At 72.8% G+C, this 57,101-nt stretch carries 55 protein-coding genes, 1 tRNA gene and 1 riboswitch (2 of these 57 cut by a window edge); of the genes, 8 read left to right on the top strand and 48 right to left on the bottom strand.

The window, feature by feature from the left end:
* Positions 1-150, top strand: partial view of a prolipoprotein diacylglyceryl transferase gene (gene lgt / locus RB146_02895; GenBank protein MDQ7827928.1) — the end only. The gene continues 624 nt to the left of window position 1, outside the view; the window shows 150 of its 774 coding nt (coding positions 625-774); its start codon lies off the left edge, out of view; its stop codon occupies positions 148-150.
* Between the two features lie 129 nt (positions 151-279).
* On the opposite strand, the gene RB146_02890 is transcribed toward lgt, so the two are convergent.
* The 19 genes from RB146_02890 to RB146_02800 all read right to left on the bottom strand — a co-directional run bounded on the left by RB146_02890 (position 280) and on the right by RB146_02800 (position 18,991).
* The gene (locus RB146_02890) at positions 280-660 is read right to left on the bottom strand and encodes a 4Fe-4S dicluster domain-containing protein (protein ID MDQ7827927.1); all 381 of its coding nucleotides are present in this window, start codon (positions 658-660) and stop codon (positions 280-282) included.
* Positions 642-1,946, bottom strand: coding sequence for an FAD-dependent oxidoreductase (locus tag RB146_02885; protein MDQ7827926.1), 1,305 nt, complete (start codon positions 1,944-1,946; stop codon positions 642-644). The genes RB146_02890 and RB146_02885 overlap by 19 nt, the downstream gene beginning before the upstream one ends.
* Before the next feature lie 8 nt (positions 1,947-1,954).
* Entirely contained in the window at positions 1,955-3,376 is a 1,422-nt protein-coding gene (locus tag RB146_02880; protein MDQ7827925.1) for an NADH-quinone oxidoreductase subunit N, read from the bottom strand.
* The gene (locus RB146_02875; GenBank protein ID MDQ7827924.1) at positions 3,376-5,058 is read right to left on the bottom strand and encodes an NADH-quinone oxidoreductase subunit M; all 1,683 of its coding nucleotides are present in this window, start codon (positions 5,056-5,058) and stop codon (positions 3,376-3,378) included. The genes RB146_02880 and RB146_02875 overlap by 1 nt, the downstream gene beginning before the upstream one ends.
* Positions 5,058-6,923 carry an NADH-quinone oxidoreductase subunit L gene (nuoL, locus tag RB146_02870; GenBank protein MDQ7827923.1) on the bottom strand — a complete coding sequence of 622 codons (1,866 nt, stop codon included), beginning with the start codon at positions 6,921-6,923 and terminating at the stop codon, positions 5,058-5,060. Before nuoL ends, RB146_02875 begins: the two co-directional genes overlap by 1 nt.
* Entirely contained in the window at positions 6,916-7,221 is a 306-nt protein-coding gene (gene nuoK / locus RB146_02865; GenBank protein MDQ7827922.1) for an NADH-quinone oxidoreductase subunit NuoK, read from the bottom strand. The genes nuoL and nuoK overlap by 8 nt, the downstream gene beginning before the upstream one ends.
* Positions 7,218-7,823 carry an NADH-quinone oxidoreductase subunit J gene (locus RB146_02860; GenBank protein ID MDQ7827921.1) on the bottom strand — a complete coding sequence of 202 codons (606 nt, stop codon included), beginning with the start codon at positions 7,821-7,823 and terminating at the stop codon, positions 7,218-7,220. The genes nuoK and RB146_02860 overlap by 4 nt, the downstream gene beginning before the upstream one ends.
* Positions 7,824-7,828: 5 nt before the next feature.
* The gene (gene nuoI, locus RB146_02855; GenBank protein MDQ7827920.1) at positions 7,829-8,311 is read right to left on the bottom strand and encodes an NADH-quinone oxidoreductase subunit NuoI; all 483 of its coding nucleotides are present in this window, start codon (positions 8,309-8,311) and stop codon (positions 7,829-7,831) included.
* A gap of 2 nt (positions 8,312-8,313) precedes the next feature.
* Positions 8,314-9,351 (bottom strand): NADH-quinone oxidoreductase subunit NuoH, encoded by a 1,038-nt coding sequence (gene nuoH / locus RB146_02850; protein ID MDQ7827919.1) that lies wholly within the window; start codon positions 9,349-9,351, stop codon positions 8,314-8,316.
* Positions 9,348-11,858, bottom strand: a complete 2,511-nt coding sequence (gene nuoG, locus RB146_02845; protein ID MDQ7827918.1) for an NADH-quinone oxidoreductase subunit NuoG — start codon at positions 11,856-11,858, stop codon at positions 9,348-9,350. Before nuoG ends, nuoH begins: the two co-directional genes overlap by 4 nt.
* A 50-nt stretch (positions 11,859-11,908) precedes the next feature.
* The gene (gene nuoF / locus RB146_02840) at positions 11,909-13,189 is read right to left on the bottom strand and encodes an NADH-quinone oxidoreductase subunit NuoF (protein MDQ7827917.1); all 1,281 of its coding nucleotides are present in this window, start codon (positions 13,187-13,189) and stop codon (positions 11,909-11,911) included.
* 1 nt (position 13,190) lies between these two features.
* A complete protein-coding gene (nuoE, locus tag RB146_02835) occupies positions 13,191-13,763 on the bottom strand; it encodes an NADH-quinone oxidoreductase subunit NuoE (protein MDQ7827916.1) in 573 nt (190 codons plus the stop codon).
* Positions 13,764-13,838: 75 nt separating this feature from the next.
* A complete protein-coding gene (gene nuoD / locus RB146_02830) occupies positions 13,839-15,014 on the bottom strand; it encodes an NADH dehydrogenase (quinone) subunit D (protein MDQ7827915.1) in 1,176 nt (391 codons plus the stop codon).
* Positions 15,015-15,017: 3 nt separating this feature from the next.
* Entirely contained in the window at positions 15,018-15,647 is a 630-nt protein-coding gene (locus RB146_02825) for an NADH-quinone oxidoreductase subunit C (protein ID MDQ7827914.1), read from the bottom strand.
* Positions 15,644-16,102, bottom strand: coding sequence for an NADH-quinone oxidoreductase subunit B family protein (locus RB146_02820; GenBank protein ID MDQ7827913.1), 459 nt, complete (start codon positions 16,100-16,102; stop codon positions 15,644-15,646). Before RB146_02820 ends, RB146_02825 begins: the two co-directional genes overlap by 4 nt.
* Before the next feature lie 53 nt (positions 16,103-16,155).
* A complete protein-coding gene (locus RB146_02815; protein MDQ7827912.1) occupies positions 16,156-16,509 on the bottom strand; it encodes an NADH-quinone oxidoreductase subunit A in 354 nt (117 codons plus the stop codon).
* A 233-nt stretch (positions 16,510-16,742) separates the two neighbouring features.
* Positions 16,743-17,891 (bottom strand): cysteine desulfurase family protein, encoded by a 1,149-nt coding sequence (locus RB146_02810; protein MDQ7827911.1) that lies wholly within the window; start codon positions 17,889-17,891, stop codon positions 16,743-16,745.
* On the bottom strand, positions 17,888-18,211 hold the full coding sequence (locus RB146_02805) for a MerR family transcriptional regulator (GenBank protein MDQ7827910.1): 324 nt from the start codon (positions 18,209-18,211) through the stop codon (positions 17,888-17,890). Before RB146_02805 ends, RB146_02810 begins: the two co-directional genes overlap by 4 nt.
* 204 nt (positions 18,212-18,415) lie before the next feature.
* Positions 18,416-18,991 (bottom strand): CoA pyrophosphatase, encoded by a 576-nt coding sequence (locus RB146_02800; GenBank protein MDQ7827909.1) that lies wholly within the window; start codon positions 18,989-18,991, stop codon positions 18,416-18,418.
* A 355-nt stretch (positions 18,992-19,346) separates the two neighbouring features.
* Between RB146_02800 and RB146_02795 the strand changes: the two genes are divergently transcribed.
* Positions 19,347-20,267, top strand: a complete 921-nt coding sequence (locus RB146_02795; protein MDQ7827908.1) for a thymidylate synthase — start codon at positions 19,347-19,349, stop codon at positions 20,265-20,267.
* A 66-nt stretch (positions 20,268-20,333) separates the two neighbouring features.
* Positions 20,334-20,888, top strand: a complete 555-nt coding sequence (locus RB146_02790; protein MDQ7827907.1) for a dihydrofolate reductase — start codon at positions 20,334-20,336, stop codon at positions 20,886-20,888.
* On the opposite strand, the gene RB146_02785 is transcribed toward RB146_02790, so the two are convergent.
* From RB146_02785 to RB146_02755, 7 genes are all read right to left on the bottom strand, one after another.
* The gene (locus tag RB146_02785; protein MDQ7827906.1) at positions 20,882-21,745 is read right to left on the bottom strand and encodes an ABC transporter permease; all 864 of its coding nucleotides are present in this window, start codon (positions 21,743-21,745) and stop codon (positions 20,882-20,884) included. The two genes, RB146_02790 and RB146_02785, sit on opposite strands and share 7 nt — an antisense overlap.
* A 43-nt stretch (positions 21,746-21,788) precedes the next feature.
* A complete protein-coding gene (locus RB146_02780; protein MDQ7827905.1) occupies positions 21,789-22,679 on the bottom strand; it encodes an ABC transporter permease in 891 nt (296 codons plus the stop codon).
* A 73-nt stretch (positions 22,680-22,752) separates the two neighbouring features.
* A complete protein-coding gene (locus RB146_02775) occupies positions 22,753-23,667 on the bottom strand; it encodes an ABC transporter ATP-binding protein (protein ID MDQ7827904.1) in 915 nt (304 codons plus the stop codon).
* 249 nt (positions 23,668-23,916) lie between these two features.
* Positions 23,917-24,384, bottom strand: coding sequence for a GAF domain-containing protein (locus RB146_02770; GenBank protein ID MDQ7827903.1), 468 nt, complete (start codon positions 24,382-24,384; stop codon positions 23,917-23,919).
* A gap of 75 nt (positions 24,385-24,459) precedes the next feature.
* Entirely contained in the window at positions 24,460-24,849 is a 390-nt protein-coding gene (locus RB146_02765) for a low affinity iron permease family protein (protein MDQ7827902.1), read from the bottom strand.
* A gap of 17 nt (positions 24,850-24,866) precedes the next feature.
* Positions 24,867-25,304, bottom strand: coding sequence for a hypothetical protein (locus tag RB146_02760; protein ID MDQ7827901.1), 438 nt, complete (start codon positions 25,302-25,304; stop codon positions 24,867-24,869).
* Positions 25,305-25,325: 21 nt separating this feature from the next.
* The gene (locus tag RB146_02755) at positions 25,326-25,742 is read right to left on the bottom strand and encodes a hypothetical protein (GenBank protein MDQ7827900.1); all 417 of its coding nucleotides are present in this window, start codon (positions 25,740-25,742) and stop codon (positions 25,326-25,328) included.
* A gap of 48 nt (positions 25,743-25,790) precedes the next feature.
* On the opposite strand from RB146_02755, the gene RB146_02750 reads away from it, so the two are divergent.
* Complete coding sequence (locus tag RB146_02750; protein ID MDQ7827899.1) at positions 25,791-26,438, top strand: exopolysaccharide biosynthesis protein; 648 nt, start codon at positions 25,791-25,793, stop codon at positions 26,436-26,438.
* On the opposite strand, the gene RB146_02745 is transcribed toward RB146_02750, so the two are convergent.
* A complete protein-coding gene (locus RB146_02745) occupies positions 26,388-28,127 on the bottom strand; it encodes a transaldolase (GenBank protein ID MDQ7827898.1) in 1,740 nt (579 codons plus the stop codon). The two genes, RB146_02750 and RB146_02745, sit on opposite strands and share 51 nt — an antisense overlap.
* A gap of 99 nt (positions 28,128-28,226) precedes the next feature.
* A tRNA-Phe gene (locus tag RB146_02740) sits at positions 28,227-28,302 on the bottom strand.
* 239 nt (positions 28,303-28,541) lie between these two features.
* Here RB146_02740 and RB146_02735 point away from each other — a divergent pair.
* Complete coding sequence (locus RB146_02735; GenBank protein MDQ7827897.1) at positions 28,542-29,426, top strand: tryptophan 2,3-dioxygenase family protein; 885 nt, start codon at positions 28,542-28,544, stop codon at positions 29,424-29,426.
* 133 nt (positions 29,427-29,559) lie between these two features.
* On the opposite strand, the gene RB146_02730 is transcribed toward RB146_02735, so the two are convergent.
* A complete protein-coding gene (locus RB146_02730) occupies positions 29,560-30,447 on the bottom strand; it encodes an LLM class F420-dependent oxidoreductase (protein ID MDQ7827896.1) in 888 nt (295 codons plus the stop codon).
* Positions 30,448-30,645: 198 nt separating this feature from the next.
* On the opposite strand from RB146_02730, the gene RB146_02725 reads away from it, so the two are divergent.
* From RB146_02725 to RB146_02715, 3 genes are all read left to right on the top strand, one after another.
* On the top strand, positions 30,646-31,584 hold the full coding sequence (locus RB146_02725; GenBank protein ID MDQ7827895.1) for a tryptophan 2,3-dioxygenase family protein: 939 nt from the start codon (positions 30,646-30,648) through the stop codon (positions 31,582-31,584).
* 152 nt (positions 31,585-31,736) lie between these two features.
* A complete protein-coding gene (locus tag RB146_02720) occupies positions 31,737-32,897 on the top strand; it encodes an aminotransferase class I/II-fold pyridoxal phosphate-dependent enzyme (protein ID MDQ7827894.1) in 1,161 nt (386 codons plus the stop codon).
* Positions 32,898-33,079: 182 nt separating this feature from the next.
* Positions 33,080-33,155: riboswitch (cyclic di-GMP riboswitch) on the top strand.
* Between the two features lie 60 nt (positions 33,156-33,215).
* A complete protein-coding gene (locus tag RB146_02715) occupies positions 33,216-35,372 on the top strand; it encodes a carboxypeptidase-like regulatory domain-containing protein (protein MDQ7827893.1) in 2,157 nt (718 codons plus the stop codon).
* A 66-nt stretch (positions 35,373-35,438) separates the two neighbouring features.
* Here the strand turns inward: RB146_02715 and asnB are convergent, their stop codons facing one another.
* The 19 genes from asnB to RB146_02620 form a co-directional block, all read right to left on the bottom strand.
* The gene (gene asnB, locus RB146_02710) at positions 35,439-37,334 is read right to left on the bottom strand and encodes an asparagine synthase (glutamine-hydrolyzing) (GenBank protein ID MDQ7827892.1); all 1,896 of its coding nucleotides are present in this window, start codon (positions 37,332-37,334) and stop codon (positions 35,439-35,441) included.
* 238 nt (positions 37,335-37,572) lie between these two features.
* On the bottom strand, positions 37,573-38,157 hold the full coding sequence (locus tag RB146_02705) for an FkbM family methyltransferase (protein ID MDQ7827891.1): 585 nt from the start codon (positions 38,155-38,157) through the stop codon (positions 37,573-37,575).
* 53 nt (positions 38,158-38,210) lie between these two features.
* The gene (locus tag RB146_02700; protein MDQ7827890.1) at positions 38,211-40,430 is read right to left on the bottom strand and encodes an NAD-dependent epimerase/dehydratase family protein; all 2,220 of its coding nucleotides are present in this window, start codon (positions 40,428-40,430) and stop codon (positions 38,211-38,213) included.
* Positions 40,427-42,616: an NAD-dependent epimerase/dehydratase family protein gene (locus RB146_02695; protein MDQ7827889.1), complete on the bottom strand. Its 2,190-nt coding sequence runs from the start codon at positions 42,614-42,616 to the stop codon at positions 40,427-40,429. The genes RB146_02700 and RB146_02695 overlap by 4 nt, the downstream gene beginning before the upstream one ends.
* Positions 42,613-43,419 (bottom strand): class I SAM-dependent methyltransferase, encoded by an 807-nt coding sequence (locus RB146_02690; protein ID MDQ7827888.1) that lies wholly within the window; start codon positions 43,417-43,419, stop codon positions 42,613-42,615. The genes RB146_02695 and RB146_02690 overlap by 4 nt, the downstream gene beginning before the upstream one ends.
* Positions 43,420-43,475: 56 nt before the next feature.
* Entirely contained in the window at positions 43,476-44,462 is a 987-nt protein-coding gene (locus RB146_02685; protein MDQ7827887.1) for a glycosyltransferase family 2 protein, read from the bottom strand.
* A complete protein-coding gene (locus tag RB146_02680; GenBank protein ID MDQ7827886.1) occupies positions 44,459-45,409 on the bottom strand; it encodes a glycosyltransferase family 2 protein in 951 nt (316 codons plus the stop codon). The genes RB146_02685 and RB146_02680 overlap by 4 nt, the downstream gene beginning before the upstream one ends.
* 2 nt (positions 45,410-45,411) lie before the next feature.
* Positions 45,412-46,320 (bottom strand): VOC family protein, encoded by a 909-nt coding sequence (locus RB146_02675; protein ID MDQ7827885.1) that lies wholly within the window; start codon positions 46,318-46,320, stop codon positions 45,412-45,414.
* A 16-nt stretch (positions 46,321-46,336) separates the two neighbouring features.
* Positions 46,337-47,440 (bottom strand): glycosyltransferase family 4 protein, encoded by a 1,104-nt coding sequence (locus RB146_02670; protein ID MDQ7827884.1) that lies wholly within the window; start codon positions 47,438-47,440, stop codon positions 46,337-46,339.
* Positions 47,441-47,480: 40 nt separating this feature from the next.
* Positions 47,481-48,320 (bottom strand): S-adenosylmethionine decarboxylase, encoded by an 840-nt coding sequence (locus RB146_02665; GenBank protein ID MDQ7827883.1) that lies wholly within the window; start codon positions 48,318-48,320, stop codon positions 47,481-47,483.
* Between the two features lie 5 nt (positions 48,321-48,325).
* Positions 48,326-49,900: an asparagine synthetase B family protein gene (locus RB146_02660; protein MDQ7827882.1), complete on the bottom strand. Its 1,575-nt coding sequence runs from the start codon at positions 49,898-49,900 to the stop codon at positions 48,326-48,328.
* A 27-nt stretch (positions 49,901-49,927) separates the two neighbouring features.
* The gene (locus tag RB146_02655; protein ID MDQ7827881.1) at positions 49,928-50,824 is read right to left on the bottom strand and encodes a p-hydroxycinnamoyl CoA hydratase/lyase; all 897 of its coding nucleotides are present in this window, start codon (positions 50,822-50,824) and stop codon (positions 49,928-49,930) included.
* Positions 50,825-50,852: 28 nt separating this feature from the next.
* Positions 50,853-51,623, bottom strand: coding sequence for an ABC transporter permease (locus tag RB146_02650; protein ID MDQ7827880.1), 771 nt, complete (start codon positions 51,621-51,623; stop codon positions 50,853-50,855).
* Positions 51,620-52,399: an ABC transporter ATP-binding protein gene (locus RB146_02645; protein ID MDQ7827879.1), complete on the bottom strand. Its 780-nt coding sequence runs from the start codon at positions 52,397-52,399 to the stop codon at positions 51,620-51,622. Before RB146_02645 ends, RB146_02650 begins: the two co-directional genes overlap by 4 nt.
* On the bottom strand, positions 52,390-53,199 hold the full coding sequence (locus tag RB146_02640) for an ABC transporter permease (GenBank protein MDQ7827878.1): 810 nt from the start codon (positions 53,197-53,199) through the stop codon (positions 52,390-52,392). Before RB146_02640 ends, RB146_02645 begins: the two co-directional genes overlap by 10 nt.
* Positions 53,200-53,253: 54 nt before the next feature.
* Positions 53,254-54,240 (bottom strand): ABC transporter substrate-binding protein, encoded by a 987-nt coding sequence (locus tag RB146_02635; GenBank protein ID MDQ7827877.1) that lies wholly within the window; start codon positions 54,238-54,240, stop codon positions 53,254-53,256.
* 58 nt (positions 54,241-54,298) lie between these two features.
* On the bottom strand, positions 54,299-55,468 hold the full coding sequence (locus RB146_02630) for an acyl-CoA dehydrogenase family protein (protein MDQ7827876.1): 1,170 nt from the start codon (positions 55,466-55,468) through the stop codon (positions 54,299-54,301).
* Positions 55,469-55,573: 105 nt separating this feature from the next.
* The gene (locus RB146_02625) at positions 55,574-56,788 is read right to left on the bottom strand and encodes a CaiB/BaiF CoA-transferase family protein (GenBank protein MDQ7827875.1); all 1,215 of its coding nucleotides are present in this window, start codon (positions 56,786-56,788) and stop codon (positions 55,574-55,576) included.
* 28 nt (positions 56,789-56,816) lie between these two features.
* Positions 56,817-57,101 carry the 3' portion of a CoA transferase gene (locus RB146_02620; protein ID MDQ7827874.1) on the bottom strand. 945 nt of this gene lie beyond the right edge of the window, so 285 of the gene's 1,230 nt are visible here — the last part of the coding sequence; the start codon falls outside the window, past its right edge; it ends in the stop codon at positions 56,817-56,819.

The following is a 57,101-nucleotide window of genomic DNA, read 5'->3' as shown; positions in this document are numbered from 1 at the left end:
CGCCCCGAGCACCGCGTCTGGGGCGTGCTGGCGACGGGACAGGTCGCAGCGCTCCTGCTGCTCGGCGTCTCGCTGTGGTTCCTCTGGCGCCGCCCGACGGCACCGGCGGCGAGCCTCCAGCACCTCCCGGACGGCAGCGCCGGATCCTGACTCGCGGATCCAGGTCGGGATCCCGCAGCGTGGCGGCCGACCACCTCAGGCCCTGGGCTCGGCCCTCCCGCTCGAGCCTGGAACATCGCCTCTGAGCCATCGCCGTCCCCCTGCCGAACCGGTCGTGCCCTACCCGAACCGGTAGTGCACCCCGAAGCCGCCGCGGGGCAGCCGCCAGTCGATTACTCGGTAGGGACACCCGAGCAGGCAGGAGGTGCACTCCACGCAGTTCTCGTAGGCGATGACGATCTTCTCCCCGTCCCAGGTGTAGACGTTGGCGGGGCAGAAGGTCGTGCACGGCCGGCCCCACTCCCGCCCGCACTGCTCGGCGCAGACTTCCCGGTGGGTGATGTCGATGTGGGAGTGGCGGTCGTGGCGGTACTGCACCAGGTAGAGCTTTTCTTCCACCTGGACGCGGGGCAGCGGCGGCTCGTCCGGCGCGGCCGCCCGCGGCAGCGGCGCGCTGGGCGTGCGGACGGGCGCGGGGCGCCTCAGCGGATGGCCTTCCATCCCTGGTAGAGGTCCTTCGCCATCTGCCACAGGGGGCGCACCTCGCGCACGTGGCGCCAGATCTCCTTCTGCTTGGCCCGCTTGCTCAGCCCGTCCACGGTGAGCATCTCGCCCACGACGTCGTTGGCCAGGCGCGTGTAGAGCTCCAGCAGCTCGGGCCGCCGGTCCACCAGGTCCGGGAGGTCTCGGTACTTGCGCAGGTCCTGCAGCACGAAGCTGGCCTCCAGGAGCTGCTGGTAGATCGGTCCGGCCGCGTCCAGATCACCGCGCGCCCTGGCCTGGACGATGGCCTCGCCGGCCATCCGTCCCGCCGCCATCGCCAGGTTGCTCCCCTCGCGGTGCAGCCCGTTCACCATCATGGCCGCATCCCCGGCCACCAGCACGCCGCGCCCGTAGAGCCGGGGCATGGCCCGGTAGCCCCCTTCGGGGATGGCGTGGGCGGCGTACTCCTGCACCTCGCCCCCCTCGATGAGGCGCGCCACGAAGGGGTGCTGCTTGAATCCTTCCAGCAGGTCGTAGGGCGTGATCTTCGTGCGCATCAGGTGGGAGATGAGCGCGCCGATGCCCACGGAGAGGCTCTCCCGGTTGGTGTAGATGAAGCCGTAGCCGGCCATGCCGCGCGTGACCGAGCCGTAGACCTCGATGGTCACCCCCTCGCCCTCGCGCACGGCGAAGCGCTCCTCGATCACCTGCGGAGGCAGCGCGATGACCTCCTTCACCGCCAGCGCCGCCTCCGAGGGCTCGAGGGGCCGGTCGCGCAGCCGGGCCTTCTGCACCAGGAAGGAGTTCACGCCGTCGGCGATGACCACGACGTCGCCGTAGACGTCACCCCCCTCCCGGCCCGCCCGCACGCCCACGACCCGGTCGCCGTCCCACAGGACGTCCTCCACGGTGGTGCCGGGGATGAGCAGCGCGCCGGCGGCCTCCGCCTGGGCGGCAAACCAGCGGTCGAACCGGGCGCGCAGCACGGTGAAGGCGTTGGGCATCCCGTGGCCCGGGCCGTGGGCGGCGCTCCGGTAGCCCACGCTCACCGCCGAGGTAGGCGTGGCCAGCCACACCCGCTCCTCGACGACGACGCGCTCGATGGGCGCCTGGGTCCAGAACTCCGGGATCAGGTCGGCCAGCATGCGCCCGTACATCACCCCGCCCATGACGTTCTTGGCACCGGGGTACTCGCCGCGCTCGAAGAGGACCACGCTCAGCCCCGCCCGCGCCAGGGTGAGGGCGGCGGCGCTGCCCGCGGGCCCCGCCCCCACGACGATGGCGTCGAACCGCTCGGTGGCCATACCGCCCGCTACCGTCCCAGGAGCGCGGCCAGCGGCCGCACCGACTCGACGAGGGAGCCGGGGAAGACCCCGAGCAGCAGGACGGCGGCCGCCGCCGCCAGCACCACCGCCGTCGTCCCGCGTGCCGCCGCCACGGTCACGCCGCCGGCCGGGGAATCCAGGAACATGACGTAGGGCACCCGCAGGTAGTAGTAGGCGGAGACCACCGTGGTGAGCGCGCCGACCAGGACGAGCCAGACCTGCCCGGCCTGGAGGGAGGCCTGGAAGAGGTAGAGCTTGCCGATGAACCCGGCGGTCGGCGGAAACCCCGCCAGGGCCGCCATAAAGAGGGCCATGGCCGCCCCTGCCGCCGGATACCGCCGTCCCACCCCGCGCAGCGCCTCGATGTGGTCCACCTCCTCCCCGGCCCGGTGGCACAGCAGCGCCACGGCGAAGGCGCCCAGCGTCATGAAAAGGTAGGCGGCCAGGTAGAAGGTGGCCGCCCCCACGCCCGGCGGCCCCGCCGCCACGCCCATGAGCAGGTAGCCGGCGTGGGCGATGGAGGAGTAGGCCAGCAGCCGCTTGAGCGAGCGCTGGGCCAGGGCCACCAGGTTCCCGACGAGCAGCGTCGCGCCCGCCAGCGCGGCCAGCAGCGCCGTCCACTGCGGCGCCAGCCCCGGGGCCTCCAGTCCCGGCGTGCGCAGCAGCGCCGCAAAGGCCCCCACCTTGGCGATGACCGCCATAAAGGCCGTCACCGGCAGCGGCGACCCCTCGTAGACGTCGGGGACCCAAACGTGGAAGGGGACGAGGGCCGCCTTGAAGGCCAGGCCGATCGTCACCAGGGCCACGCCGCCGGCGAGCAGCGCCGTCACGCCACTCCGCGCCGCCGCGGCCACGGCCTCCAGCGCCGTCGAGCCCGCCGCCCCGAAGAGCAATGCCACGCCGTAGAGGAAGAGGGCACTGGCGAAGGAGCCGAGGAGGAAGTACTTGAGCCCGGCCTCCTGCGAGGGCAACCAGCCGCGGCGGAAGGCCGCGAGCACGTACAGGGGCACGGAGAGGGTCTCCAGCCCCAGGAAGAGCAGGAGGAGGTCGCGCGCGGCCGCCATCACCATGGCACCCACCGCCGCGAAGAGGACGAGGGCGTGGTACTCGCCACGCTCCAGGCCCAGGCGCCGGAGGTAGTCGCTGCCGAGCAGCACCGCCGCCGCGGTGGCGAGCAGCGCCACCATCTGCCAGGTCTGGGTGAGCCCGTCGCGGACGAAGGTCCCGCCGAAGGCCGGCGGGCGCTCCCCCACCGCTGCCAGGGCGGCCGCGGCGGCGATCACGCCGCCCAGCGCCAGCAGGCGCATCGCCGGCCGCCAGGGGCGCGGTGCCAGCACGTCCCACAGGAGGACGGCCACGGCCGTCGCGGTGAGGAGGATCTCGGGGAGGAGCGCGATGACGTCCGCCATTACCCGGACTCCCCGCGATCGGGCCCCACCGCACGCCACCCCGACCGCACCGCTCCTGATCGGGATGGCGCCCGGTGGTCAAGGAGCTGACCGCGCGCGCACCCCTGCGCTGCGGCGCGCGGCCCCGCCGGCGTTCCCTGTGGTCGGCGCCCGGCCTGAGGGGCCGCCGCAGCACCGCATCCTGCCTTGCCCACCGCCTCCATGCGGGCCCGGTCGGCCACCGCCTCCACGCGCGCCACCACCGCCCGCACGCTCGCTTCGCTCCGCCGCAGGAAGGGCCCCGGGGCGAGGCCGATGGCGAAGATCAGCGCCAGCAGTGGCGCGAAGACCAGCACCTCTCGCGCTCCCACCTCGGTCAGCCGCTCCGGGTGACGCGCCCGCAGCGGGCCCTGCATCACCCGCTGGTAGGCCCACAGCAGATAGACGGCCGAGAGGATCACGCCGCTGGCGGCCACCACCGTCCCCAGCGGCGTGCGGCGGAAGGCGCCGAGCAGGATGAGGAACTCCCCGACGAAGCCGTTCGTCCCCGGCAGCGCCGCCGAGGAGAGCATGACGATGGTGACGATGGCGGCGAAGCCGGGCATGCGCGCGGCCACGCCGCCGTAGTCGGCCAGCTGCCGGGTGTGCAGCCGGTCGTAGAGCACGCCGACGATGAGGAAGAGGGCCCCCGTGCTGATGCCGTGGTTGACCATCTGCAGGACCGCGCCCTGCAGCCCTTCCGGGTTCATGGCGAAGATGCCCAGGGTGACGAAGCCCAGGTGGCTGACGCTGCTGTAGGCGACCAGGCGCTTGAGGTCGGCCTGCGCCCAGGAGACGATGCCCCCGTAGACGATCCCGACGATGCCGAGCAGCGCCATCACCGGCGCGAAGGCCGCGGCCGCCTCGGGGAAGAGCCCCAGCGAGAACCGCACCAGCCCGTAGGCGCCCATCTTCAGGAGGAGCGCCGCCAGGACCACGCTGCCCGGCGTGGGGGCCTCCACGTGGGCGTCGGGGAGCCAGGTGTGCAGCGGCCACACCGGCACCTTCACGGCGAAGGCCACGGTGAAGGCCCAGAAGAGCCACCGCCCCGCCGGCCCGCCCACGCCGGCCTCCTGCAGCGTCAGCAGGTCGAAGGTGCGCTCGCCCGCCGGGGCGAGGATGTAGAGGGCGACGATGGCCACCAGCATGAAGGCGCTGCCGGCCATCGTGTACAGGAGGAACTTGTTCGCCGCGTAGGTGCGTGCGGGCCCGCCCCACAGCCCGATGAGGAAGTACATAGGGACGAGGACGGCCTCCCAGAAGACGAAGAAGAGGACCAGGTCAAGCGCCAGGAAGGTCCCGAGTACGGCCGTCTCCAGCAGCAGCATGGCCGCCGTGAAGCCCTTCACCTGCTCGGTGACCGACGACCACGAGGCCAGCAGCGCCACCGGGAAGGTGAGCGCGGTGAGGCCGACCAGCAGCAGGCTGATGCCGTCGGCGCCCACGTGGTAGGCGATCCCGAGTCCCGGCGCCCAGGCCCGCCCCTCCACGAACTGCATCGCCGCCTGGGACGGGTCGAAGAGGGCCCACAGCCGGATCGCCACGCCCAGCGTGGCCAGGGCGATCAGCAGCCCCACCCAGCGCACGAGGCCCGTGGCGCGCCCGGGCAGCAGCGCCACCACCCCCGCGCCCAGAGCCGGCAAGAAGATGAGCCAGGAGAGCATCAGCGCACCACCCAGTAGGCCATCACCAGGATGGTCCCGGCCAGCAGCAGCAGCGCGTACTGGCGGACGTAGCCCGTCTGGAGGCGGCGCAGCGCGCCGGCGACGGCCACCGCGGCGCCGCCCACGGCGTTCACCGCCCGGTCGACGACGCCCTGGTCGACAGGCCCCGCCAGCAGGAGGGCCGCATGCCGCGCGGCCGGCACCAGCAGGCCGTCGTAGAGCGGGAGCAGCCCCCAGTGCTGCTCGGCGGCGCGGCCGAACCACCCCAGCGCGGGCTCCCGCCGGTCGCGGTGCAGCCACCAGCCGGTGGCCAGCCCGGCGAGCGCCACCACCGTCGAGAGCGCCGGCACGAGCAGGCCGGGAGGGGCGTGCGCCGGGGCGGCGTGTGGCACCGCGCGCTCGAACACCGGTGCCAGCGCCGCCAGCAGCGGCGCCCCCGCCCAGCGCGCACCCAGCACCCCGCCGGCCACCGAGAGGAGGGCCAGGACGCCCATGGGCACGGCCATCACCGGCGGCGCCTCGTGCGGGTGCGCGTCGGAGGGCGGCGCCCCGGCAAAGGTGTAGAGCGCCGCACGGGTGATGTAGACCGCCGTGACGAAGGCGGTGAGGACCCCCGTCGCCAGGAGGAGTCCCGCCAGCAGGCCGCCGCCCGTGAGGGCGTGCTCCCAGGCGCGCTCCAGGATCAGGTCCTTGCTGACGAAGCCGGCAAACGGCGGGACGCCGGCGAGCGCCAGGGCGCCCACCAGGAAGGCCAGCGCGGTGACCCGCAGTGGCGTCCACAGGCCCCCCAGCCGGCGCATGTCGATGACGTCGTGCGTGGCGTGCATCACGCTGCCCGCCGCCAGGAAGAGGAGCGCCTTGAAGAAGGCGTGGGTGGTCAGGTGGAAGATGCCGGCGGACGGGGCGAGCACCCCCAGCGCCAGGAACATGTACCCGAGCTGGCTGATGGTGGAGTAGGCCAGCACCCGCTTGAGGTCCCACTCGCGCAGCGCCACCGTGGCCGCGAACAGCGCCGTGAGCGCCCCCACGGTCCCCACGACCGCCAGCGTGCCGGGGTGGGCGAAGAGCGGGTAGAGCCGCGCCACCAGGTAGACCCCGGCCGTCACCATGGTGGCGGCGTGGATCAGCGCCGAGACCGGCGTGGGCCCCTCCATGGCGTCGGGGAGCCAGGTGTACAGCGGCAGCTGGGCCGACTTGCCCGTGGCCCCCGCAAAGAGGAGCACCCCGGCCGAGAAGACCAGTGCGGGGTCCAGCGTCTGCGCCCAGGCGTTCAGGGCGGCCAGGTCGAGGGTGCCGGCCTGGGTCCAGAGGAGGAGGACGCCCAGCAGGAACGCGGCATCCCCGATGCGGTTCACGACGAAGGCCTTGCGGCCCGCGGCGGCCGCCCGCTCGCGCGTGAACCAGAACCCGATGAGGAGGTAGGAGCAGAGCCCGACGAGTTCCCAGCCCACGAAGAGCACGAGGAGGTTGCGCGCCAGGACGAGCAGCAGCATGGCCGCCGTGAAGAGGTTCAGGTAGGCGAAGTAGGTGGCGGCCCGGGGATCATCCGCCATGTAGCCGATCGAGTAGACGTGGATCACGAAGCCGACGCCGGTGACCACGAGGGCCATCACGAGGGCCAGCGGGTCGACCAGCAGGGCGACGTCCGCCCGGAACGCCCCGGCGGCGATCCAGGGGAAGAGCGTCCGCGCCTGCGCGGCCCCGGGGTAGGTGGCAGCCCCGGCCACGGTGGCCAGGAAGGCCGCGCCCACCAGCGCGCTGGCGAGCACTCCGGGGAGCGGGCGGGGCAGGCGGCCGCCCGCCACCCCGAGGAGCAGCCATCCCAGGAGCGGCCACAGGGGGATCGTCCAGGCGAGCTCAGCCACGGAGCAGGTGCACCTCGTCGAGGTTCACGCTGCGGCGGGCGCGGAAGATCTCCACGATCAGCGCCAGCCCCACGACCACCTCAACACCGGCCACGACGATGGTGAAGACGACGGCGAGCTGGCCGTCCAGGGTGCCGAGCGTCCGGGCAAAGGCGACGAAGGTGAGGTTGACCGAGTTCAGCATCAGCTCGATGGCCATGAAGACCACGAGGGCGTTGCGCCGCACCAGCACCCCGGTCATGCCGATGGCGAAGAGCGCGGCTCCCAGCACCAGGTAGTACGCCAGCGGGACAGTCACGGGGCCGCCACCGCCTCCGGCGCCCGGGCGTTCGGCTCCTCTTCCGTGGATTCGGCGGGACGCGCCGCTGGCGAGGGTACCCGCACCGCCAGGGCGCCCTTCGCCAGCACCACCGCCCCCACCATGCCGATCAGCAGGAGGAGCGCGGCCAGCTCGACCGGCAGGAGGAAGCGGGTGAAGAGGGCCTCTCCCACCGCCTCGGGCGACCCGAACCCGGCGGCCGGCGGCGCGGCCGTGGGAAGGCGGGCGGCCGGGGCCGCACTACGCCCACCCGAGACCACCGCCCCCAGCCCGGCCAGGAAGAGCGCCCCTAGGGCCACCGCCGCCGGCCGCTGCAGCCGCAGGTCCTCGCGCGGGGGTTCGCCCGGCTGCATGTGCAGCAACATGATGACGAAGAGGAAGAGGACGACGATCGCCCCCGCGTAGACGATCACCTGGAGCACGGCGACGAAGGGGGCCCAGAGCAGCAGGTAGAGGAAGGCCAGGGCCACAAGCACGGCCAGCAGGGCCAGGGCGCTGTGCACCGGCCGCCGGGCGGTGACGACGCCCAGCGCGCCCGCCAGGGCGAGGGCGGCCGCCGGGAGGAAGAGGACGAGCTCCACCGCCCCTAGACCTCGCGCCGGGGGTCGCGCCCGCTGGCCCCCGGGTAGGGCTCGGTGAGCATGGGCTTGGTGTAGATCAGCTCGGCGCGGCTGTAGCCGGCCAGCTCGTAGTCGTGTCCCAGGACGATGGCCCCGGTGGGGCACGCCTCCTCGCAGAACCCGCAGAAGATGCAGCGCAGCATGTTGATCTGGAACTCCTCGGCGTACCGCTCCCCGCGGCTCACCTGGTGCTCGGGGGTGTTCTCGGCCGCGCGCACGTAGATGGCCTGGGAGGGGCAGACGATGACGCACAGCTCGCACCCGATGCAGCGCTCAAGCCCGTCGGCGTAGCGGGTGAGCCAGTGGCGCCCCTTGAAGCGCGGGGCCACCGGCGGCTTCTCATCCGGATAGGCCACGGTCACCGGCGGGCGCACGAGGTAGCGCAGGGTGATGCCGAGCCCTCGGACCATGCTGAGGAAGCGGTCCACCTGGGCGCGCACAGTGGCCACGGCTAGCCCGCCCCCCACAGGACCACGCCCACCGCCACGACCACGTTCACCAGGCCCACCGGCAGCAGCACCTTCCACCCGAAGGCCATGAGTCGGTCGTGGCGCACGCGCGGCAGGGTGGCCCGCAGCCAGATGAAGACGAAGACGCCGAGGAGCGTCTTCAGCACCATCCACGCCACGGGCGGCACGACGCCGAGCAGCGCCCCCAACCCCGGGGGCGCGTGCCAGCCGCCCAGGAAGAGGACGGCGGCCAGCGCGCTCATCGTGATCACGGCCAGGTACTCGCCGATGAAGAACATGGCGAACTTGAAACCGCCGTACTCGGTCTGGTAGCCGGCGATGAGCTCCTGCTCCGCCTCCGGCAGGTCGAAGGGGGCGCGGTTGGTCTCGGCCACGGCGGCCACGAAGAAGAGGGCCAGCGCCAGCGTCCCGTGGGGCACGTGCAGGGCGAACCACAGGTCGCGCTGGGCCTGGACGATGCGCACCAGGCTCAGCGAGCCGGCCAGCAGCACGGGGACAAGCGCCCCCAGGCCCAGGGCCAGCTCGTAGGAGATGAGCTGCGCGCTGCTGCGCAGGCTGCCGAGCAGAGAGTACTTGTTGTCGGCCGACCAGCCGCCGAGGATCACCCCGTACACGCCCAGCGAGGAGATGCCGAGCAGGAGGAGCAACGCCACGTTCACGTCGGCCACGTACAGGGTGACCTGGCGGCCGAAGAGCGTGACCGCCGGGCCGAGCGGCACCAGCGCGTACATCGCCAGCGAGGCGGCCATGGCGATGGCCGGGGCGAACCAGTAGACCACCGGGTCGGCCCGGCGCGGGCGGAAGTCCTCCTTGAAGATGAGCTTGATCCCATCGGCCAGCGGCTGGAGGAGCCCCAGCGGGCCCACGCGGTTCGGCCCGTAGCGTAGCTGGAAGCGCCCGAGCAACCGCCGCTCCCCGTAGGTCAGGTAGGCCGTGGCGGTGAGCATCACGAAGAGGATCACGGCGCTCTTCACTGCCGCCTCCACCACCACGGCCAGGAGCGGGCTCTGCGGGCTCATGCGCCAGCCGCCGTGGCCGCGACCGCGGGCTGGAGCGCGCGCACAGCCACGCGCGGGGCCGGCTCGTCCCAGGAGAGCAGCCGCCGCACCGGCACGGCGTCGAAGGCGCGCGGCAGCCAGGCCCGTCCGCGCGGTACTGCGGCGTCGAGCGCCAGACGCACCACCACGGCGCGCTCCGCTCCGCGCCGGCGTGCGCCGGGCGAGGCCGCGGCCTCCCCGTCCGCCGCGCCGGCGGCTGAGCCCGCTGGCTGGACGGGCGGCAGCGCCGCCACCTCCACCAGCGCGCCCGGCTGGAGTCCGGCCGTGGCGGCATCCTCCGGGTGCAGCACGACCACCGGCTCCTCCGCCAGGTCGGCGATGCGCGGGGCGCGGCCGGACATGCTGCCGCGATCGAAGAGGACCTCGCCCGTGAGCAGCCACCAGGCCTCACCGGGGGATGGCCGTTGCGCCTCCCCGGGCAGGTGGACCTCGGCCGCCCACCCGTCGGGCAGGGGCGGCGGGGTCAGGACCGCGTCGACGGCCAGCCCCGGGACGCGCGCAGCCGCCTCCCGGAAGACCTCCTCCCACCCCGCGTACGCCCACTCCGCCCCCAGCCGGTCGGCCAGCGCCAGCAGGATGTCGCCGTCCGCCCGGGCCTCGCCCGGCCCGCGGATGGCCGCGGTGAGGCGCTGGACGCGCCCTTCGATGGTGGTGACGGTCCCGTCGCGTTCGGCAAAGGCCAGCGCCGGCAGCACGACGTCGGCGGCGGCGGCGGTGGCGGTGAGGAAGAGGTCGTGCACCACCAGGAAGGGCGTGGCGCGGCGCGCCGCCTCCCAGGCGGCGTGGTCCGGTACCTCCGTGGCCGGGTCGGCGCCCAGCACGTAGAGCACGTCCACCCCCGCCTCGCCGGCGTGGCGGAGGATCTCCGGGGCCGTCCACCCGCCCGGACCCGGCTGCACCCCCATGAGGGCCGCTCCCCAGGCGTTGCCCTTCCCCCGCATCACGTGCACGACCGCCCCGACTTCCTGCAGGCGCCGGGCCGCAGCCAGCACCGCCTCCCCTGACGGGCCCTCCAGGGCGGCGCGACCCAGGTAGAGCATGGGCCGGCGGGCGGCACGCAGCGTCTCCACCATGCGCTCCACGACCTCGGGCGGCACATCCACCTGCTGCAGCGCGGTCCCGTCGAGCGTGCCGCCCCCCAGCGCGTCGGCCAGCTGCGCCAGCACCACCGCCTCGCCGCCCGGGACCGGGTGGACCTGTCCGCGCAGGTGACGGCCGATCTCCAGCGCCCGCGGGTGGAGGGCGAAGGCTGCCGCCCCGGCGTCGATGGCCCGCTTCAACCGCAGCCAGGCGATCGGGTACTCCTCGGTGAGGTCGCACCCGACGAGCAGGTGCCAGTCCGCCTCCTCGATGGCGGCGAGCGGTGTGCGCAGCCCCCAGGGAAGGCGCAGCGAGGGGCTGCCGGGACGCGCGTCCACCCGGTGGTCGAGGTGCGGGGTGCCCACCAGTTCCCCGAAGAGGCGGCGGACCAGATGGCAGTCCTCGTTGGTGAGGCGGGTGCCGCCGAGGGCGGCCACGCGCCGCGGGTCCGCCTCACGCGCCGCCCGCAGGCGGTCGGCCACCAGGTCGAGGGCCTCGCGCCAGGTGGCCGGCCGGAGCTGCCCGTCCCGCCGCACGAGGGGCTGCGTCAGCCGGTCGGGGGCGTGGAGGTACTCGTAGCCGAACTGCCCCAGGTCGCACAGCCACACGTCGTTCACCGGCGGCGCTTCGCGGGCGCGCACCCGCGCCACCCGGCCGTCGCGTACGTCCAGGGTGAGGGCGCACCCCAGCCCGCACTGCGTGCAGACGGAGGGGACGGGGCGCACGTCCCAGGGGCGGGCCAGGAAGCGGAAGGCCTTGCTCGTCAGCGCCCCCACCGGGCAGATGGCGATGGTGTTGCCGATGAACTTGGAGCGCACCGGCCGGGTGAAGGGGGTGTCGATCTCGGTCTGGAAGCCGCGGTCGAACCCCTTGAGGGCGTCGTCGCCGGCCACGAGCTCCCCGAAGCGCACGCAGCGCCAGCACAGCACGCAGCGCTCCCGGTCCAGCACCAGTACCGCGCCGAGGGAGACCGGCTTGGCGAAGTCGCGCTTCGGCTCGATGAAGCGGCTGCGCCCCGCTCCGTAGGCGAAGGCCTGGTCCTGCAGCGGGCACTCCCCGCCCTTGTCGCAGATGGGGCAGTCCAGCGGGTGGTTGATCAGCAGGAACTCCAGGATGCGCTCCTGGGCGGCGCGCGCCTCGGGGCTGGAGGCGTGCACCACCATCCGGTCCTGGGCCACCAGGGTGCAGGAGGTCTGCAGCCGCGGCATCCCCTCCACCTGCACCAGGCACTGCCGGCAGGCGCCCAGGGGGGGCATGCGGTCGTGGTAGCAGAAGACGGGGATGTCGATCCCGGCGGCGCGGGCGGCCTGCCACACGGTGGTCCCGCGCGGCACGGTCACGGGGCGGCCGTCGATGGTGAGCGTGACGGTGGGTCGGTCGTCGCTCATCGCCCCGTCCCCATCGAGCCGTCCGGCGTGCTCATCGCCCCATCCTCGCCTCAGCTCGCCGCCACCCTGGGCGCGGCCAGGCGCTCCTCCACGTCGCACCGCCCCGTCCGAATGTGGTACTCGTACTCGTGCCGGAAGTGGCGCAGCGAGGCATTGAGGCTCGGCGGGACGCTCTCCCCCAGCGGGCAGAAGCAGGCGCCGGTCATCCCGTCGGAGATGTGCTGCAGCAGGTCCAGGTCGGCCATGCGCCCCCGGCCGTGCAGGAGGCGCTCGAAGACCTGGGCCAGCCACACCGTCCCCTCCCGGCAGGGGGTGCACTTCCCGCACGACTCTTCCATATAGAACTCCACGGTGCGGGCAATCACCCGGACGATGCAGGCGGAGTCGTCCAGCACGATCTGGGAGGCGGAGCCCAGCATCGAGCCGACCTGACGCAGCGGCTCGTAGTCCAGGGGCACGTCCAGGTGGGCTTCGGTGAGCAGGGCGGAGGAGGAGCCGCCGGGGAAGGCGGCCTTGAAGCGCCGCCCCGGGCGCAGCCCGCCCGCGTGCTCGAAGATGAGCTCCCGCAGCGGCGTCCCCAGCGGCAGCTCGTAGAGGCCGGGCCGGCGCACGTGGCCGCTCACCGAGAAGAGCGCCGGCGGGCCCAGGCGGGCGTAGGCCTCCGGCCCCAGGCGCAGGATGGCCGGCACGTGGCAGAGGGTCTCGACGTTGTTGATCACCGTGGGCTGTCCGTACAGCCCCACCACGGCCGGGTAGGGCGGGCGGGCGCGCGGCATGGCCCGGCGGCCCTCCAGCGACTCCAGCAGCGCCGTCTCCTCCCCGGCGATGTAGGCGCCCGCGCCGGTGTGCACGACCACGTCCAGGTCCACGTCGGTGCCGAAGATCCTGCGGCCGAGGACGCCGTGCGCGTAGGCCTCCGCCACCGCCTGCTCCAGGCGCCGCCGGGCCAGGTACCCCTCGCGGCGCACGTAGACGTAGGCCTTGCGGATGCCCACGGCAAAGGCCGCGAGGACCATCCCCTCCAGCAGCAGGTGGGGGGCGCGCTCCAGCAGGCGGTGGTCCTTGAAGGTGCAGGGCTCGGCCTCGTCGCCGTTCACCACCAGGTACTTCACCGGGGCGTCCTTGGGGATGAAGGCCCACTTCCGCCCCGTGGGGAAGCCGGCCCCGCCCTTGCCGCGCAGCCCCGACCGCTCCACCGCCGCGATGACGTCCGCAGGCGCCATCGTCCGCAGCACCGTGCGCGCGGTCTCGTACCCGCCCGCGCGCAGGTAGGCCTCCAGGTCGAAGGCGTCGTCGCGCTCCAGCCAGGGGAGCAGGATGCGCTCGCCCACCTCAGCCGCCCCCCTGGGCCGCGCCCCCGCCCGGCTCCGCGGCGCGGCTCGCCGATCCGGGGCGGCCCGCCGGCTCGGCAGGGCGACCCGCCGGCCCCGCGCCGGCGCGGTAGCGGGCCAGCACCTCGTCCACCAGCTCCGGGGTGAGCGGCCCGTAGCGCTCCTCGTCGACCATCATCATCGGCGCGTGGTCGCACCAGGCCAGGCACTCCCACGTGCGGAAGGTGAAGAACCCGTCCGGCGTGGTCTCGCCCGGGCGGACGCCCAGCCGCGCCTCCAGGTGGGCGCGCAGGCGGTCGGCGCCGTTGAGCAGGCAGGCCAGGTTCGTGCAGAGCAGGAGCTGGTGGCGCCCCGGCGGGCGCAGGAAGTAGAGGCGGTAGAAGGACGCCACCGCCGCCACCTCGCTGAGCGGCACCTCCAGGGCCTCCGCCACCGCCTCCAGGACGTCAGGCGGCAGCCACCCCGCCTCACGCTGCGCCACGAAGAGGGCCGGCAGCAGCGCGGACTGGCGCTGCTCGTACCGCGCCCCCAGCGCGCGGATCTCGCTCCGCGCGGCCTCGCTCAGCCCCGGCATCAGCGTGCGACCCCGTCCCCGCCGCGGCCGCCGCGCCGCACCCGTGGAGGCCTCTGCACCACGCCCGGGCCGGGGTCAGCGGTCCACATCGCCGAGCACGATGTCGATGCTGGCGATGGCCACGACGACATCGGCGAAGGTGCCGCGGAAGACCATCACCGGCAGGGCCTGGAGGTTGCAGAAGGAGGGGGCGCGGATGCGCACCCGCATGGGGCGGTTGCTCCCGTCGCTGACCAGGTAGTAGCCCTTCTCGCCGCGCGGGGACTCCACGGCATGGTAGACCTCGCCCACGGGCGGGTGAAACCCCTCGCTGACGAGCTTGAACTGGTGGATCACCGCCTCCATACTGCGCACCAGCTCCCGCCGCGGTGGGAGCACCACCTTGCGGTCGTCGACGGCGACCGGCCCGTCGGGCAACCGGTCCAGCGCCTGCAGGATGATGCGCCGGCTCTGGCGCATCTCCTCCATCCGCACCGTGTAGCGGTCGAAGGCGTCCCCGTGGCGGCCCAGGGGGACGTCGAAGGCGAACTGCTCGTAGCCGGAGTACGGGAAGGCCTTGCGCACGTCGTAGTTCACGCCCGAGCCGCGCAGGACGGGGCCGGTGCAGCCGTAGGCCACCGCCTCCGCGGCCGGCAGGACGGCCACCCCTTCGGTGCGCTCGCGCCAGATCAGGTTGTCGGTGAGGAGCCGCTCGTACTCGTCGAGCCGCCGGGGCAGGTCCTCCATGAGCTGGCGCACGGCGGCCTCGAACCCCTCGGGCAGGTCCCACTGCAGCCCGCCCACGCGCATGTAGCCGTGCATCATCCGCTGCCCGGAGATCTGCTCGAAGAGGTCGAGGATGCGCTCCCGGTCGACGAAGGCGTACATGAAGGCGCTGCTGATGTTCAGGTCGATGGCGCTGGTGCCGAGCCAGACCAGGTGGCTGGCGATGCGGCTCAGCTCCATGAGGATGACACGGATGACCTGGCAGCGCGGCGGCGGGGTGATCCCCAGCAGCTTCTCCACCGCCTGGACGTAGGCCGCCTCCTCGATCATCGTGGCCAGGTACTCGACCCGCGGCGGGAAGACGATGTTCTGGTGGTAGGTGCGGGTCTCCATCTCCTTCTCGAAGCCGGTGTGCAGGTAGCCGATGACCGGGCGCGCCCCCAGGATGACCTCGCCCTCCAGGTCCAGCACTACGCGCAGCACGCCGTGGGTGGCCGGGTGCTGCGGCCCCATGTTGATGGTGAGAGTCTCGCGCGTGACGGCCATGGCTCAGGTGGGCCGGGTGCGCGGGGGGACCCTGGGGATGATCTCGCTGGGGACCTTGGGGACGTGCCCGACGAACTCCACCGGCTCCTCCACCAGCGGGGCATCACGGCGCAGCGGGTGCCCCTCCCAGTCGTCGGGGAGGAGGATGCGCCGCAGGTCGGGGTGCCCCTCGAAGACGATACCGAAGAGGTCGTAGACCTCGCGCTCCAGCCAGTTGGCGGCCGGCCACAGGCCGACGGCGCTCGGCACCCGCGGATCGCTCCCCGGCAGCCGCGTCTTCACCCGCAACCGGACGGCCGGGGCGGACGGGGCGCCGGGGCGCGGGTCGACGGCGGTGAGGAGGTAGACGACCTCGAAGCGCGGCTCCCGGGGGCAGCAGTCGACGGCGGTCAGGTCGGTGAGCATGGGGAAGCGCGGCCGGGCGCCGTCGCGCAGGTAGCGCAGCACGTCCAGCACGCGCTCCCGGGCCACGAGCAGCGTGGTCTCGCCGCGGAACTCCACGACCTCCTGCACCGCCCCGGAGAGCCAGGCTCCGCCCACGGCGTCGGCGATGCGGGCCAGCGCCGGCGGGAGCTCGTCAGGCTGCGCGTCGGGCCGCTCGTCGAGGCGCTCCTCGGGCCGGCGGTCGCTCACCGCGTCCCCCCCGTGCGCTCGATCTTCTCCTGGAGCTTGAGCAACCCGAAGAGCAGCGCCTCCGGGCGCGGCGGGCAGCCGGCCACGTAGACGTCCACCGGGACGACCTTGTCCACGCCCTGCACCAGGGCGTAGTTGTTGAAGACCCCGCCGCAGGAGGCGCAGTCCCCCATGGCGATGACCCACTTCGGCTCCAGCATCTGGTCGTAGATGTGGCGCAGCACCGGGGCCATCTTCTGGGAGACGCGGCCGGCTACGATCATCAGGTCGGACTGCCGGGGGGAGGCGCGGAAGAGCTCGCTGCCGAAGCGGGCGATGTCGAAGCGCGCCGCCGCCGTGGCCATCATCTCGATGGCGCAGCAGGCCAGCCCGAACTGCACCGGCCAGACGGAGGACTTGCGGGCCCAGGCCAGCAGGCGCGCGGCGCGGGTGGTGAGGACCTGCCGCTGCAGCAGCTGCGCCTCCTCCTCGGTGACGCCGGTGACGGTGGGCCGCGCGACCGGGATCCCTACTCCCACTCCAGCCCTCCCCGCCCCCATTCGTAGAGGAAGCCCACCGCCAGCAGGAGGAGGAAGACCGCCATCCCCCACAGCGCCGGCGCGCCCAGCGTGCGGAACGTCACCGCCCACGGGTAGAGGAAGAGGATCTCCAGGTCGAAGAGCAGGAAGAGCATGGCGATGAGGTAGTAGCGGATGGGCACCGGCTCGCGGGCGGTGCCGATGGGCCACACCCCGGACTCGTAGGGCTCGAGCTTGGCGGCGAGCGGCCGCCGCCGGCCGAGCAGCGCGTGCAGGCCCAGCAGCGCCGCCGTCAACAGCGCGACCAGCCCCACGTGTACGACGATCGGGAGGTAGCTCGCCACCGGCGCCGTCATCGTGTTGGCCGCGGTCCTCTCGTGCGCCCCTGTAGGCAGAACACCTGCACCCAGTGAACGCCGCCCGGGCCGCTGGCCGGGCGGCGCGTCTGCGCTCCCGCCACGCCGTCCCCACGCGCGTGCGGAACGGCGGTAGGCGAGCACACACGCATGATTACAGAGGGGGTAGGGGGTGTCAAGGCGAGGCGCGCACGGCGCGCGGCGCGCCGCGCGTGGCGGGCCTACGCCACGAAGGCGGCGCGGACGGTGGCCAGGACGACGGGCATGACCTCCAGGACCCGATCCACCTCCGCCTCGGTGGTCCACCGGCCCAGCGAGAAGCGCAGCGTCCCCGCCGCCTCCTCCGGGGGGAGGCCGATGGCCCTGAGCACGTGGGAAGGCTCCAGGCTCCCCGCCGTGCAGGCGGAGCCGCTGCTGGCGGCGATCCCCTGCAGGTCGAGGGCCAGCAGCAGGGACTCGCTGTCCGCCCCGCGGAAGGAGACGTTCACGTTCCCCGGCAGCCGCTCGGTGGGGTGGCCGTTCAGGCGGGCCCCGTCCAGGGCGAGCAGCCCGGCGACGAGGCGGTCCCGCAGCCGGCGCAGGCGCGCCACCTCCGCCTCCCGTTCCGCCAGGGCGATCCGCACCGCCTCGCCGAAGCCCACAATGGCGGGGACGTTCAGCGTGCCGGCGCGCCGGTTGCGCTCCTGGCTGCCGCCGTGGAGGAAGCGCTCCAGCGGGGTACCGCGGCGGATGTACAGCGCCCCGACGCCCTTGGGCCCGTAGCGCTTGTGCGCGGAGAGGGCCAGCAGGTCCACCCCGAGGGCATCCACGTCGGTCGGCAGCAGGCCGAAGGTCTGGGCGGCGTCGCAGTGGAAGCAGACGCCGCGCTCCCGGGTGAGCCGGCCGATCTCCGCCACCGGCTGGATCGTCCCGATCTCGTTGTTGGCGTGCATCACCGAGACCAGGATGGTGTCGGGCCGCAGCGCCCGCCGCACCGCGTCGGGGTCGACCCGCCCCGCCCCGTCCACCGGCAGGACGGTCACCTCGAACCCGCGCGCCGCCAGCACGTGCGCCGGCTCCAGGACGGCGTGGTGCTCCACGGCGCTCACCACCACGTGGCGGCCGCGCTCCCGCCGCGCCTCGGCCGCCCCGAAGAGGGCGAAGTTGTCCGCCTCGGTGGCGCCGCTGGTGAAGACGACCTCGTCGGGGGCGGCCCCCAGTGCGGCGGCGATCTGCGCGCGGGCGCGCTCCACCGCCTCCCGCGCCTCCTGCCCGAAGCTGTGGACGCTGGAGGCGTTGCCGAAGCGCTCGGTCAGGTAGGGCGCCATGGCCGCGGCCACGCGCGGGTCGACCGGCGTGGTGGCGGCGTAGTCGAGGTAGATGGGCGTCACGGCGTGCGCACGATGACCGGCAGGGCCAGCACACCCACCCGCCGCAGGCGGGGCTGGGAGAGCGGCAGGAGCAGGCCCAGCGGCCGCGGGCGGCGCCGTACCTGGCGCCGGACGTCGACCAGGGGCAGGCCCCGCCGCACCAGGGGCTTTGCCCGCCGCAGCGTCTCGATGTCCTCCCAGGAGAAGAGCCGCCACCCGCGCCGGTCCCGGGCCGGCGTCACGATCCCGGCACGCTCCCACCGGCGCAGGGCGGACGGGGAGACGCCCACGAGACTGCTGGTCACGCTGATGGGGAACAGGGGTCGACGCAGGTCACGCATGGGACTCACCCTCGATTCTAGGGCCCGCCCCCGCCGCTGGCCATCCGCCGCACGGGAGGGGCGAGGTTGCCGGGGTCCCGGCCCCGGGACGCTGGCGGAGCCGCTCGATGGGCGAACGCGTGTTTGCCTCCCGTGGTTGGGCGTCCGCCAGCCGGGCGCTCATCGGCCGGGCGCCCACCTGCCGGGCGCTCATCGGTAGTGCGCTCATCGACCGGTCGGCGCGTCCAGCAGATCGACCAGCGCCTTGATGATCCGGGCCGTGGCCCCCCACACCGTGTGGGCGCCGCTGTCGTAGAAGTAGAGGTCCACCCGGATCCCGTCTTGCTCCCGATGCTCCACCCGCAACCTGGCCGGGTCGAGGAAGTCCGCCAGAGGCGCCAGGACCAACTCGTCGATCTCATCGGCATTGAGGCGCAGCGGGTATGGATGGGGGACGATCCCCACGAAGGGCGTGACCAGGAAGCGGGAGACGCTCACCTCGACCTCCCCGAGCGTCCCCAGGACCTGTACCTGCGAGGGGGGAATGCCCACCTCCTCGTACGTCTCCCGCAGGGCGGTCTCGAGCAGGGTCTCCCCCGGCTCGGCCGCGCCTCCCGGAAAGCTGATCTGCCCCTTGTGGTGCTCCACTCGGTCAGTGCGCCGGGTGAGCAGGAGGAAGGTTTCGTCGCCCACCTGGTAGAGCGGCACCAGCACCGCGGCCCGCCGCCAGCCGGGCGGCGGGGGGTCCTCTGGTGCGGCCACTTCCAGGCGGCTCCGCAGGGTCTCCAGGACCGAGGCCATCTCCAGGCCACTAAGTAACGCCCCCGGGCGGGCCTGTCCAGGGCCGGGCGCCCCCGAACGCCTTCCAGGAAGTCCGGGTGAGGTCTATCTCAAGATCTTGGGGAACGAGGAGGAATTTGCCCCAACATGTAGAAGGTGAGACCGAACCTCAGGGGAGGTCACCGCCAGAGCCGAACCCGACGATCCACCTCACTCGCCCTAACGGACACCGCGTCACAACCTTCCACCATCCCCTGACCTCTCCCCTGAGGCTCGTTGCTCCGCCGGCCTCCCCGGGGCGCCCGGGGGGGTCGGCGAGTATTCGAGGAGGCCTTCCGCCCGGGCCTGGCCGGGTGGAGAAAGAGAATTGCCTGCCATGATCTACCGGCCCTACGCGGAGCGCACCCCCGACACCCAGTACCGGGACCTGCTCACCAGGATCCTCGACGAAGGGGAGGAGGTGCCCACGGCCCATGGGGCCCCCGCCCGCAGGGTGATCGGGCACCTGCTCCGCTTCCCCCTGGAGAACGGCTTCCCGGTGATCACCGAGCGGGACCTGGTCAGCGCGCCGCCGGGGAACGGACGGCCCTCGCCCTTCTACCAGGCCCTGGGCGAGCTCTGCGCCTTTCTCAACGGCGCGCAGACCCGGGAGGAGCTGGAGCGGTTCGGGTGTTACTGGTGGGCGAGCTGGGTGACCCCGGAGCGGTGCGAGGCGCTGGGGTTGCCTCCGGGCGACCTGGGCCCCGCCTCGTACGGCGCCGCCTTCCGCCGCTTCCCCACCGCCGAAGGGGAGCCGTTCGACCAGCTCGCCCACCTGGTGGCGCAGATCCGCGCCCATCCGGAGCTCCGCCACCACGAGGTCTCGCCCTGGATCCCTCAGTACCTCACCCGGGCCTTCGGCCGCCGGCCGCGCGCGGTCGTCCCTCCCTGCCACGGGTGGTTCCACGTCCACCTCAACCCCACCACCCGCGAGCTCACCCTCAGCCACCGCCAGCGCAGCGCCGACGCCCCGGTGGGCTTGGTCTTCAACCTGATCCACTACGCCGCGCTCACCCTCATGCTGGCCCAGGTGACGGGGTTCCGCCCCCGGGCCCTCGTCTACTACCTCGACGACGTGCACATCTACGCCACCCAGCTCGCCCACGTGGAGCGTCTCCTGGCCGCGCCGCCGGGCCGCTTCCCCACCGTGGAGCTCGACCCGACCGTGGAGGACCTCTTTGCCTTCCGGCCGCACCACTTCACCGTGCGCGACTACGTCCCGGCGCTGCCGCGCATGCGCATCCCCACGCCGCTGTGAGGGGCGGTCTGCCCGGACCGGCTCCCCGATGAACGCGGGGGCCGGGACGCCGGGCTCGACAGGATCATGCGCATCGCCATCGTCGCGGCCGTCGCCGACAACGGGGTGATCGGGCGAGGTGGCGACCTCCCCTGGCGCCTGCGCACCGACCTGCGCCGCCTGCGGGCGCTGACGGTGGGCCACACGGTCATCCTGGGGCGCAAGACCCACGAAGCCATCCTGCGCCGCCTGGGCCGTCCGCTCCCCGAGCGGCGCACCATCGTCCTGACCCGCCGCGCCGACTATCCGGCCGAGGGCGTGGAAGTGGTCCACTCCTGGGAGGAGGCACTGGCCCGGGCCGCGGGGGCGGGTGAGGTCTTCGTCTTCGGGGGGGCGGAAGTCTACGCCGTGGCCCTGCCCCACGCGCACCGCCTCTACCTGACCCGGGTCCACGCCGCTCCGGCGGGGGACGCCACCTTCCCGGCCTGGGATCCCGGAGCGTGGCGGGTGGTCTGGGCCGAGCACCACCCCCGCGACGCCGAGAACGAGCACGACGCCACTTACCTGGTGCTGGAACGGGCCCTCGGGCCGGCGCCACCGGAGAGTGCCCCGGGAGCGGTGGGAGGCAGCGGCCGTCAGTAGTGCGTCTCCGCGTCCAGGATCCCGCGGCGCCGGGCGCTCCAGAGCCCGGCCTGGTAGACCAGCCCTCCCATGAGCGCGGCCAGCGCCACGGTCAGGCCGAGCAGCGCCAGCACCGCACCATCGTCCAGGGCGGGGAAGGAGCGCGGGTGGCCGGCGGGCAGCAGCGCCCGCCGCATCGCCTCCAGCCACCAGGTGACCGGGACGACCCGGGCCGGACCCTGCAGCCATCCCGGGAGGACGGTCACCGGGAAGATCGCCCCCGAGAGCAGGTAGAGCGCCGCCCCCACCGCCTCGGGCAGCCGCCAGGCCTCGCCCGAGATGAGGAAGACCACTCCCACGAGCAGGAGGCCCATGGCCACGAGGCCGGCCAGGCCCAGGAGGAAGGCGGCGAGCGCGTAGGCGGCGCGCTCGGGCGAGAAGACGAGCGGCAGGTCCAGCGCCACCACTCCGAGGAGCAGGGTGATGAGCATGGGGGCGAGCCCGGTGAGCGTCATGCTCAGCCCGCGCCCGACCAGGAAGGCCCAGAACGGGATGGGCGCGGTGTAGACGTAGCGGATCATCTTGAAGTGCTCGCGCTCCTCCAGCACCGCCCACCCGAGCCCCTGCATGGTCCAGACGACGTAGGGCCACAGCGCCGCGCCCACCAGGAAGAAGTCGAGCAGGGGCCCGCGCCGACCGCCGGCCACGACGGCAAACATGAAGACGAGGATGAGCGCGCCGCCGAGCGGCCTGGCGATGGAGTAGATGAAGAAGAGGAGCGGGTCGGTCCAGTTGGCCTGCACCTGCCAGCCCAGCCAGGCGCCCATGCGCACGGCACGGAGGGCGCTGGCCAGCCTGGAGCGCGGCGGAGCTGCCACGGCTCGCGTCACCGGACGGGTCATCTCGCCGGCCCGCGGATGATCACCAGCGGAAGGAGAGGCGCCCCTCGCGCCGGGCCAGGAGCTCCATCAGCCGCAGCACGCGCAGGGCCAGGGCGGTGAAGAGCACCGCCAGCACGGCGAGTCCGCCCACCTCCCACGCCAGCGGCGCCAGCGCAGGGTGGACGCCGGGGAACATCACCTGGCGCAGGCCGTCCAGCGCCAGGGTGATGGGGATGAGCGACGCCACCATCCCCACCCATGGCCCGAGCGCGCGCACCGGGAAGTAGAACCCGCTCACCAGGTAGACCGGCTCCTGCAGCAGCTGCACGGTGTGCCAGGCCTCCCTCCCCCAGAGGAGGAAGAGGCTGCTGAAGACCATCCCCAGCCCGTAGAGCGCCACCAGGCCTAGGAGGACGATGGCGGCAAAGGCCGGCCAGGAGCTCACCGGCAGCGGCGCCTGGAAGAGGAGCGCCCCGGTGAGCACGACCACCACCGCCCGTACCGAGGTCCCCAGCAGCCCGCCCACCGCCATCCCGAGCAGGATGGGCACGAGCCCGCAGGGCGCGGCCAGGTAGAGCTCCAGGTTGCCCTGGTGCTTCTCCCAGTAGAACTGGGCGGCCATGTTCCACATGACGTTCATCCAGAAGGCCAGCGTGGCCCCGCCCATGATGACGTAGCCGGTGAAGCGCGGCGGCGCGCCGAGGGCCCGGTAGACGAAGACGAAGGCCACCGCGCCAAGCAGGGGCAGGACGATGTCGTAGAAGAGCCAGGAGGGCTCCCGCATCGCCCCCACGACGCGCGGGTAGGCCCGCCCGCGCACCGCGTAGAGGGCGCGGCGCAGGCCGCCGACGCGGGGGACGGAGATCGTCGCGCTCGTCACGGTCGTGGTGACCGGCCCTCCGCTGCCGTGGTAACTGTCCGCCGCTGCCATGGTGACTGTCCGCCGCTGCCATGGTGACTGTCCGCTGCCGGACGTCACGGGCGCCGCTCGCCCGCCGGCGGCGTCACGTCGGCTGGTCCGCCTCCTCCAGCCGGCGGCCCACCAGGGCGATGAAGGCCTCCTCCAGGCTGGGCTCCACCTTCTGCAGCCGCAGGATGCGCCGCCCCCGGCGCGCGAGCGCGGCCACCACCTCGGCGATGGCACCGTCGTCGCGCAGGTGGAGGCGGATCTCGGTATGGCCGTCGAGGGTGGCGGCGTGTACCCGCTCCACCCCGGGGAGGGCTTCCAGGAAGCCCGCGCCGTCGAGGCGCTCCGTGTCCAGGAGGAAGTAGGCGCCCTGCGCCGCCGCGCGCTTGAGCCCCGCCGGCGTGTCGCAGGCGATGATGCGCCCCTGGTGGATGATGGCGATGCGGTCGCACAGCTCCTCCGCCTCGGCCATGTAGTGGGTGGTGAGCAGGATGGTGCGGCCCGCCCGTTCACGAGGCCACTGCTGCACGTAGGCGCGGATCACCCGGGCCACCTCCACGTCCAGGCCCAGCGTCGGTTCGTCGAGGAAGAGGATCCGCGGGTCGGGCAGCAGCCCCCGCACCAGGTTCATCTTCTGCCGCATCCCCGTGCTGAGCTGCTGCACCTTGCGGTCCCGCTCTTCGGTCAGGCCCACCACGGCCAGCAGCTCGTCGATGCGGGCCAGCGCCTGCCGGGTGGGGATGCCATAGAACTGGGCGAACATCCAGAGCTGCTCGCGGACGGTGAGCAGCCCGTACCCCGAGTGCTCTCCGCCCGAGACGACGCTGATGCGCTCGCGCACCTGCGGAGCCTGGCGGACGACGTCGAAGCCGTCGACCAGGGCCCGCCCCGCCGTGGGCAGGAGCAGGGTCACCAGCACTTTGATGAGCGTGGTCTTCCCTGCCCCGTTGGGCCCCAGCAGGCCGAACAGCTCCCCCTCCTGCACCTCCAGGGAGACCCGGTCCAGGGCCACGACCGGGGCCCCGGTGGGGTTGGCCGGGGAGCGGCGGCCGCGAAAGGTGCGGACCAGGTCCTCCGTGACGATGGCGGGCTCAGCCGTGCGCGTGCTCCTCTGTGACGGCTCCGGACGAGGGTGACCGCTCCCGGACGGGCGGACGACGCGAGCGGGCCGGCCGGGCGAGGACCCCCCATGTCGACGGCCTGCTCAGCGAAGGAGCCGCCACGTTGACGGCCTCCCGGCCGGTGCCGGTCCTCGGGTGGGCTAGGTGGGAGCCCTGGAGGACACCTGGGCGGCGATGAGGGCGGCCACCTCTTCCAGGAAGACCCGGTCGGCTTCACTGAACGCCGCCGGGCGGTCGCTGTCGATGTCAATCTCGCCCACCACCCGGCCGTCCCGGAGGATGGGCACGACGATCTCCGATCGCGTGGACGGGAAGCAGGCCAGGTAGCGCAGGTCCTGGCGGACGTCGTCCACGACCTCGGTGCGGCCGGAGGCGGCGGCCGCCCCGCAGATCCCCGTCCCGATGGGGATGCGCGTGTGCTCGGTGGCCTGCGGCCCGCGCCAGGGGCCGAGCACCAGGTCTCGCCCCTGGACCCAGTAGATCCCCACCCAGGAGAAGTGCGGGACGTGCTCGTGCAGGTAGTCGACGACGGCCTGCACGCCGCCGCCCGCCAGGAGCGCCTTCACGCGCTCCAGCGCCGCGCCGTAGTCCACCCGTGCCGTGGCCATCGTGAGACTCACCGGCGCCTGGCTCCGGGCCAGGCGCCGCCCCCGCCGCAGCATAGCACGCTCACTGCCCGCCCGCTACCTGCGGTCCTCCTCCCGGGGGCGGCGGCGCGACAACCGCCGGCGCAGCGCCTGGAACTCCCTCTCCAGCGCGTCGAGCTCCGCCTCGGTCATGTCCTCGAGGTCGACGAGCCGGGTCCGGGCACCGCGCACCGCCCTGATCAGCTCGTCGAGCTTGAGGTGGATCGCTCGGGCGTCGCGGTTCTGGGTGTTCTGGATGAGGAAGACGATGAGGAAGGTGACGATCGTGGTCCCCGTGTTCACGACGAGCTGCCAGGTATCGCTGAAGTGGAACACCGGCCCGGTCGCCGCCCAGCCGACGAGCACGAGCACGGCGGCGATGAAGGCCCAGGGGCTCCCGACCAGCTGCGCCGCGCGCTGGGCGACGCGGTGGAAGAAGTCCTGCATGCCACCACCCCCCCCGCCTACCGGTCGAACCAGAGGGTGTGCGGGCGCAGGTTGCGGGCCAGGCCCAGCTGGGCGGCCATGAGCCGGGTCCACCCGACGAACCCCTCGATGATGGCGAGCGCCTCCTCCTCCACCTCGTCGGGGTCCAATCCGGAGACCTGGAGGCCGGCCACCATCTCCCCGATGGCATGACAGAAGGTGTCCACGTCATCGAGGAGCTCCCGCCCGACACGCCGTCCCACAGGCGTCAGCGCCCGCGGACGCCGCGAGGCCGGGGAGAGCGTCGAGCGCTGCGCCGTCACCCACTCCGCCAGCTCCTCCAGGGCGCCGTAGGCCTCCTCGGGGCTCCGCTCCACGGCCAGCGTGACGAAGACCTGACAGTGACGCCACACCTGGTGGATGATGGTGGCCAGGAAGCGTTTGTCAGCAGGGGTCAGACCCCGAGCCTGCGCCACCGCAGGCGGCCCGACGGCCGGTCAGCCGCCCAGCTCGCGGGCGAACTGCATGCGCAGCGGCTGCGTGCGGCTCGCCTCGCCACTGGCCAGCTGGCGCTTGCCCTGGAGGATCTGGAACTGGATGCGCTCGATCTGTCGGAGGATCTGGAAGATGGCGCCCAGCGCGAGCTCGACCTCGGCCTGCAGGAGCTCCCGGGTCTGGGTGGGGCTGTGGTGGGCTCGGTACGTGGCCGACTCCCACACCATGGCCAGGCCCCGCCCCTGGTCGATCTCCCGCACCGACTTCACCGACCCCTCCCCGAGGATGTTATCCGCCAAGTTGCGGGCGATGCGCTCGGTCTGGGAGACAGCAACCGGCGGAGCTTGGGAGGCGGCGCGACCGGGCAGGATCAGGAACACCCCGGCCGCCAGCGCCGCGCAGACGATGCGGGAGATCATGGCGTCTGCTTCCCCGCGGCCCGGCCCCTCTCCTGCCGGAGGAGCCCGGTGACCGCCCCTCCCCGACCCCCCCGTCTGGTGGAGGCCGAGTCCCCGCCGCCCATCAGCGTGGTGCTCGACCGGCTGCTGACCCACGAGGAGCGCATCACCGTGGGAGAGCTCTTCGACCGGGCGGAGGAACGGGGGTTCGGCCTGTTGATGATCGCCCTTGGCCTGCCGATGCTCATCCCCGTGCTCCCGCCCGGCGCCTCGACGGTCGTGGGCGCGCTCTACGCCCTCCTGGCGATCCAGCTCTTCCTGGGACGGGAGCGCCCCTGGCTCCCGGGGCGGGTGCGGCGCCACGTCCTCTCGGCGCAGACCATGGCGGCGCTGCGGCAGCGGGCCATCCCGCTCGTGCGGCGCATGGAGCGGTTCTCGCGGCGGCGCTACTCCATCCTCAACCACCCGCTCGTGGTGCGCCTGGCCGCGGTGGTCGTCTTCCTGCTGGGGCTGCTGCTGGCCAGCCCCGCCCCCTTCATGAACCTGCTGCCGACGCTCGCCATCATGGCCATCGGCTTTGGCCTGCTCAACGACGACGGGGTCTTCGTGCTCGCCGGCATCGTCGCCGGCGGGGCGGTGATCGGCGCTTTCGCCACGGCGCTGGGGCTATTCGTGGAAGCCGCCCGGCGCCTCTTCCCCTGGTTCTTCGGGCCCTGACGCGGACGCGGGGACGCCCACCTCCGCCCCGGAGGCCTCCGCCGCGGGGACGGCGGCGTGCACCGCCCCGGCCAGCGTCTGCAGGCCGGCCTCCGACTCCGCCACCCGGACGTGCATGATGCGACGCCCGCGCTCGGCCATCGCCCCGATGTCGCCGAGCGCCTGCGCCAGCAGGAGGGTGCCGAAGGTGTAGCCCGCTCCGGGCACCGCGAGGTCCTCCCTCGTCTCGGCCGTCACCACGACGAACGTGCCCGTGTTGGGTCCGCCCTTGAAGTACTGGCCGATGGAGTGGAGGTAGCGCGGGCCGTACCCGCGCACGGTGGCGACGCGCCGCGTGTCGCGCACAGCCCAGCGCATCGCCGCCAGCGCGTCCTCGGCCTGCCGCGTCCGTGGCGCGTACGCCAGGAAGGCGGCGTAGGCGGGTGGCTCCAGGTCCCGGAGGAGGTCGGCGAAGGCCTCCGACAGGCGTGCCCCCGGACCCCTGGCGTCCAGCACCCGGACGCCCGGCGGCGGGGCGTCGGGCAGACGCCCTGCGCGCCGCGCGACCTCCAGCAGGCGGTCCGTCACCGTCTTCGCCAGCTGCACGTCGGGCTCGTCGAAGGGGTTGATCCCCAAAAGCGCCCCGGCGAGCGCCGTGGCCACCTCCCAGCGGAAGAACTCCTGCCCCAGGTCGTAGGGGTCGTCCACGACCAGCTGCACCACCGGATGGCCGGCCCGCACCAGGCGCTCCAGGAGGCCGTCCGTCGCCTCGTCCTGCTCCGCCGCCAGGGTCAGGCGCACGAAGAGGCGGTCGGCGCCGTAGACCTCGGGCGGCCCCAGCCGCTCCCCCTCCACTGGCAGGAGCCCCCGACCCGCCTTGCCCGTGCTCTCGGCCAGGAGCTGCTCCACCCACGCCCCCAGCGGCGCCAGAGCCGGGCTCGCCACCAGCGTGACCTTGTCCCGGCCCGCTTCGGCAGCCGACGCCAGGAAGGCCGCGAGCAGCGCGCCGGGGTTGGCCTGGAGGTCGGGGGAGCGGCAGGCTTCCACCATGGGGCCGGTCCGCCCCAGCAGCCGGGGGACATCCACGCCGCACAGGCGGGCGGGGACGAGCCCGACGTAGGTGAGGGCGGCGTACCGCCCCCCGACGTCCGGGGGGTTGAGGAAGGTGCGCACGAACGGCGGGTCCGCGGCCTGCGCCGCCAGCGGCGTCTCCGGATCGGTGATGGCCACGAAGCGGGCGCGCTCCCCTGCCCGCTCCAGCAGGTAGGCGGCCAGCGCGCGGGTCTCTGCGGTCGTCCCCGACTTGCTGCTCACCACCACCACCGCGCCGTCGAGCCCGCCGGCTTCCGCCTCGCGGATGGCCGCCGGGGCGGTGCTGTCGAGGACGAGGAAGGGCGGGCCCTGACGCGGCAGGACCTGCGCCATCACCTCGGGGGCGAGGCTGCTGCCTCCCATGCCGACGAGCAGGACGCGCGCGGCGCGGGGCGGGGACCAGCCCAGCAGTGCCGGCAGAGCGTCCCGCATCCGCGCGGGGGCGTCCAGCCAGCCCAGGCGCGCGGTGGCGGAGCGCTGCACGGCGGGATCCGTCCCCCACAGGGTCGGGTCGCGCTGCCAGAGCCGCTCGACGGCGCGCAGGTCCTGCAGGCGGTCGAGGGCGGCGCGCAGCGCGCGCTCGGCCGACGTCGAGGGCAGGCGGAAGGTTGCGGTCACGGCGCTTTGCACTTCACAGGGCTGGCTATGACGAGCTTACCCCGCCGGCCAGGGGAGGTGTGCCGGCGGAAGACGTCGCATCGGGGTGCGGGGACCGGGTGGTGCCGGGGGACGGACTCGAACCGCCGACGCCGGGCTCTTCAGGCCCGCGCTCTACCAGCTGAGCTACCCCGGCACGGACACCAAGAATTCTAACACACCCCGCGGGGGCGCGGAGCGGGCAACCGCTGCCTCACGCGGCACGCCAGCGGACGCCCACCGCCAGGCCTCGGCCAGTCCGCCAGGGTGCCGATGTCCAGCCAGCCCCCGAACCCCCAGCAGGCATCACTCCAACGCGTGCTGCGGCCACCCCTGCCTCCGGACACGCCGGTGCTGGAGGGGACGCACAGCGGGAGCGCGAAGGGGTCAGGGGTTATGCCTCCGGCCGAACGGCACCCCGCCGTCCCACAGCCGCAAACCGCCGCAGACCTCACGTACGGCGCGTACCTGGCGGTGGACGAACTCCTGCGTCTCCAACGCCCCCTCTCCGAGGCCCACGACGAGCTCGAGTTCATCGTCGTCCACCAGGTCTTCGAGCTGTGGTTCCGGCTCCTCCTCCACGAACTGGAAACCGTCCGGGACACCCTGGACCGCGACGACGTGAGGGCCGCCCGCGCGCTCCTGCTCCGGTGCAGCGAGATCGTCACCAGCCTCGTCGCCACCCTGCCGCTGCTCGAGACGATGCGGCCGTCGGGCTTTCTGGAATTCCGGGCCCGGCTGGGGGGCGCGAGTGGCCTTCAGAGCCGGCAGTTTCGCGAGATCGAGTTCCTCTCCGGCCTGCGGGATCCGCGCTACCTGCGGCTCTTCGACCGGGACCCGGAGAACCGTGCCGTCCTCGAGCGCCGTCTGCGCGAGCCGACGGTCTGGGACGCGGCCCTGGGGGTCTTCGCCCGTCGGGGGCTGCCCACCCAGCCGGAGGGCCGCCTGGTGGACGCGCTGGCCGCCACGCACGGGCGGCCGGAATGGCGGGACCTCGACGACCTCGTCGACGCCCTGCTGGAGTACGACTCCCGTTTCGCCCTGTGGCGCTACCGCCACCTCCTCATGGTCGAGCGGCTGATCGGCGGGCGGGCAGGCACAGGCGAAGCGGACGTCCGGGCTCTTGAGGCGGAAAAGCCATCGCCTGCTGCGCCGGAGGCGGCTCCCCTCCCGGCAACGCCGGGGGCAGCCTACCCGTCGGGTGCCGCCTACCTGCAGCGCACCCTGCCCAAGCGTTTCTTCCCGCTCCTCTGGCAGTCGCGCACGCGGATCGGTACCTGAGGGCCCAGATCGCCGTCCATGGCCGCCGACCGCCTCTCCTGGCGTAGCGCCGCGGCCGCCCCCTCAGGTGTCCGAGAGATCATGGAACCGGCGCGGACGCTGCCCGACGGGCATCAGGGCATGGTGGGCAGGGTCAGCGCAGGGTGCGGACGACCGTCTCCATCGCGCGGAGGTGGGCGTCCACGGAGGCCAGCCCCGCTCCCAGGGTTGAGACGTTGAGGTGCGTCCCACCCAGCGCCCGCCAGCGCTCCGCAAACGCCAGCCAGGCTTCCGGTCCGTCGGCGTAGCGCACCCGACCCTCCAGCCCAAAGGCCTCACCGGCTCGTCCGGCCTCCCGCAGGTAGGTCCGCAACCGTTCGACCAGCATGGAGAGCTCCGGGCGCGGTGGAGGCGCCGTCCCTGACGTCGGCGGCATCCCCATCCCCACTGCGATCCAGCCGTCGGCCAGTGCCGCCGCCCGGCGCAGCACCCGGTCGTCGTGGCCGCCGAGCCAGATCGGGATCGGCCGCTGCACCGGCAGCGGCCGCAGCCCGGCCTGGACAATTCGGTGCCAGCGCCCCTCCACGGTCACGACCTCCTGCGTCCAGAGGGCGCGCAGGACGGCGATTTGCTCGGCGATCCGTGCGCCGCGGGTGTGGAAGTCGGCGCCGAGTGCCTCGTACTCCACGTGGTTCCACCCCACGGCCACGCCGAGGCGCAGGCGCCCGCCGCTGAGCACGTCGACCTCGGCCGCCTGCTTCGCGACGAGGGCCGTCTGGCGCTGGGGCAGGACCAGGATGCCGGTGCAGAACTCCACCCGGCGCGTCAGGCCGGCCAGGTAGGCGAAGAGGACGAAGGGCTCGTGGAAGGGGTGCTCGTGCGTGTATCCGGTCCAGTGTGGACCCCGCGGGACGGCCCCCAGGACGTGGTCGAACGCCAGCAGGTGGTCGAAGCCCAGGTCCTCGGCCGCCTCCGCAACGGCGCGCACCGCGCCGGGATCGGGACCAATCTCGGTCTGGGGAAAGACGACACCGAGGCGCATCGGCGGCTCCGGGAGCCGGGCGCGGGCGGGTGCAAGGTTGGAGGAACTTCCCGGCCCGATCGTCATGGCCTCAGAGGCGCTGCGGTGGCCATTCCCGGCATGGTCAAGCGATTCGGGAGTTTCTATCTTCCGACGGAAGGGGCCTCTTCGCCCGGGCACGAAGCCCCAACCACCTCAACCACAAGGCGGGTTCCGTGCGTGAGCGCGCCATCCGAAGGTGATCTGCTGGGCGTGGCCGTCGACGTCCCTCCCGGCGAGGCCGAAGGGGCGGGCCCCGCCCCGTCTGCCGGCGAGCGGACCCCGGCTGACGCCGCATCACCCCATCCCGCCGCCACGGCCGGGCCGGCGGCGGAGCCGCTCACCTACGCCTCCTACCTCCGCCTGCGCGACCTCCTGAGCCTCCAGCACCCCCGGACGAGCGCGCACGACGAGCTGCAGTTCATCATCGTGCACCAGGTCTTCGAGCTGTGGTTCCGCCTGCTGGCGTTCGAGCTCGCCGCGGCGCGCGACGCCATCGCGGCAGGGACGGTGCCCCGGGCTCGCCTCCTGCTGCGGCGCGCCTCGGAGGTCGTGAAGATCCTCATCAGCATCTTCCCGGTCCTGGAGACGATGCGGCCGGCCAGCTTCCTGGAGTTCCGCGCCCAGCTGGGCGGGGCCAGCGGCGTGCAGAGCCACCAGTTCCGGGAGATCGAGTTCCTGGCGGGGGCGCGGGACGCCCGCTTCCTGCGCCTCTTCCGGGACGACCCCGAGGCGCAGCGCACCCTGGAGCGCCGTCTGGGCGAACCCAGCCTGTGGGACGCCTTCGTCGAGCTCCTGGCGCGGGCCGGTCACCCGGTGGCGACGCGGAAGGAGATCCTCGAGACGCTGGTGCGCATCCACCAGGACCCGGCGCAGCGCGACCTGGACGACCTGTCGGAGGCCCTGCTGGAGTTCGACTCCCGCTTCGCCCTGTGGCGGACCCGCCACCTGCTCATGGTCGAGCGGATGATCGGCTCGCGCCCGGGGACGGGACGCCAGAGCCTCTACCAGGTGGCCGGGGATCCCGAGATGCCCTCGGGCTCGGTCTACCTGCAGGGGACGCTGGGGAAGCGCTTCTTCCCGCTGATCTGGGAGTCGCGGACCTACGTGGGCAAGTAGCGGGGGCGTTCAGCCAGGAGCGTAGCCTGCCAGGGCCTGCCGGCCACAAGCATTGCCTGCCGACACGGACGGCCGAGACGGAACGCGCCGGGCCCGCGCCGGCGCGGCACCGACTCCAGGACTCCGATGCCGCTTCGCCGAAGGTACGTGCCATGACGCTCAGCGCCCGGGTCCGCGCGCTGCCCGCCTCCGGCATCCGGGCGATGATGGAGCGGGCGCGCCAGCTGCCGGATATCATCCACCTGGAGGTGGGGGAGCCGGACTTCCCCACCCCGCGGCACGTCGTCGAGGCCGCCGTGCGCGCCGCCCGGGAGGGCGCGACGCGCTACACCCCCACGGCCGGGCTCCCCTCGCTGCGGGCGGCGATCGCCGCGCGCTTTGCCGCCGAAGGGCTGCCGGCGTCTCCCGAGGAGGTCATCGTCACACCGGGAGCGGTGTTCGCCCTCGCCGCAGCGCTCCTGGCCGTCGTCGACCCCGGGGATGAGGTCCTGATCCCCAACCCCGGATGGCCAAACTACCGGGCTGTGCTCCACGCCATCGGAGCCACGCCGGTGCCCTACCCTCTGCGGCGGGAGCTGGCGTATGTCCCCGACGTGGAGGACATCGCACCGCAGGTCACACCGCGCACCCGCGCCCTCATCGTGAACAGTCCCGCCAACCCCACGGGAGCGGTGTTCCCCGCAACGGTGGTGCACCGGCTGGTCGACTTCGCTCGCGAGATGGACCTCGTCCTGATCTCGGACGAAGTCTACGAGGCCTTCGTCTACGAGGGGACCCACGTGCGGCCGGCCGTCACAGACCGAGACGGGCGCGTCGTCACGGTCTCCGGTGTCTCGAAGACCTACGCGATGACGGGGTGGCGCCTGGGGTATGCGCTGGCGCGCGGTGGGGTCGCCGAGGCGATGGCCCGGATCGCGGAACCCTTCGTCTCCTGTCCTTCAGCGATCGCGCAGCACGCTGCCGAAGCCGCCCTGACTGGCCCGCAGGAGGAAGTTGCCGAGATGCGGGACGCCTATCGGGCGCGGCGTGACCTCGTGGTGGAGCTGCTGGCCCCAGAGGGCATCCTGCCCGCCATCCCGCGGGGCGCGTTCTACGCCCTGGTGGACGTCTCACGGGTCGGCACGGACGCCGAGGCCGTGGCCATGCGCCTCCTGGAGGAGGTCCGGGTGGCCGCCACCCCGGGGGAGGCGTTCGGCGACCAGGCCAGAGCGACGCTCCGGATCTCCTTTGCCTCGCCGCCCGAGGCGGTGGCAGAAGGTTGCCGGCGGATTGCCCGCTTCGTTCGAGCGGCCGCTCAGGTCACTGGACCATGAGGCGCCCTGTCGCCCACAGGTAGAAGAGCACCGAGACCACCACCAGGATCCAAAATGTCGTCATCGTCGTCTCTCCCTTCTCTGGCCCAAAGCCTCCGGCGATCTGCTCTATAATCGCCCTGCCATCACCGACCGACCACGGTCTAAGGCCCCCGGGTGAGAGGGCAAGAGTCTGATGGGCCTTCCGATAAACGCAAACCCGGAGCGATCCGGGGACGCAAAGCCACGGGACTCCTTCGAGTCAGCCGGGTTGCCGAAGAGGCCTCACCGAGGGCCTCCTACCGCGGAAGGAACTACCGCAGACAGGAGGGGCTGCCCATGCGGCGCGCCGTCGCCCTCTGCCACCCCCGCCAGCGGTTCCGTGCCCTGACCATCCTCCTCGTCGGCACACTCCTCGCGCTCACCTCCAGCGCCACCGTTCCGGGAGAGGCGGCCTCCACACCCTCGGGGGTGCTGCAGGGCCGGATTCGCGACGCACGCACGGGCGTCGGCATCGCTACGACCGTCGTGCTCGTCGGCCCGGTCCGGCTGGCCGTGCAGACCTCGCCGTCGGGGTTCTTCAGCGTGGCCGTGCGTCCCGGGCGCTATGAGATCTGGGTGCGGGCCCGTGGTTTCCTCTCCCGGCTCGCCACCACGACCGTGCGCGCCGGGCAGGTCACGCGGACACAGATCACCCTGCCCACCCCGGGCAAAGCGCCGGGACCGCGTCCCAGCCCCACCCCGCAGCCCACCCCGGCCCCGACCCCCCAGCCAGGGCCCACCGCCACCCCGCGTCCACAGCCGACGTCTCGCCCACCGAGCGGGGACATGTTGCCGTGCGGCACGACCCGCGTCTCGGGGCTCCGGGTGCAGGCGGGCGAAACCCTGGCCTTCAATCCCTCCTGCTCGACGACGCTCGAGTCCACGGGCAATGTCATCGTCGAGGGCCGGCTCGTGAGCCAGCCGAACCCCGGAGTGGTTCACGTGCTGCGGTTCGTGGGAATCCGGGAGGACGCGTTCGTGGGCGGCGGCATGGACCCGGTACCCACCGATGTGGGGCTGTGGGTCATGCCCGGCGGCACCCTGGACTTCCGCGGGCAGGCCAAGACCGCGTGGACACGCCTCACCGGGGCGGCGCAGGCGGGACAGACGATGATTGAGGTCCAGGACGCCGACGACTGGCAGGTGGGGGATGAGCTCGTCATCACGGCGACGGTACCGTGGGAGGCGGGTGAGGCCAACGACTTCTGGCGGCAGTTCGACCGGCGGCGGATCTCCAGCCTGGCAGGCAACCGGATCGTGCTCGATGCACCGCTGAGCTACCCTCACCCGGCTGTCACGGTCAACGGGCGAACCTACACCGCCGAGGTCCTCAACCTCACGCGGAACGTGCGCATCGAGGGCACGCCGAGCGGGCGGACGCACGTGTTCATCCGCTCGGACCGGCCGCAGGACATCCGCTACGTGGAGATCGCCTGGACCGGGCCGCGTCGCCCCAACCCCAATGACTCGCGCCTCACGGATGGGATCCTCGGCCGGTACGGGCTGCACTTCCACATGATGGGCAGCGCTTCACGCGGAACGGTGGTCGAGGGCGTCGTGGTGCGGGATTCCGGCGGCCACGCCTTCGTGCCTCACGGGTCGCACGGGATCACGCTGCGGTGGACCATCTCGCACAACACGATGGACACGGCTTACTGGTGGGACCCGGGCGGCTCCCCGCACCACACCCATGAGGCGGTCTGGGAGCACGCGGTGGCCTCCTTCTGGCAGGTGTCCAAGCGGTTTCCCGGTGACGTCCGGGCCACGCGGGAGGCCGGGTTCTCCTTCGGCCGCGGGCTGCGCAACGTCGCCCGCAACCTGGTGGCCGTGAACGGCGAGTGGTGGGGATTCGTTTGGCCGGAAGGCCAGTCGGACGACAACTCCGGCGAGGGGGTCTGGACCTGGGAGACGGGTCTCGCCCACAACAACCGCCGGGGCGGGATCTTCACCTGGCAGAACACGCGCCTCGTCCACGTCGTCACGGGCTTCGTCGGCTACCACCAGGAGCGATGCATCGAGCACGGGGCATACGCCAACCCCTACCGCTACGAACGGTTCACCTGTTACGGCAGCGGCCCCGTCCTGCTCTACGCCATCGGAGACCAGCTCACGTTCCGCGAGGGGATCGTCGACCTGGCCGGACGTTTCCCGTACGCGCTGCGAGCCCAGGACTACGTCTTCCCCGGGGCTGTGCTCTTCGAGCGGATGACCTGGCGCGGATACACCCATGCGGCCGTTCAGCTCGACGTGGGGTCGCCGGAGCGGGAGGCCGTTCGCTGGCGGCTCGTAGACAACACCTTTGGCGGGAATGAGGCCTGGCTCGCGGACTCGATGAACCCGGGGCACGTCGTCGAGATCCGAGATGGCGTCCACGGAGCCCTCGAACTGCGGCGTCGGGACCAGTCCGGGACGTACTTCGAACCCCGCTGGAACGCCCGGGTCACGCGGCTCTGAGCGGCAGGAGCCACATTGCCCTCCGCGGCGGCTGACGGGCGGGGGGGGCGGTCCTACTCCCCAACCTCACGCCGCCAGGTCGCGCAGCGTAAAGGCGGGAGCCTGAGCGGCCGGTCCGCACAGGAAGAGCCGGGACCAGAGCTCGAGCACCAGCAGCGACCAGAGCTGCTGGGCCACGTGCACCGCCATCGGCCCGGTGCGGGCCGCCTGCAGGAGGGTCTGCACGCCCTCGACCTGCACCAGCCCCGCGTCCACGGCGGCGCTCTTCCGGTAGACCTGGGCCATCACGTCCAGCAGCCCATGGCTCATCCAGGCGCGCAACGGAGCGCCAAACCCCCACTTCGGGCGCGCCAGGATCGCCGGGGGCAGCCAGGGCCCCACCGCTCGCTTCAGCAAAATCTTCCAGGTCCGCCGCCAGGGGTTCACCTTCCAGCGTCCAGGAAGTCCGGCGACAAATTCTACCAGACGGTAGTCGAGAAAGGGCGTACGCGCCTCCAGCGAGACCGCCATGCTCATCCGGTCGGTCACGTGGAGAATGTCGTCCGGCAGGTAGGTCACCGCGTCCACGTACATCAGGCGATTGACCGGGTCGGCGTGCGGGACGGCGGCGAACACTTCCCGCAGGTCGAGGGTGTCGTGCACCGCCTCGCCGAGGAGCCGGCGGCGCTCCTGGGCGTGGAAAAGTGAGAGGGTGCGCAGGTAGCGCTGCTCTACGGGCATGGCGTTCCAGGCCAGGCGGCCGCCCAGCTCCGCGTTGACGCGCCTGGCCCAGCGCGCGCCGGCCACCTGCAGCCCCTGCGGCAGCCGTCGGTAGAGGTGGTCCACAGCGCCGCCGTCGAAGTACCGCCGGTAGCCGCCGAAGACCTCGTCGCCCCCGGAACCGGACAGGACCACGCGGAGCTGGCTGGCAGCGAACCGCGAGACCAGATAGGTCGAGACGACGGCCGAGTCGCCGTGCGGCTCATCCATGTGCCAGACCAGCCGAGGCAGCTCCTGCAGGGCATCGTTCACGGTCGCCCGCATCTCGTTGTGCGCGGTGGCATAGCGGTCGGCCACCAGCCGGGCGTAGCGGACCTCGTCGAAGCTGTCCGGACCGAAGTCCACGGTGAAGGTCCGCAGGGGAGTGGCCGATTCCTGTGCCGCCAGGGCTACGATCGCGCTGGAGTCGATCCCGCCGCTCAGGAAGGCGCCCACCGGGACGTCGCTGCGCAGCCGGAGGCGCACAGCGTCACGCAGCAGCTCCCGGACGTGCTCGACGGCCTCCGGTACTGAAACTCGTGCGGGCGTGTAGTAGTCGGCCAGGCGCCAGTACGCGTCCACCCGGGTCCCCATGCGGTCCGCCACCAGGTAGTGGCCGGGGGCGAGCTTGTGTACGTCCTGGAACGGCGTGCGTGGCGCGCGAACGTACATCAGCGCCAGGTAGTCGAGGAGGGCATAGGGGTCCGGACGGCGCTCCACGAAGTCACAGAGCAGGAGCGCCTTCAGCTCGGATGCGAAGGCCAGGCCCCGGGCGTCGTCCCAGTAGTAGAGGGGCTTGACGCCCAGGCGGTCGCGTGCCAGGAACAGGCGCTCGCGCCGGCCGTCCCACAGGGCGAAGGCGAACATCCCGTTGAAGGCGTGCAGGCAGTCGATCCCCCGCTCCTCGTACAGGTGGACGATGACCTCCGTGTCGGAGACCGTGGTGAGGCGGTGGCCGCGCTCGAGGAGCTCGGCGCGCAGCTCCCGGTAGTTGAAGATCTCCCCGTTGAAGACGACGGCGATCGAGCCGTCCTCGTTGTAGACGGGCTGCTGGCCGCCGGCCACGTCGATGATGGAGAGGCGGCGCATGCCCAGGCCGACACGGGGCGTGAGGAGGTACCCCTCCTCCAGCGGCCCGCGGTGCGTCTGTACCGCCGTCATGGTCCGCACCACCTGGGGGTCGACCGCCCCTCGCCTGGCGTAGAGGCCCGCGATGCCGCACATGGCCTACGCTACCCCTGCTCCACGCCGCCACACCGTCAGATCAACCAACAGTGAAACCACGCCCCGTGAGGCATTCGATCGACCAGGGACACCGAGTATCCCGACTGGCGGAAGACCCCCAGCAACGCGTCCGTATCGCCATACCTTGCATGAATCTCCACGATGACGAGCCTGGGGTGCCGACCCAACCGGAAGAGCTGAGGAAAGAAGGCAAACTCGGCCCCCTCGGCGTTGCACTTCACCACCAGGGGCTGAGCGTCCCGGACAACACTCTCCGGGCCAACGATCCTAATCCATCTCCCCCCTTGCTCATCCTGAGGCTGAACCACTCGATACTCCAGGGAGGTCCTTCGCTGGACGAGCTGTCCGAACCCTCGCTGGACCCGACGGCGGCCTCGATGACCTCCGCCCGGTCCACCAAGCCGTTCGCGGCGAGGTTCCTGCGCAGGAGGGCGCAGTTCCAGCTGTCCGGCTCCACCGCGACGACTCTCGCCCCGGGGTACCGGCGCAAGGCTTCCAGGGTGTAGAAACCGTGCCACGCCCCAAGATCGACGACCAGGCCACCGGCGGTCGCCCAGGGCAACGGGGGGAAGTAGATGTGAGCCTTTGCCTGCAGCATCGACTCCAGGACGAGATCGTCCAGTGGGTCCTCACTCATGTAGACCGACAGTCCCGAGCGTGTCCGCAACCAGAAGCGCATGAGGTAATAGCGCTTGATGAGCTTCCTGAGCGCGAGCCTCATGTGATCCGGTGTCAGCTCGCGCAGAGCCGCGTAGTGGATCAGCTTCGCCCTTGCAGCCCCAACAGCTCTCATCAACCGCATGCGCCGTCTCTCGGGTTGACCGACGCCCGCCTGGCCCGGCCAGCGGGAATCCTCTACGCCCGGTAGGCCCACCGGACCCAGGCCTCCGTGCGGTCCATCGCCTCCTCCGTACTCACCCCGGGAGCATAGCCGAGCATCTCCACGGCGCGGTCGATGCTGAAGACGCCCTGGTTGGCCAACGCCCGCGCGATGCCCAGGGGCAGCGGTGGCGCCCCCGGGGCCGGACCCGCACCGTTGAGGGACGCCTCCAGCATGAGGCGGACCGCCCGTTCCCGCAGCTCCTGCTGCCAGCGCAGGGGCAGCACCCGGTCGAAGGCGAACCGGCCGATCCGCTCCAGGGCAGCCACGGGCGCCAGGCCACGCACTGCGCTGCGCAGCGCGGGCTCGCGCAGGACGAGCCCCGCGAGGTGGCGCAGGGAAGGCCGGCGGCGCCGGACCTCCGCCCAGGCCGCCTCCAGCTCCTCCAGACGGATCTCGGGCAGCGGCAGGAGATGGTCCCCCAGGCCCCGCACATGCGCCTCGAGGAAGCGCCGCCAGGTGATCGGACTGCCGTCCGTGACGTGGAAGACCTGCCCGACCGCGCCCGGGTGCGTGGCCGCCAGCAGCATGGCCTGAACCAGGTTGTCCACGTACAGGGGGTTGCAGACCCCCTCCCCGCCGTTCACCAGCGCCAGCCGCCCTTCCCGTGCCAGCCGCACGATCTCCACCGTCCAGGCTCCCCCGTAGGGGCCGTAGACGATCGCCGGACGGAGGATGGTCACCGGCAGCCCCGTGCGGCGGTGGAAGGCCAGCGCGGCCTGCTCGCCGGCGAGCTTGGCGTCGCCGTAGGGATCCCCTGTCGGCCCGCGGGCCATCTCCTCGGTGATCACCCCGGCCGGGAGCGTGACCCCGTGCACCGCCACCGTGCTCAGCAGGACGACGCGCTCCACCTCCGCCTCCAGGGCGGCCTGGAGGACAGCCAGGGTGCCCTGAACCGCCAGCCGCCGCATGCCGCGCTTGCCCCCGGCGAAGCTGAAGGCGCAGTGGTACACCACGCGACAGCCGGCCATGGCCTGGCGCAGGCTCGCCACGTCGAGGACGTCGCCTCCGACCATCCGGACGGGAAGGCGCGCCAGACGTGCTGCCTGCGACCACCGGCGGACCAGGGCGGTCACCTTCGCTCCCTCCTGGACCAGCACTTCAGCCAGCCGTCCGCCGATGAACCCTGTAGCCCCCGTGATGCAGGCCCCCGCAGGCCGCGTGGGCATGGACAACGGCACCGACCAGGGTTCGGGGAGGCGGCCGGCGCGCTCGCGGTAGCACCGTTCGATCAGAGCGACAGTGGGGCGCACGCTCTCCACGGGCACAGGCGAGGGGGCACCGCGCACGGTCGCCGCGAACGCGCGCAGCTGCTGGACGAACATGCCGCTGAAGGTCTCCCGGCCGGCATCGTCGGCGATGAAGACCGGCTGGCCAGCCGCCCAGCGTGGGCTGACGCGTACTTCGTAGGGCGGCGAGACGGTGCACTCCAGCGCGAAGTCCTCGCCGACAATGGTGGCCACGCCCGGCAGGTCGCGCAGCCGGCTGAGCACCACCGTGCCCGATACGGGGCCCTGAGCGACACGCAGCGTCAGGTCGAGGTGGCACTCGGCCTCCACACCACCCCGGCTGTCGTCCCGGTACGTCACGGCCTCGACATCTCCCAGCCACCACAGGAGCAGGTCGAGCATGTGCGACCCGCTGTCGATGAGCACCCCGCCACCGGCCTGCTGGCGGTCCCAGTAGAACCCGGAGGCGGCCGGCCAGCCCGAGGCCACACCGAACTCCAGGGTGAAGCGCTCCAGCCGTCCGAGCCAGTGCTCTGTGAGGATGCGCCGGACCAGGTGCGCCGCCCGGTTGTGCCGGTACATGTAGCCGCCCACGAGCGGCGTGCCGGTCTCACGAACGATCGCCGCCATGGCCTCGAGCTCCGCCGTCGAGGTCGCCAGCGGCTTCTCCATCAGCACCGGCCGGCCCCGGCGCAGCAGCTCCTCCGCCAGCGGCAGGTGCAGGGCGTGCGGCACGGCGACGATCACGCCGTCCACGTCGTCCACCCAGGTCCGGTAGTCCGTGCTCCAGCGAGGGACGTCGAAGCGCCGCGCCAGCAGGGCGGCTCGCGCCGGGTTGGTGTCCGCCAGGGCGACCACCCGGACCTCCGGCACGCGACGCGCCGCGGGGAGGTGGCAGACCTGCGTCACCGCCCCGCAGCCGACGATACCGAGGCGCACCGGTGGCCCCACCACGGTCGCCCTCACAGGTGCGCCCACCGCATCCAGGCCGCGGTGCGCGCCATGCCCTCATGGAAGTCCACCGCGGGAGTGTAGCCGAGCACCTGCCGGGCCCGGGTGATGTCGTAGACCGTGCGCCCCACCATCAGCCGGGCGAGGCTGCGGGAGGGCGGCGGCGGGGAGGCGGCCGCCCCGTTGGCTGGCGCAGCCAGGGCGAGGCGGGCCGCCTGCTCGCGGATCGCCTCCGGCGCGACGAGGCGGCCCAACCGTTCCAGCGTCGCCACCACCGGCAAGGCGCGCACCGTCTCGCGCAGCCGGCTGTCCCGCAGGACGAGGCCGGCCAGGGTGCGCCACGATGTCCGCCGTCCGCGGGCCTGGGCCGCCCAGGCCTGCTCGAGCTCCTGAAGGGTGACGCGCGGCAGTGAGGGGGCGGGCACCTCCAGCGCCCGTGCGTGCGCTTCGATGAAGGCGTGCCAGGTCACGGGGGCCCCGTCGGTCACGTGGAAGGTCTGCCCGGGGGCCCCCGGCGCGGCGGCGGCCAGCAACATCGCCGCCACCAGGTCGTCGACGTACAGGGTGTTGCAGACGCCCCCGGTGTCGGCGATGAGCGCCAGGCGCCCGGCGCGGATCGCCTGGGCGAGGGAGACGGTCCGGCTGCTGAAGGGGCCGTAGACGATCGGCGGCCGCAGAATGACGATCGGCAGTCCGTAGCGGTGGTAGACGTCACGCGCGGCGGCCTCCGCGTCGATCTTCCCGTCGGCATAGTCGTCCCCTTCGTGTCGTACGGGCGTGTCCTCTGAGATCGAACCCGGCGGAGGATCGGCTCCGTAGACCGCCACCGTGCTGAGGAGCACCACACGCTCGACCCCGGCGTTCAGCGCAGCCTGCAGGACGTGCCGCGCGCCCAGGGCCGAGGAGCGCCGGATCGCCCGACCGCCCGCCGCGAAGTCCACGGCGCAGTGGTAGATCGTGCGGCACCCCGCGGCGGCGCGGCGGAGGCTGGCCAGGTCGAGCATGTCGCCGCCCACGAGCTCCACCGGCAGCCGGGCCAGCCGCGCGGCGCGACTCCAGGTGCGCACGAGCGCACGCACCGGCACCCCCTGCGCCGCCAGGACCTCCGCCAGCCGTCCGCCGATGAACCCTGTGGCCCCCGTGACGAGCACCGGACCTGCGGGGCTCGTGACGGAGACCGGACGGTCCCAGGGCTCCAACAGGCTCCCCGCCCGTTCGCGGTAGCAGCGCTCGATCAAGGCGACGGTCGGCAGGACGTCCCGGGCGGAGACAGCCGGAGGGGCTCCCCGGATCGTCCGGGCGAACGCCCGGAGCTGTTCGGCGAACATGCCCACAAAGGTGTCGCTCCCGCCGGGGTCGGCCTGGGAGAGGAAACGCGGATCGTCGCCGTTCCAGGTCTGCGGAGCGATGCGGGCGGCATAGCGGTCGCCCGCCGATCCCCAGTCCACGACGAACTGCTCGCCGTCCAGCCGCACGTGCGAGCGCAGGTGGCGCAGCCGGCTGATCACCACCTCTCCGCGGACCGGGCCGTGCGGGCCCTGGAGGACGAGTCGCATCCAGGCGTCCGCCTCCACCCCGCCCCGGCTGTCGTCGCGGTACTCGACCTCGAGCACGTCCCCGAACCACCACAGGAGGAGATCCAGGAGGTGCGAGCCCGCGTCCACCACCACCCCTCCGCCCGCCTGCTGGCGGTCCCAGAAGAAGCCCGAGGCCACCGGCCAACGGTAGACGCCGCCCCAGCGCGCCACGAAGGTCTGCACGCGGCCGATCCAGCCCGCCTCGAGCATGTGCTTCACGACCCGGGCGGACCGATTGTGCCGGAACATGTAGCCGGGTTGCAGCGGCGTGCCCGTGGCCGCCGCCCGGGCCACCAGCTCCTCGGCCTCCCGCACCGTCACGGCCAGGGGCTTCTCCAGGAGCACGGGCAGGCCGCGCTCGAGGAGCTCGCTCGCCACCGGCACGTGCAGGGCGTGGGGAAGGGCCAGGATGACCCCGTCCACCTCGTCGAGCCAGGCGTGGTAGTCGGTGCTGTACCGCGCAACACCGAACCGCGCGGCCAGGAACCGCGCGCGGGCCAGGTTCAGGTCGGCCAGGGCCACGACCTCCACGTCGGGCACGCTCCTGGCTGCCGGCAGGTGGCAGATCTGCGTCACGGCGCCGCAGCCGACAATGCCGAGGCGCACCGGACGGGCGGTTCTCACGGCTGCGGTTTCTCCCCCGGTGTGCGCACAGCGTCCGGTGCGCGGAGTATATAGATGCTGTTCGCCCGCTCCCCCTCCACCCTGATACGCTCCAGGACGAATCCCCGCTGACGGGTGAACCGCACCACCTCGTCCGGGCTGGCCACCTCGTAGGGCAGCCCGCCCAGCCAGTCGACGATGTCGTGGTAGACATCCATGCCGCGCTCCTTGGGCTGGTTCCATGCCAGCGGGTTCTGGAACTTCCGGAGCCGCTTGAGCATCACCTTGCCGATCTTCTTGTAGATCAGGAGGCGCTTGCCCAAAGGGGACGCGGCATTGTACCGTCGCTTCAAGGCCAGGTCGTCGGCGTAGCTCGGGCCTTTCGTGTAGATCGCCACCCACAACAGGCCGCCGGATCGGACCAGGGTGCAGGTCCGGGCAAGGGCCTCCCACAGAGCCCCGGTGTGGTGCAGCACCCCCCAGGCGTAGACCAGATCAAAGCTCCCGAGGGTGCCGGTGAAGGCCGGATCGAGGATCGAGCCCTGGAGCACCTCCCAGTGCGCCGGGCGACCCGCCCGCTCCCAGAGCTGTCGCGTGGCATCCACGCAGCGGGGATCGACGTCGAACGAGCATACGCGCCGGGCGCCCAGCTGGAGAAACGCCAGCGAGTGGATGCCGGAGCCGGACCCCACGTCGAGGATTGAGGCGTCCCGGACCGTGGCGCTGCCGACCCAATGCTCGATGTCGGCCCGGGCGCGCGCGACTGCGTCCTCGGAAACGCTCTTCAGGTAGTCCAGCCAGTTGCTGCCGAAGGAGAAGGTCACGGACAGCTCCCCACGGCCCATCTTCGGGGAGCGTGATGCGGCTGGAAGGCCACGGGCTAGGTCGATCGGGAGAGCAGGTTTCGTCCCCATGACCGGCGCCCGGCCGCCTTGCCGCGAAGCCACTGCTTGACGCGCCCGCCGGCCAGGTAGACTCGATGGGCCAGCGCCGCGCCGGGCCGCCCCAGCAGCGTGCTCAGGTACAGCCCCCAGTGGACCACGCCCAGGGGCCGCGCGGCGATGGCGCGCGCCAGGGCCTGGCGCGTTTCCCGGAAGCGACCCTGCTGGAGATAGGCCAGCGCCAGCCGGTGGTTCCAGTCGATGCGCAGGGCCCGGGAGGCGTGCTGCTCCTGGTCGTACTTGCGGGCGAGCTGCTCCAGCCCCCGCAGGAGCACCGCCCCCGCGGAGAGCCGGACCGGAGCGTCGTTGTGGATGACCACGAGCGGGTCGTCGATGAACGCCAGGGAGGTCCGGCAGAGCAGCCGGGCCATGAAGTCCACGTCCTCCCGCGACGTCAGGCCCTCGTCGAACCCCACCATGCGCGCCAGGTCTGCCCGCACGAGGAGGGCGGCCATGTTCACTCCCTCCCGCGAGCGCAGGAAGGTCAGGTAGTCTCGTCCGCGCAGCTGGGGCGGCTGGTCCCGGTGGGCGCCGTTGGCTACGATGCGCAGCCCGCACTCCACCGCCCCCACCTCTGCCGGAGCCGCCGCCAGCGCCGCCACCTGTCGCTCCAGCTTGACCGGCAGGTACTCGTCGTCGGAATCCAGGAAGGTGACGAAGTGGCCGCGGCTCAAACGCAACCCCAGGTTGCGGGCCGCGGAGACGCCCCGGTTGCGCGGCTGCCGGATGTAGCGGACCCGAGCGTCCCCCGCGGCCCGGACTCGCTCCGCGGTGTCGTCGGTGGAGCCGTCGTCCACGACGAGCACTTCGTAGTCCGGGAGGGTCTGGCTAAGGACGCTCCGCAGGGCCCGGTCCAAAAAGCTCGCCCGGTTGTAGGTCGGCAGGATGACGCTGACCAGCGGCCTCGCCGGGGAGGATGGGCTCATGCCAGGACGCCCCCCGTCCGGACGCGAAGGCGCTGCAGCACTCGCGCCACCCGTCCGTAGACGGCGTAGAATCGGTCGAAGGCCACCGGCTGGAGGGCGACTGCCGCCAGCATGAGCCAGCGCGGAGCGCTCCACGGCCAGGACGCGACCGAGCGCCGCAGGAGCTGCCGTGCCCGCGGCAGGTCTCCCCGTCCGATGCAGTACGCCGCCAGGCGATGGAGCAATCGCGCCCGCACGCGCGGCGACAGGACCTCCGTCCCCTCGTACTTGGCCAGCACGTATTCCAGCCCGCGCATCAGGTTCGCGGCGGTGGACATGCGCGGCCCCCGGTGGCTGTAGTGGACGACCAGCGGCTGCGGCACGACGGCGGTCACCCGGCAGCGACGCAGGAGCCGGAGGACGAAGTCCCAGTCCGACATCGAGAAGCGGATCGCTTCATCGAACCCGGTCGCGAGCGCAGCCTCGCGGGGAATCAGCAGGGTGGCCAGGTTGATCCCGCGGGCGACCAGCCCGAACTGTTCCGGCGACTTGCGGTAGAGCACCGGGGCCAGGTCCCGCTCACGCCCGTCGGGCAGGACGAGCCGCATCCCGCACTCCACCGCCTCCCCTCGCTGCCGGAGCGCACGGACCTGCGCGGCCAGTTTCTCCGGGCGGTACTCGTCGTCGGAATCCAGGAAGGTGACATAGGGAGCGCGGGCAAGTGTGAGGCCCACCTGGCGTGCCGCCGCCACGCCGCGGTTGTGCTCCCCTCGGACGTAGCGGATCCGTCCGTCGACGAACTGCTGCAGGACTGCACCTGTCGCGTCCACTGAGCCGTCGTCCACGATGACGAGCTCCCAATCCGGAAACGTCTGCCGCAACGTGCTCTCGACGGCCCGCGGGAGCACTGCGGCCCGGTTGTAGGTGGGCAGGACGACGCTGACGGCCGGGGCGGGCTCCGCGCTCACGCCTACTCCCTGAAGTCCGCCGGGACGGGCTGGCGGCGCCAGAGGTCGAAGAGCGGCGGCTGGCGGCGGTTCTCGTGATCCTCGTCGTCGAGGATCTGCTCCATCTCGCAGAACAGCTCGATGCGGAAACGGTCGGGGTCGAGCAGGTAGACCGAGATGTTATTGCCCAGAGCGTGACGCACGGGGCCCACCTCGACCGGGTACTCCTGGTGGGCGATCCAGTCGAGGATCCCCTTCAGGTGCTCCCAGGAGCCGATGTCAAAGCCCTGGTGGTGGAAGCGTGCGCGCCCGTGGGCAAAGAGCGAGATGTTGTGGTGCTCCGGGAGGCAGCGGAGCGAGGCCTGCCGGCCCGGACTCCAGTCCGAGACCCGAAACCCTACCGCCCGGAAGAACTCCAGGTCGCGATCCACGTCCGGGGAGTTGAAGGCGAAGTGGGCCTGGCGCAGGACGGGGAAGGGACCGTTGCTCACCAGCACCGGGAGGCGGTCCATGGCCCGGTAGACCTCGTGCCAGAACCCCATGGGGTCCTGGAACTGGAAGGCCCGGCCCCGCCGGCCCGGCTCGGGCGGGGCGTCGCGCACCGGGACGCCCCGCCGGGCCAGGGCATCGTGCAGAGCCTCGGTCTCCTGGTCGCTGTCCGTCTCCCATCCGGCGTGATGGAGTCCCGACCGGCCGGTGCCATGCAGCTCCAGGCAGTGGTGCTCGAACTGCGACCGGAGGTAGACGACGCCCTCCCCCTCTTCGACACGCACCAGGCGGAGGATCCGGGTGTAGAAGTCCACCGCCCGGCCCAGGTCCGCCACCTCGAGGGCCAGATGGCCCGGGCGCCGGATGCGACACGGCGGGCGCGCCCCGCCATCGAGGCGGGCGCGCAGCTCGGGGTTCACGAGACGCGTGGTCCCCACGTCCATGATCGGCCTCCCATCGTCAGGACCGCGCTGGTGTCGGGCGCGCCGGGTCCTCCCCGGACACCGGGGCCGCCTCCAGGAACTCCCCCAGGATGCGGCCGGCAATGCGGTCCCAGGCGAAGCGTTCCCGCAGCTCCCGGCCCCGTCGCACGGCCCGACGCCGGTACTCCGGGTAGCGGGCGATGACCTCGGCCAGCGCCACGCGCAACGCCCCCACGTCTCCGGGGGGGACGCAGCGCCCGGCATCGGCGATCAGGTCGGCCTGGTTCCCTCCACACGAGGCCACACAGGGCAGGCCCTTGATGAGCCCCTCGACGAAGGCGTGTCCAAATGCTTCCTTGTAACCGGGGACCACCAGGATCTGGGCCGCGGAGTAGACGTCGTCCATGGCCTCGCGAGGCACCCAGCCCAACATCCGCACTCCCGCCGGGGGCCGGACGAACGGCCTGCAGCCCGCGATGAGGAGTTCCAGGTCGGGGAACCGACGGCGCAGCTGCTGGAAGGCGCGCAACACCAGCGGGCCGCCCTTCATCTCCCACTCCCGCCCCACGAAGAGCAGGGCACGGCACCGGTCGGCTTGGACGGGCCCGGTGAGCGGGACGTTGGGCCCGCCGCCGACCACACTGACGCGCCACCGCGGGACGCCGTACTCCCGTTCCAGCACGTCTTGTGTTGCCGGACCCATCACGAAGACCCGTTCCGCCCGCTGGAGGAACACCCGCTCCCGGGCCCGCCACGCCGGTGTGAACCGCGACGCGTAGACCCCGTCCCGGGTCGCCCCCTCGGCGCTGACCCGATCGGTGTAGACGGCGTACCGTGGCCCCGCCCTGTCCAGCACGAAGGCTGAGAGGGTCTGCAGGAACAGGACGGGACGGTGTGGCGCAAGGAACCCGTGCTCCTCCGCCCACTGCTGACAGGCCCGGGACCAGGCCCCCGTCTTCACCCAGGGCGTCCCCCTGCCCGTTCGCTGCGCTTCCCACGTCGCGCGCACCCGGGCGCGCAGCAACGCGGGGCGCCGCGCCAGGCGGAGCAGGTCCAGGTCGACCACCGACATCCGCGCGGCCAGGGCGCCGCGCAGCGATGCCGTGCACCCGGAGAACTGCCCGTGGTGGACCAAGGCCACGGATGGTCGCAGCCTCATGGACGGACTGGCGGTCATCGGATCACCCGGAGGATGCGCCGACCTCCTCCGCGGCCGCCGAGGCCGGCAAGACCCTGACCCACGCCCGGGCCTGGGCCGTGTGTCCCGGCCCGTCCATCCGCAGGTAGCGATAGCGCCGCCCTCGGGCGATGAGCGCTTCCCCGCGGATCGTCCCGGGCAACTCCCGCCGGATCCGCGGGATGACCGCGGTGTGGTCGAAGAAGCGACACGAGAACAGGTCGAAGTGCGCCCGACGGTCCCCGGGGAAGACGTGCAGGGCGAGGTGACTCTCCGCGATCATGGTCATCGCGCTAACGTGCTGCCGGCCGTCCGCCGTCCGGCCCCGCAGGACGTACGGACGCATGATCGGTGTCATCCCGATCACCCCCGGCAGCCGGTCGAACAGGTCGAACACCTCGTCCAGGTGGGCCGGGCCGGCGTAGTCCATGAGGTCCAGGAAGTAGTGCGGGCCGAAGTCGGCCTCCGGGTCCGCCTCGGGCGCCTCGACCGGAGTCCCGTCACGGGACAGGGCACTGACAGCGGTGATGGCGCACGGGAAGGCGGCCTGCAAGTGCCGATACAGCCGCTCGGCATCGAACGCCCGCGGCGAGACGACGTCAGCAAAATACGTCTCACGGAAGGAGAAGGTGTGGATGGTGCAGTGGCCGCCTTCCAGGAACACGAACGCGCTGATGCCGCAGTCCTCGGGGACCACGCCGTTGTAGTAGGGGAGCAGGAACGCCGGCATCGTCGGCTGCAACTCGAGGATCACGGGCAGTCCCTCCAGGACTTCCTGGACGAGCCGAATGTCGTCGAAGCGCGAACGGTACCCGCGGAAGCCGTCGAGGGTAACGTGGTACACGGACGTCAGGCCCCCTCGCCGGGCTCACCGGCCCGCCACCACGCCGGCAGGTCGCGGCAGACCTCCTCGAGCTGCATGAGGTAGACGACGACCGGCAACACCCAGCGGGGGGCTCCCCGGGCCAGCGCGGCGAGGAGTGTGGGGACCAGCGTCGCCCGGAACGCCGTGGGCCGGGCGAGCACCTCGCGGAGCACCTCCAGGGTGAAGGACCGATGACGCACCGGCCGCCGCAGGGCCGCCGCATCCTTCGAGGGGTAGGGAAAGGCGGCGTAGCGGGGATGCCCCCGCGCGATCGTCTCCGTGTGGAACCGGTGGCCCAGCAGCATCTCCCCAGGCAGCGACGTCAGGAAGTCGTAGAGATCGTGGTCCAGGTAGGGACTGTAGACGAGGTCGACCCCGCGCAGCAGGCCGTAGGGGGCCAGGGCGGTCTCGCGGCGGGTGAGGCTCCAGAAGAGGAAGGTCCCCACCGGATTGGGCGCGCCCGCGAAGGCGCGCAGCTCCGCCACCAGGCGCGCGTGGACCCGGTCGCGGTCGGCCGCCCCCGCCCACATCGGCGGGATGAGCGTGCGGAGGAGAGCCTCCTCCCGCTCGTCGAGCCAGCGGTCTGCCAGCTCGCCCAGCCGCCCCTCCCGGTAGAGGCGCAGCCCCTCCGCGTCGAGCAGCGGGTCCTCGGAGAGCCCGTCGCCGGCGATCCCGTCGTACACGGCCGTGGCGTGGCCCTTCAGGTAGTCGGCCACCGCGACGTACCACCCATGCTCGTCTGTGCAGAAGCCGGTCAGCAGGTTCTTGCGGCGCTCGGCGCGCAGCGCCGAAGGGGACTGCGGGACCAGCACGTGCTCCACCCTGACGGCTTCGGCCAGGGCCCGGGCGAGCTCCACGTCCTCGCTGGGCGCGTGACGGCCCAGCATGGACGGAAAGGACCGGTAGGTGGTGACGCACCGCCGGGGTGGGGTGCCCTGTGCGCACAGTTCCAGGAGGATGTGCCGGGAATCCCGCCCGCCGCTCAGGGTCACCACCGCCTCCTCCGTCGGGGGACGGCGGCGGATCGCCTGCCGGAACAGCTCGACGTAGGCGTCGATGGCGGCCCTCCGGGTGATGGTCTGCTCCGGGCTGCCGGCGTAGCGCCCGCTGACCTCGAGCTGCCCGTCGCGCCAGATGAACGTCGCGTCGGGCGGCACGGCCCGGATGGCCCGGAACGGTGTTTCATCGTCCAGAAAGTAGCCCAGCCGCAGGAAGACGCCGAGGGCCGTCTCGTCCACTTCCCGCGACACCCCGGCGCGCAGAAGCCGCGGGATGGAGGGAGAGAGGCGGAGCTCGCCCGGAGCGGCGGCATAGTACAGCGGATAGCACCCGTAGCGGTCGTTCTCCACGCGCAGGACACGGCCGTCCCAGGACCAGGCTGCGAAGACGCCGTCCGGCTTCTCCCCCGCTCCCCGGGGAACCCGGTGACCCAACGTCACCGCCGGGTTCCCCCGCACCGTCACCCCACCGTCCTCCAGGCGCAGGTGCACGTAGGGCTCCTCTTCGATCGGCACGGAGCCCGAGGACAGCGCAGAGGGTACGGGAGCTGCGGTGGTCACGGATCCCTCCCCGCCGCCGACGGGCGTTCAGCGCCCCCCTGGAGGCGGCGGCACGTCGTGGCGACCAGGGCGGTCGGTCGTGGAGGAGGGTATTGCGTCCGGATCGGACGCGACGCCCTCCGCCCCCAACCCCGGCCGCGACCGCCCCGCCAGGAACGCCCCGATGCCTTCCTCGATCCAGCCCCCCTGCTGCAGGTAGGTCAGCTCCCGCACCTTGGCGTTGGCGAAGGCCAGCGCGGCGTCGGGGTCCATCCCCAGGCTGTGGCGGAAGAGCTCCTTGGTCAGGCGCAGCGCGTGGGGGTCTTTCGCCCGCAGGGCGGCGGCCACGGCGTAGGTCTCCGCGGCCAGCTGCGCCCGCGGCACCGCCCGGTTCACCAGCTTCAGCTCCGCCGCCCGGCGGCCGTCGAACGGCTCGCCCAGCAGCATGTGCCACAGGGCGTCGCGCGGGTGGAGGACGCGCCCCATGGCCATGGCCACCGGCCCGGCCGGGATGCCCTTGAAGTTCACCTCGGAGAGGCCGAAGAGCGCCTCCTCGGCGGCCAGGGCCAGGTCGCAGGCCGCCACCACCGGCAGCGCCCCGCCGAAGCAGTACCCGTTCACCATGGCGATGGTGGGCGCGGGGAAGAGCCGCAGCTTGCGGTCGCGCCACTCCTGGGAGATGACGCGGTTGCGGTCCACCTCCCGGGGCCGGTCCTTGAGGTCGTAGAAGTACTCCTTCAGGTCCATTCCGGCGCTGAAGGCGTCCCCCGCTCCGGTGATGACCAGCACGCGCACCCGGTCGTCCGCGGCCAGGGCCGTGAGCGCCGCGTGCATCTCCCGGTGCAGCGTGGGGTTCATGGCGTTCTTCTTCTCGGGCCGGTTGAAGGTGACCGTCACGATCCCGTCGTCGTCCCTCACCAGGATGGTCTCGTACCGCCCCTCCATCAGGTCTGCCTCCTCGACGGGGCGCCGCTCAGAGGGTCCAGCGCAGGACCCGCCGCTCCACCGCCCGCACCGCCCCCATGAGGGCGGTGGCCAGCAGGGCGATCCCCAGGATCAACGCACAGAGCACGTCCATGCGGAAGGCGCCCCCGTAGTACATGAGCAGCCCGCCGATCCCCACGATGGAGATGAGCATCTCGCCGAGGACCGCGCCGTTCACGGCCCGGCCGATCCCCGCGCGCAACCCGGTCAGGACGAGCGGCAGCGCAGCGGGGAGGACGACCCGCCGCAGCAGCACCGCCTCCCCGGCGCCGAAGGCACGCGCCATCTCCACCAGCCCCGGCGGCACGGCCCGCACGCCGGCGCGGACGTTCACCGTTACCACGAAGACGCTGAAGAGCACCACCGTGGCCAGGATGCTCTCCGGCCCCAGGCCGAAGAGGAGGATGAGCACCGGCACCTTGGCGGCGGCGGGGGTGACCTGGAAGAGGTCGACGTACAGGCCCGCCACGGCGTCCACCCAGCGGGAGCGCCCCATGAGGACGCCCAGCACCGTCCCCACCAGGGCGGCCAGGGCGAACCCCGCCAGCACCGCGGCCAGGGTGCGCAGGCCGTGCCGCCACAGCTCCCCGCGCGCGGCCAGCAGCACGGCCGCGTCCGCCACCCGGGAGAGCGGTGGGACGAAGGGGAAGCGCCCCGAGCGGCCCACCACCTCCCAGCCCGCGGCGAGCGGGACCAGCGTCAGGACCCAGGGGGTGCGTTCGGCCGCCCGACGCTGCCGGTCCGGCCAGGGGCGCCTCACAGGCGCACGAAGCCCCGCAGGCACGCCCACACCTCCTCCACGAGCTCGGCGAAGCGCGCCGAACGGCGCACGCTCTGGTCCCGCGGCCGCGGCAGGGGAATCGGCACCTCCTCGATGATCCGCCCCGGGCGCGGACTCATCACCAGCACCCGGTCGGCCAGGTAGACCGCCTCGGCCATGTCATGGGTGACGAGCACGACGGTGGTCGGGCGCCGCTGCCACAGGGCCAGCAGCTCGTCTTGCAGCAGCATCCGGGTCTGCGCGTCCAGCGCCCCGAAGGGCTCGTCCAGCAGGAGCACCTGCGGGTCCACCACCAGGGCCCGGGCCAGTCCCACCCGCTGCTGCATCCCGCCCGACAGCGCCTGGGGGTAGTAGCCCTCGAAACCGTCCAGCCCCACCAGCGCGATGGCGGCGCGCGCGCGGCGCTCGCGCTCCGGCGAGGGGATGCGCCGGATCTCCAGCGGGAAGGCGACGTTCTCCAGCACGGTGGCCCAGGGCAGCAGGGCGAAGTCCTGGAAGACCACCGCCCGATCCGGGCCCGGACCGGTGACGCGGCGGCCGAAGACCCGCACCTCGCCGCCGTCGGCCGGGGTCAGCCCGTCCAGCACGCGCAGCAGCGTCGTCTTCCCGCAGCCGCTCGGGCCGATGACGGCGACGAACTGCCGCGGCGGGACGACGAAGCTCAGGCGCTCCAGCACCGGCAGCGGCTCGCCCTCCGGGCCGCGGAAGGCCTTCACCACCTCTCGCACCTCGATGGCGGGGACGATCAGCTCCACGGGGCCAGCCTCCGTTCCACCCACGTCATCAGCCGCGCCACGCCCAGCCCGATGCCCAGGACGGCCAGGACCACGGCGAAGAGGTTGGCGTTGTCGAAGGTGGCGCTGTAGGTGCTGATGAGCCGCCCCAGCCCCACCGCGATGATGATCAGCTCCGAGACGACCATCCCCACCACCGCCCGGGCGGAGGCCAGCCGCAGCCCGGCGCCGATGGCCGGCATCGCCGCCGGCAGAATCACCCGCCGGAAGACCATCCCCTCCCCGGCGCCGAAGGACCGGGCCATCTCCACCAGCCGGACCGGCGCCAGCCGCACCCCGGCGGCGGTGTTCAGGATGAGCAGCGGCAGGGCGAAGGCGACGATGGTGGCCACGCGCGCGGCCAGCCCGATGCCGAAGGCGATGACGAAGACCGGAACCATGGGCGAAGCCGGCACCGCCAGCAGGAAGCCCAGGTACGGCTCGGCGATCCGCCCCGCCAGCGGGTAGCGGCCGCAGGCGAGGCCCAGCGGGATGCCGAGGGCGACCAGCAGGACCAGCCCCACCGCCAGCGCCTCCAGCGTCGTGGCGCACGCCGCCCAGAACCGCGCGTCCGTCAGTTGCCGGGCCAGGGCCTGCAGCACCGCCGAGGCCGGCGGGAGGGTCAGCGTCCCGGCGGCGCGCCGTCCCAGCGCCTCCCACCCGACCAGGCAGAGCAGCAGCGAGCCCCACCGGGCCAGGCGGTAGCGGTCCGGGCGTATCCCGGCCGGCAGGCGCATCCGCATCCGCGCCGCCCACTCCCGTGAAGCCACGAACACGCTCATGTCCTCAGCGTGCACTCCACTCGCACGACGGCCGCTCAGTCTCGCCCGACGTCCTCACCGACGCCCCAAGACGCGGAGGACATCCTGGAGCGGGCTCAGGTCGGCGTACGCCTCGGGGTCGTCAGGGGCACCCGGCGGCAGCGCCTCGATGCTCTTCAGGAAGGCGATCATCTCCCGCACGACGTCGTATCCAGGGATCCCCCCGTTCACGTCCCAGATGCCGCGGGCGACGAAGGCGCGCACGGTCGCCTCGGCAAACGCGCGGTCCTCGTCGGGGAAGAGCTGCAGCGTCCGCACCACCGCCCACTCCGGCCCGGCGGCGATGCGCCGGTGGGTGTCCAGCAGCACCCGCAGGACGTCCCGGATCTCCTGCGGCCGGGCGGCCAGCCACTCGCGGCGGGCCACCAGCACCGAGTCCAGCACCGGCAGGTCCTTGAAGTCGAGCAGGACGTGGAAGCGGCCCGGGGCGGTCAGGTCGAGGCGGATGGCGTCGGTGAGGAAGAGGCTCGTGGCGTCCACCTCGCCCCGCAGCAGGGCCTGCGCCCGCGCCGGGGAGCCCGGGATGACCAGGATCTGGGGGGCGGCGATGCGGTGCCGGCGGACGGCAAACTGCACCACGGTGTTGGACATGGACGAAAGGCTGTGCACGGCGATGCGCTTGCGGTCGAGCTGGCGGGGGGCGGTGATGGTCCGGGGCGTCACCAGCACCCACTGGTTCAGCCCGGGAGCGGCCACCATGGCCACCCGCGCCCCGCGGGCGACCGCGTTGGCCGGGGTGGTGGGCTCGGCCCGCACCAGGTCCACCTCGCCGCGCAGCAAGGCCTGCAGCGCCAGCTCGGGGCGGGGGAAGAAGACGGGCGGGGCCTCGTAGCCCCGGTCGCGCATCCGCTCCAGGGCGATGAGGGTGGCGGCGTAGGTGAGCTGCCGCACGCCCGAGAAGCCCACGGGCAGCCGCGACTGCTTCGCGAGAGCGGAGCCTCCGAGGAGGCCAGCCAGGAGGACCAGCACGGCGGCCAGGAGGGTCAGGCGGATCAGGGTCATGGGACTCACGCTCCTCACGGTGTCGGGTGCATCCCGCAGGGGGGATGGGGCTTTCCGGTCACACCAGCCGCACCCGGCGCGGATCGCGCAAGAGCGTCCGGGCGATGACCATGCGCTGGATCTCCGAGGTGCCCTCCCCAATGCGCCGGCTGCGGGCGTCACGGAACATGCGCTCGATGGGCAGGTCCTTGGAGAGCCCGATGGCCCCGAAGACCTGCAGGGCCCGGTCGGTGACGCGGCCCAGCATCTCCGTCCCGAAGGCCTTGACGATGGAGGCCTCCTGGCGGACGTCCAGGCCCTGGTCGAGCTTCCAGGCGGCGTGGTAGGTCATGAGGCGTGTGGCGTGGATCTCCATCGCCGACTCGGCGAACATCCACTGGACGGCCTGCCGCTCCGCAATGGGCGCCCCGAAGGTGACGCGGTCGCGGGCGTAGTCGATGGCCAGCTCCAGGGCCCGCTCCGCCATCCCCACCGCCTTCGCCCCGTGGAAGATGCGGTCACGGGTCAGGTGCTGCTGCGCCAGGCGGAAGCCTTCGCCCACCGGCCCCAGCACGTTGGCGTGCGGCACGCGGCACTCCTCGAAGATCAGCTCCCAGGGGCTGTCCGCCACCATCAGCTGGAACTGCCGCCCCAGGCGGAAGCCCGGGGTGCCGCGCTCGACCAGGAAGCAGGTGATCCCGCCGCGCGCCCGCTTCTCCGGGTCGGTGAGGGCGAAGACCTGGACGACGTCGGCCTTGTCCGCTCCACCGACGAAGACCTTGCGGCCGGTGAGCACCCAGTGATCCCCGTCGCGCACGGCACGGGTGCGCATGTTGCCGGCGGCGTCCGAGCCGCCCCAGGGTTCGGTGAGCGCGAAGGCGGTGCGCTTCTCCCCCCGCACGATGGGGTCGAGGAAGCGCTCGCGCTGCTCGGGGGTGCAGTGGTAGAGCGCGCCGATGCGGGGCGTGAGCACCGACGGGGCCCGCAGCGGCGGCACGGTGGAGCGGCCGAGTTCCTCCCACACCATCACCATGCCGAGGTTGGGGAGTCCCTGCCCGCCGAACTCCCGGCGCACGTCGAGCGCCCACAGCCCTTCTGCCTTGGCCTTCTCCTGCAGCTGGCGGCGCAGGTCGTCGGGGAGGTCGGGCGCCTCCGGCAGGGTGCGCTCGAGGGGCAGCAGCTCCCGCTCCACGAAGGCGCGGACACGCCGCCGCAGCGCCTGGTACTCCTCGGGGACGGTGAACTCCACGGCTGTGCCTCCTGCGTGTTCGTGTCGCGCAGCGTCGCGGTCGTGCGCGCGCTGGGTCGGGTCGGACGCCGCGCTGGGTCGGGTCGGACGCCGCGCTGGATCGGGTCAGATGACGCCGCCCTGGGTCAGGACCGCCAGCTCCTCTTCGCCGTAGCCCACCAGGCCCAGGTAGACCTCACGGTTGTGCTCGCCCACGCGCGGCACCGGGGGCAAGGGCACGCGGTGCCCGTTCAGCAGGAAGGGGCCGCCCGGCACGCCGACCCATCCGTGCCCCGGTACGTGCGCCTGCACGACGAACCCGCGCGCGCGGGTCTGGACGTCCTCCAGGTACTCGCGCGGCGTGTTCACCGGGGTGATGCACAACCGCCGGCGCTGCCCTTCCAGGTAAAGCTCCTGGCGGGTGAAGCGGGCGAAGAAGCGGGCCACCACCGGAGTGATCTCCTCGACGTGGGCGCGGCGGTAGAGGCCCTGGCGGTAGCGCTCGTCGGCCAGCTCCGGCGGGTGGCCCATCCACTCCAGCAGCCGCTCCCACGACCCCGGCATGGTGTCGGCCACGTAGGCGTGGACGTAGCCGTCCTTCACCCGGAAGACCGACCCCGGGACCGCCACCATGTGCTGGCTGCCCACGCGCACCAGGTCGCGCCCCTCGTCCGAGGCAGTGGAGATGGTGTGCTCCTCGACGGCCAGGGCCTCCTGGACGGACACCTCCACCTCCCGGCCGCGCCGCGTGTGCGCGCGCTCCCACAGGGCCACCAGCACTCCGAAGGCCAGGTAGGCGCCGGCCAGGTCGGCGGCGTGGTGGGGCGGGGCGGCCACCGGCGGCTCGCCCGGCCTGCCACTGATGTACATCAGCCCGCTCTCGGCGAAGGCCACGAGCTCGTTGGCCGGGCGGTCGGCGTCCGGGCCGCTCAGGCCGAAGTCGGCGATGCTCCCCACCACCAGGCGGGGAAACGCCGGGTGGAGGTCCTCGAAGGTCAGCCCCAGCCGCCGCCGCTCCCCCGGCGGGCCGGCCACCAGCAGGACGTCGGCATACGCGGCCAGGCGGAACAGGGTGTGGCGCCCGGCGGCGACGGCGAGGTCCAGCGTGACCGCCTTCTTCCCGGTCCGGAAGTAGAGGTCCGCGGGCGTGGGCGCGTCGCGGCGCCGCTCCGGCGGTTCGATGAGGATCACCTCGGCTCCCAGCCCGGCCAGCAGGCGTCCGGCATAGGCCACGCGCCGGTCCGCCACCTCCAGCACCCGCACCCCGCGGAGCGGCTGCGGTAGCGGCAGGCGTGGGACCGCCTCGGGGAGGGCCGCGGTCTCCGGCCGCCGCACACTCATCCCGGTCCCTCCCCGACGCCCCGCACGCTCACACCAGCACCTCCTCGGCCCGGTAGCGCTCGATCTCCTCGGCGTTCAACTCCAGGACCTCGCGCAGCACCGCCTCGGTGTCCTGGCCCAGCGTCGGTGCCGGACGGCGCGTCGCGGCTTCGTGGCCGACCAGGCGCACGGGAGCCCCCGGGTAGCTGATCGGCCGGAAGGCGGGGTGGTCGACGTGGTGGATGAAGCCGCGCGCCCGCAGGTGCGGGTCGGCCAGCAGGTCGCTGCCCTTCTTGACCTGCCCTGCCGGCACGCCCGCGGCCCGCAGCAACCG

The organism is Armatimonadota bacterium (genome assembly GCA_031081585.1).
In the GTDB taxonomy this organism is placed as follows: Bacteria; Sysuimicrobiota; Sysuimicrobiia; order Sysuimicrobiales; family Humicultoraceae; genus Geohabitans; species Geohabitans tengchongensis.
This window is presented reverse-complemented; position numbering and strand designations above follow the sequence as displayed.

What these genes read in the sequence shown, in the direction of transcription:
- RB146_02890 (MDQ7827927.1), bottom strand. Translation starts at nt 660, where the DNA reads ATGGAAGGCCATCCGCTGAGGCGCCCCGCGCCCGTCCGCACGCCCAGC.
- RB146_02885 (MDQ7827926.1), bottom strand. Translation starts at nt 1,946, where the DNA reads ATGGCCACCGAGCGGTTCGACGCCATCGTCGTGGGGGCGGGGCCCGCG.
- RB146_02880 (MDQ7827925.1), bottom strand. Translation starts at nt 3,376, where the DNA reads ATGGCGGACGTCATCGCGCTCCTCCCCGAGATCCTCCTCACCGCGACG.
- RB146_02875 (MDQ7827924.1), bottom strand. Translation starts at nt 5,058, where the DNA reads ATGCTCTCCTGGCTCATCTTCTTGCCGGCTCTGGGCGCGGGGGTGGTG.
- nuoH (MDQ7827919.1), bottom strand. Translation starts at nt 9,351, where the DNA reads ATGAGCCCGCAGAGCCCGCTCCTGGCCGTGGTGGTGGAGGCGGCAGTG.
- nuoG (MDQ7827918.1), bottom strand. Translation starts at nt 11,858, where the DNA reads ATGAGCGACGACCGACCCACCGTCACGCTCACCATCGACGGCCGCCCC.
- nuoE (MDQ7827916.1), bottom strand. Translation starts at nt 13,763, where the DNA reads ATGCCGGGGCTGAGCGAGGCCGCGCGGAGCGAGATCCGCGCGCTGGGG.
- nuoD (MDQ7827915.1), bottom strand. Translation starts at nt 15,014, where the DNA reads ATGGCCGTCACGCGCGAGACTCTCACCATCAACATGGGGCCGCAGCAC.
- RB146_02805 (MDQ7827910.1), bottom strand. Translation starts at nt 18,211, where the DNA reads ATGCGTGACCTGCGTCGACCCCTGTTCCCCATCAGCGTGACCAGCAGT.
- RB146_02800 (MDQ7827909.1), bottom strand. Translation starts at nt 18,991, where the DNA reads ATGGCCTCGGTCCTGGAGACCCTGCGGAGCCGCCTGGAAGTGGCCGCA.
- RB146_02795 (MDQ7827908.1), top strand. Translation starts at nt 19,347, where the DNA reads ATGATCTACCGGCCCTACGCGGAGCGCACCCCCGACACCCAGTACCGG.
- RB146_02790 (MDQ7827907.1), top strand. Translation starts at nt 20,334, where the DNA reads ATGCGCATCGCCATCGTCGCGGCCGTCGCCGACAACGGGGTGATCGGG.
- RB146_02780 (MDQ7827905.1), bottom strand. Translation starts at nt 22,679, where the DNA reads ATGGCAGCGGCGGACAGTTACCACGGCAGCGGAGGGCCGGTCACCACG.
- RB146_02770 (MDQ7827903.1), bottom strand. Translation starts at nt 24,384, where the DNA reads ATGGCCACGGCACGGGTGGACTACGGCGCGGCGCTGGAGCGCGTGAAG.
- RB146_02765 (MDQ7827902.1), bottom strand. Translation starts at nt 24,849, where the DNA reads ATGCAGGACTTCTTCCACCGCGTCGCCCAGCGCGCGGCGCAGCTGGTC.
- RB146_02755 (MDQ7827900.1), bottom strand. Translation starts at nt 25,742, where the DNA reads ATGATCTCCCGCATCGTCTGCGCGGCGCTGGCGGCCGGGGTGTTCCTG.
- RB146_02735 (MDQ7827897.1), top strand. Translation starts at nt 28,542, where the DNA reads ATGCCTCCGGCCGAACGGCACCCCGCCGTCCCACAGCCGCAAACCGCC.
- RB146_02730 (MDQ7827896.1), bottom strand. Translation starts at nt 30,447, where the DNA reads ATGCGCCTCGGTGTCGTCTTTCCCCAGACCGAGATTGGTCCCGATCCC.
- RB146_02720 (MDQ7827894.1), top strand. Translation starts at nt 31,737, where the DNA reads ATGACGCTCAGCGCCCGGGTCCGCGCGCTGCCCGCCTCCGGCATCCGG.
- RB146_02715 (MDQ7827893.1), top strand. Translation starts at nt 33,216, where the DNA reads ATGCGGCGCGCCGTCGCCCTCTGCCACCCCCGCCAGCGGTTCCGTGCC.
- asnB (MDQ7827892.1), bottom strand. Translation starts at nt 37,334, where the DNA reads ATGTGCGGCATCGCGGGCCTCTACGCCAGGCGAGGGGCGGTCGACCCC.
- RB146_02705 (MDQ7827891.1), bottom strand. Translation starts at nt 38,157, where the DNA reads ATGCGGTTGATGAGAGCTGTTGGGGCTGCAAGGGCGAAGCTGATCCAC.
- RB146_02685 (MDQ7827887.1), bottom strand. Translation starts at nt 44,462, where the DNA reads ATGAGCCCATCCTCCCCGGCGAGGCCGCTGGTCAGCGTCATCCTGCCG.
- RB146_02675 (MDQ7827885.1), bottom strand. Translation starts at nt 46,320, where the DNA reads ATGGACGTGGGGACCACGCGTCTCGTGAACCCCGAGCTGCGCGCCCGC.
- RB146_02655 (MDQ7827881.1), bottom strand. Translation starts at nt 50,824, where the DNA reads ATGGAGGGGCGGTACGAGACCATCCTGGTGAGGGACGACGACGGGATC.
- RB146_02640 (MDQ7827878.1), bottom strand. Translation starts at nt 53,199, where the DNA reads ATGAGCGTGTTCGTGGCTTCACGGGAGTGGGCGGCGCGGATGCGGATG.
- RB146_02635 (MDQ7827877.1), bottom strand. Translation starts at nt 54,240, where the DNA reads ATGACCCTGATCCGCCTGACCCTCCTGGCCGCCGTGCTGGTCCTCCTG.
- RB146_02625 (MDQ7827875.1), bottom strand. Translation starts at nt 56,788, where the DNA reads ATGAGTGTGCGGCGGCCGGAGACCGCGGCCCTCCCCGAGGCGGTCCCA.